We start from the raw sequence: 52,027 nt of genomic DNA on the forward strand, positions 1-52,027 counted from the left end.
CAGCGTATGAGTTTGATTTAGTAAATGAAGTAACATTCTCAAAAACAGAAATAATTGGATTCGTTATCGACTGCCAATGCAAGAAATCGATAAAACACCCGCCTGTATTTTTGTGTGCTTCTGCAAATTTATTTCCGTTCTTAGATCTGCCGCTTATGGAACTCCCTTCGCAAGGCAGCGATCCTGAATTGACTTCCGTTCTAACGCCACCTCTGGACAAATCAACACTCTCCAATCGCATATTTAATCCGTATTGCTCTTCCGGTGCCTCCACAGCCCACACAGGATTATTTTGCAGACATGCATTGAAGTACCTTTCACTCGATTCGACAATTACCTTTACGAAAGTAGAAAGCTTACTCCGCTTAAGTCCATCGGAAATACTTGAGCACAATACCCCTATACCATTAAATATATCTGAAGTGGATAAAGGTATATTCGCTTTGTACTTTGACATAGCTCTCTGAACACGCTCTTTTTGTTTGAGATTCCTCCAAGTCTTTATCACTCTATCGAGACTTAACTTCTTGATAGGTGAAGCCGGAGTTAGTTCAACAGAAGCAGAACCAAGCTCAGCCCCTGTGATATTTTTAGATAAGTAACCATTCAATTCATCATTTTTTACGTAACCCATATTTTTCATAGTATGTGAAAATGCGGCTTCAAGAGGATCTGTCCACTGTGTATCTATAAAAATTGCAGATGGTTGAAGTGTTTTGATGAAGGCAGTCATTAAGTAAAAGTAACAATTAGCCTCTGGCGCACCTTGTAAGCTAATCACTTCAGCCTTGATGCTACTCTTCTTTAGATCAAACAGCTCTATTGGCGAGTTGTATTCCAACTCGTTAGAAAGGAGTACTAAATTAGAATTAAAGCTGAATACGGCATGGTTTAAAGGCTTAAGATTTCTCGTCATATCCTTAAACCTCAGCTCTCTGTCACGAATCTCTTGGACTGAATGCAATTCGACAATTCGGATTTCACCATCTTTGATGTAGGCTTTTACATGGTCTCCGAAAATATCTAAATCAGCGTGCTTTAAGTCAATGACAGGTCGCTCTTTACCGTTTCGTCTTGAGTTGGTCACTTGTCGAGAGCCGAAACGATCAATAACTATTTTAATTTCTTTCTTTGTACGGTCAGACTTAAGCTGAAACTTAGCCCCTCCTTTAAAACCCGCCATTAGTAAATACTGCCCTTCGAAGAATACTCTTAGTTTATTTCTATGGAGAGAAACTTTCTTCTCTAATACCTTTATCATACTGCCCCCAAGCAATTGATCTCACTTGCCTTAACTATGTCATAATTATATAAAAAACAACAAATAGATACCACATTTAAACACTAACCTTTGTGAAATATAATTAACTTATTATCTGGACTTTGGGCCGGACAAAGGCGACACAATAGGGCTCGATAGAGGGTCAGCTTTTTAGGCGAAGCCGTTAAGAAAAGCGTTACAAATGCTTTTTAGCTCGCCGAAGGCGGATCATATGGCCACCAGCATTCTGCTAGGACGGTGACAATGGGGTTTTGTTGGCATCGTACTAGCGCTGGTGGACAACAGCCCATGAGCGGCAATACTTGGCGAGGAACGAGACTTAGTAATGCAGGGGTAAGTCCGGCGGGTGGGCCTCGGTGGCGACTAGGGGGAACCCTGTTAGTGGAGAGCTTTCAAACCCATTAACTCCATTTGTTTGTGAGGAATAAAGTTTCGTTACTAAGCAATAAGTTTGATACTGAGTATTAAAGTTTTATACTTAATGGCAGCCATCAGAGTACGCCGCCATTTCTAAAACGTTTATGTCCAACTTAGAACTAGCTGGTGAAGCCAGTTCATGGAAGATAGAATGAGCGGGCGTTTAAATGATGGCTAGCCAGCTTTTTTAAGCTGGGTGTACTAAGATGTGGGCTTGATGTTTCTCGGTGTTCCACTCTTTCATTTCAGCAAGAAATAGGCCGTGAGCATTAATCGATTCAATTAATTCAGGTGCACGCTCTAGTTGGATAAGCATCGATAACGGGGTGAGTTGATTGTGTTCTTGGTCAAAACCGTGTTCGACTTGTTCCTCTAGCATATAAAGAATCCCAGGCTCCGCTTCACTACCCTCCTCAAACAGTCTTGATTCGATACCCTCTACGTCATAAAGGTGTACGAGTAGGTTATAAAGCTTTTCAGCACCGATGAGTTTTGTATGCTTCGATTGTGAATTAAGTTGATGCAGTTTCATTTCTAGGTTCCCACCTTTTTTTCTTGCTAAGCTGATCATCAGTTTGATGTCTTTTTTGATATTCGATAACGACTTATCGTTGAGCTTTGGCTTAAGGTACTTTATCAGTATGTCATTGCGTGATTTTACTGGAACAAAACGGGAAGATGCGGAAACCTGACACAGCAAATGAAGCAGGGCGTGGGTAATGACGTTGTGAAGGTTGTGGTAGTAGTCAAAGTCTCGTTTGATTTGCATAGCCAAGGTAGCGTTGTGGGTGGATTATAAGAATATTGGGGCTGGGCGTTTTAAATCAACCTTAATAATGAGTTCGGGAGTAGTTTCCCAGACATAGAGTTGTTCATGGATTGCTAATGTTTGATTTTCCGAAAATGATAATTGTCCAGAAACGTATTTGAATGGGACCGCTCAATCTGTGGATGCTCAAGACAACCAGCATGAAACTTTATTCCTCTCCTACACCAATACATCCCAGACCAATTAATAAACCAGGTCATCATATTGCATGATATGGGGCCTATTTTTTTATCTAAGGTTCACCTTTTACGATGAAGCCTTTCGTTGGCCTTTTTGTGCTTTTGATAGCAACCCATCGAATCTGTGCCGCTAAACATAGCCTTCCTGCGTCGTTCGTAAGCACTACTAGGATTTGAGTTACCTTTCTTCTCTTTTCGTTGTTCACTTGATAGAAACCTGTTAAGTGCTTCATCAAATGAAGATGTATCACTCTTAAATGCCCATCTCACTGCTAACAAAAAACCTGCAACCAATAATGTGCCTAGAAGTACTTTCTCACTCATTTGGTGACTCTTCTGTTGAGCTCTTACTATCTGTTGTCAACGTTCCAATTAACTCATCATCAACTGGACATTCATTGCATCGGTTCAGACACTGTTCTTTAACAGGGACTGACACACTACAAAGTTCATCATTGCTCTGTTCTATAAGTGTTTCAAGACGACTCATTATTTCCTTCCTATAGTTAGGCATTAAGCGATTGTGATTATAGAAAATTCATCCATTTCCTAAATTTACTGAGACAAAAGGTCATGACAGTTTGAGCAAACACCTTGCTGTTTTTCTCTATCCACTTTTAGCCAATAACATGCCTGGGAGTTCTCAAAACATGCATTATTATCACTACACCCGCAGCCAATGCAGACAGCTTCTTTAGGCTCAGGTCGAATATTATAAATAGATAAATCTACCATGCTTTCCCCTTTAATCATTTGTCTTAACGAAAGGGTCGGGACAATCATCTAAATCAACAAAGTGTCTGTCTGCGATTTCTTCTATCTTCGGATACTCTTCTATGAGATCGAAAACCGACCTACCTTTGAGGTCATAGTCGAACTGAATTCCAGCTCTGAACCAATAATCGATCTGTCTATTCAAGCAGTTCTTTGCTGTAGATTTAGTTGGCTTTTTAAGTAGTTCCTCTAAATCTTCAGAGTCAACATAACCACCCGTCATGTCTTCAGCACAGCCAACTTTTTTAAACAAATACTCCCAGTCGGCGTACAATTCTTCGTATGTCATTGGTGAATCTTCTCCTGGTTAAATAGACTTCATGTTCTTGCGTCGTTTAATTGCATCAACCTCACGATTGTAAGCCTCTAAAGGCTCAAGTAAATGAGCATATAGCTTTTCATTTTTGATGTACTCATCATGATTTATTAGTGCCTTAAGTTGTGCTACGGACTCTTTAATTGGCACTCGTACTACCCAAGAGTCTGTTTCAAAAGAGAATTGCCATGCTCTTTTAAAATAATTTTCGAAAGCGTTTAGAGCCTTACTTCTCATAGTCCAAACATTACGCCTTCTTAATGCGTGATCACTCTCTAAATAGTGATTAGCAATATTATCGTTAATGTCTATCTCCCAACTCTCAGGATCTAAAACAGAACTAGTAAAGTGAGCGACCGTCACCCATAGGCACAGCTGTTCTCGTGTAAAAGTATCCGGATTGGAATTAAGCGAATCTAATACCTCAATAGCATATTTTTTCGCTTGTTTATTGATGTTTGCTAACTCTTGAGCCTTACGTTTTTCGATACGGGCTTTCTTCTCTTTAATTTTGGTAAACTTTTCTTTTGCTTTACTCAAAGCCTTTGCTGCGACTTTCATCGCTTCAATTTCTTCGAGTTCAAACAAGTCTCTAGAGAATGGGTCTTCGACTACTTCTTTTAGAAGTCCATTTGATAGCTTTGTTAGAGCTGTTTGCTTTTTGCGGGTACGTTCGGATGTCCAGTGCTTTGTGAAGTCTAAATCTGACAAAATGTTTCCCTCTGAGTGCTGATTTATTAATTAGTGTCAAACGTTAAATCAAGTCGAAGTGTTTCTGATTAACTTCTATACCCATGCCTAGTTTCTATCCAGTACATACAGCTAAAATCTAGCGCTATGACCTTGTAAGTGCGACAGGGAGCAAAGGGAATCCGAGTTAATGTGTTTAGTTAGTGGAAGCATTAATCGGAATCCCCGAAAATCAACTAAAGCACGTTCGAAAATGCAGATGTATATTGAAACTCATAACCCATATCTTCGAGTTTCCATAGTAAGTCTCTATAAAACCCCCTTAGAGTGTCCAGAAGCTCATATAGAGCTGACGATCCTTTATATTTATAGTCCTTGTCCGTATCTACAGCTAAACGATGACAAAGAGTGGATAAACCATCTAAAGAACTCAGAATGTAACCGGTATTAACTAGTTCAAGTGCACTGCTTATAGTTTGTCGAGTAGATTCTGACTGAGAGCTTGCTTTATACATTGTCGCCAGCTCATCAAAGTACTGCTTACCATCCCAATACTTAACAGCTATTTCTTCTAAAGAGATTGGTTTAAATTGGCAAAATACATCAAGCATTGAACACGCCTTTAGAGCTTCAACCTTCTTGAGTGTATCTTCTAAGCCGCATTCCAAGGTTAATGGAGCGAGTAATGAAAGGTACTTTCCATCTTTTGAAAGTGAGACCTCATCCAGACTTAAATCGTCTAGCGCACCAATTATCGCACTTTGGTTTTCTTTTGGAACATCAGATATATCAAGTTGAACGAGGGTATGATCGTCTTGGTTGATAACATGAGCCTTAGATTGGTGAGACTGCACTTTCTCTAAAGTGAAGATATCCTGGGTTATGGGCAGTTGGATTAACAGATGTGTGTCTGATTTTGGTAACTCGCTAACTTTCAAACACCCATAAATGATATCCAATTGTTGTCGAGCGGATATTAATTTAAGTTCAGTAGCATGAAAGAGCAAAATTGAAAACCTGGCAACCGAGAACTTGTCTAAGCACTTATTTCCACTTTCATACCATGATACCAAGAAGTTCGTTATGTTTAGAATGAACTTGGCACGTGATTCTGGTTTTCCTATAGCTGATATAGCTACATCCAATTCCTTCTTAAATGATCCCATCTTAGCCTGGAACTTTAGGCCAGGCTCAATATCAAGTTCATCTACCATTTGAATTGCGCTGTTAATCACCTTATTCATACAGCCATAAGAGACTAGTAAATTTTTAGCGTAGTTTAGTTCTTCTCTACTTACAAAAGATCTTCTTTTCATTTTAGCCCCCAAGCTATTACATATATTTCAACGGGATAGAACCGTTAATTCCCCATTAGTATAACAGTAAATACCATATTATAACAGTTGTTTGTGTATGATTTTTTAACTTTCTTTGTTTATATGACATGATGGTTCTGGAGAGCCTCGGAAGATTAAACCCATTGTGTTCGTGCGTATGATCCTTAAACCAAATGGTTAATTAAATGAATGATCTAAAGATCGTCATTGAAAATTTAGGGCAAATGCAAGCTGAGAGCGCCTCTATGCTTATGATTGGACACAACCCGGTATATGTGTCTAAATAGAGCAAATTAGCTCATATAGCTCTACTGAGTGGCTTTTTGAGTTAACATGCAAAAAAAGAACTATTACTACTTCTTTGTTCTCCAAGATCGTCCCTTTACCCTTCTAACTGATTAATTTCTAGACACTATTTAATAATAATATTTTTATTGATCTTATTAAGATCTTTTTTAAGATCTTATTAGGGTGTTGATAACTTATCTATGTTTTTATAATTCAAGTAGTTAGGAATTCGTTTAAGATCATCTAGGACGAAACACTATTACATTTAGGAAGATTTGAAGATCGCTTAGGACGACTTACCGTGCCATCTAGGACGCTTTCGGTTGTGGATAAGTCTGTATAAGTATGTATAAGGTTGGTTTGCTTACTTACTGGCACATTTAAGCCTACAATGTTACATTTGGTACAATTTCTTATTGTGTGTATCAGTATCATGACCGAGAACAACAGCAAAAACGATCTTACTGTTAGACAAGCGAACGCTTTAACAACGGCAGCTTATAGCCTTACTCGTTATGAGAAGCGGCTTGTATACATGTGCCTCAAGCGGATTAATCAGGAAAACCCTACTCCCGAACATTTAAAAACAATGGAATATGGTCAGTATCCGATCACTATTTCTAACAAAGAGTTCATCGAATACTTCGAGATAGATGATGAGTCGAAGAAAAACCTATCAAGAGACATACAACGCGCAGCACAATCTTTACATGAGAAAAGTGTGGTTATCTATCTTCCTGATGAAGACAGCAAAGATGGTGAAAAAGCTTATGATGCTATCCACTGGACCACTAAACAGAGCTATCGTCCTAAACGAGGACATGTAGTGCTGTATTTGAATGCTGAGTTGATTAGTATCATTAACCAAACCACATCAAACTATACACAGCTGCTGATAGGTGAAGCAGGAAACTTATCTTCCGTTTATACCATGAGGCTTTATGAGGCTATCAATCAGTGGAAGAATTTAAGAAATAACCTAATTCTAGATGTTGATTGGATGCGCTCTAGGTGGCAACTGCCCTCTTCGTATGACAGAACTGCGGTTCTTAAGAAACGTTGGCTTAACCCAGCAATTGAAGAACTTAATAAGTTGCACATTTTCAAAAGTCTTTCCTACGAGGATGTTCGAAAAGGTACCAAGACTGTCGCATTTAAGTTTACCTGGGAGCTTTCTAAAAAGGCCCCAAGTAAACTATCCCTTGCAAGGTCAGCAATCAAAGCTATCAATGCCAACCTTCAACCAAAGCAGAGTGAAATGGTCGCATTGACTGAGCAGATTGGAGAACTATTGCTGAATGGTGAAGATATATCCCCTGCTGTCCTAAGCGCTATTAAGAAGTTTGGTGAAGAGTCAAAAGATGCTAAAGGTACATCAATGAAGAAATCAGATGACGTCATTGATGTAACCGACTATGAAATAGTCACAGATGATGAAGATTAGCTTCAACTAGCACACCAAAGAAGTAAATTTCCATCCAACTAGCACATTCAACAATCAAGTGTGCTAGTTCTGCCTCAAAATACCGTCCTAAGTGTCACCTTTACCAGATATTGCTGGTGGCTAAACCTCTCAATAACTGTGATCCAACTCCCTAATTGTTGTTTTTTATCCGTGATTGAAGTTGTTTTGTGGGTGATGAAGACCCAATTCCTTCTTTATAACCTGCTTTTTTGCTTCCTTTGAATGAAAACCCTGTAAATGAAGGTTAAGCTAATTTTTCAGAACTCCTTCTAACGTATTGAATTATAAGGATAGTATCTATTGCTTCTAGTTGGAGGGGTGACACTTAGGACGAAAGTAAGGGATCAATGAATATGCAATGCGTTTTTTTCTCTATTTTCGTCCTAGGTGTCACTGTTCTATGGCGATGTTTTAATCGGATTTTTTATAAGTATATGTATTTTAATTGTTTTTCTGTGTCAAGAGCGTGAGGGGTGACATTTAGGACGGTTTTAAAATGATACTTTAAGAAGCAACAATGTGTGTCCAGTACTCTATAGAATAAAGCTCAAACTTAATGATTATAACTGACTGAAAATAAAAGATATTTTATTTGTGCCTTAGGCTGATATAAAAAGCTACACACTGGAGTCATACTTTCTCTACGTTCGATATACAGTAAAGAGTGATAGGTGACATCTAGGACGAAAACATTCGTAGGGGTAAAATGGTTTAGCCCAGTTGGGAATTTAAGAAAAGCTAGTTACTATAGATATCATTGAATATATTTAAAGCATTGAAAATAAAGATAAAAATCTCTTCTCTGTGACATCTAGGACGTAAAGCCTACTTGAGTATAAGAAAGTAGAAAAGCATATCAATGAGTTAAATATATGCGGTGGCACTAGATAGAAAACTTTCGTCCTAGATGTCACACTTAGATAGAGGTGTTCTTCTATCTTATTGATTTACTATGGTCCAATAGTGTCTGGGGTGACATTTAGGACGAAAACTAACGCTTTAAGAAAACGTCCTTGATGTACCACTTGTATATTAAGACCTGGTACACCAAGGAAGGTTTGTTTGAGAGGCCCAGAAAAGCTTTTACAAACTCAAGCTATCTAGTAATAGTAGGTCTTCCCGGATGGAGGTCGAGTGCTTGTGGTACCACCATTTACAGTTTTGTATCTGGAACCGGAAGGTTTGTTGTAATGTGCCCACCCTCTATACCTTACTCTCCATGGATCATCTGCACCCATTGTGTAGTATCCCATGTCAGCAAACGCAGCACGAGTTAAGCTTACTCTACAGCTAGGTGTAGCAGTTGATGTCACTGGCCCGGAAATTTCAAATAAACCAGCATTAGCGATTTCATCAGTGAGATTGTATATTTTACTATGATCAGTGATGGCTATTTTTGTGATCCCTTTGGTTTCCAGGTTATATGTTACAAGGAAATCAATGTTCGACGAGTTAGGCCAATATGAACCATAAGATGAGCTAAAGTACCCACTTGCTTTGCTGTCCATTGCGCTTTTAGCTCTTTTTGGAGAAAAACATGCTCCCCTTGCGACATTCACAGAAGCACATCCACAGTTAATAGTAATATCTACTGCCTCATCTTCATCCTCTCCAGGTTTGGGGATCTCAAAGTCCCCTACTGGATCATCTGGGACGGTTGGGAGCTCAACGATTGTTTCGTCAGAGATGTTTCTGGAGCCTAAAGTATCATCCAAGCCAACTGCACTTGTTTGGTTCATGTGTGAAGGAACCTTAATAACTTTATTGTAGCTCCCTGCATTGTGTGGTGCTTTGATTGAAGCAATTACAGAGGGGGCGGAAACCGCTAAAGCAATCCCCACTGTAATGAGATTAATGTTATTCATTGCAATCTACCATTGTCATTTATGGATAAAAAGCAATATAGGCCTTGAGCGAATTACAATCAACTTTAGTTTTCGAACTAAGGAAATTGGTTCACGGTTTCTTTTAAGGGTTGTACTCAACTTTCACCATAATTTGATTTGTTGGTGAAGGCGATACGGTACCGACAGTAGTGCTCTGCAAACTCGAAATCATCTTCATCAAAGATTGTGCTTTCGTTACACCATAACTTTTTATGTTCGTCACGTATCCTTACCGATTCAATGTGAATTTCAAATTTACATTGGACATCATTTAAGTAAGCAGATATGTGCTTTCCTAACAGTGGTTCTATGCTGTATATGTTGTACTCATTAACACCTTCCTTAATTGCTCGAGATAGACCCATTCTCGCCATTGTCATCGCATTAGGGCATCGATGTGCTTTCAGGTCTAAGTCATTACTCTCTGGTGACTTCATACTTCTTCTCCCACTGAGGGTAGTTCTAGTTCTTTACAAATAGCAGTAGCACAGCTTCTCTCTGAGCTGCGGATCATTCTGTATTTAATACTTCCATTTCTTGAAATAGATTTCTGTACTACATTATTCTCTAGCCAAAAGTCATGTGTAATATCTTTCACAGGCAATCGAACTATCCCATCTAGTACTGACCAATCAATGGGGGCTTTATGCATTCGAGACAAATGCTCTTCAAAGATAGATCGAATTACTATCGCAGTCCCTTTCCAAAATATACTTTTCGTGTACATAACATTTGGCCCTGAGTCTGAAAGAAACCTCATAGGTATAAGAGAAAAAAACTTGGTGAGGAATGGAGTTGTTAAGCGAATTATTTCAGCTTCGGTATCGCTTGAACCTTCAAGCAATTTGTTCATTTTTACAGGAGTTGTACCTAATGCGGTACAAATGAAATCGCCTAACTGCTTCAAGTCCATTAACTGGGATTTCTTGGGTTTTCCTGTGGTACTTATAAACCGCTTTAGTGAATGACCATCAACTAATACATTATCGAGTATCTGGTCCCTAATTAATCTGGAAAAGCTTTGCGAGCTGTCAAAGAATAAGTTTTGTGCTGATGTTGGTTTACGAAGGTGTAAGTGGTAGTCAGAAAATACCTGTCTAATCTTTTGAGTGACTGGCTCTAAGGTGTCCGTGTTTGTAACAATGAATTTAACTCCCAGCGTATGGTACTGAGTAGGACTAGCATTCGTAACTCTGTCCTTAAACAAATTCAAACGGTTCTGACCATCACATACAAGACGGTCAGATGAACTTTCTAATGTGGCTGTGACGACTTCTTTGTTACCAATAGATATTTCCTCATGGAGTTTTAATGAAGAAACAAAGACAGTAATGCTAGGGAGTACTGTATCCTCCCTATTGTCGAAATACTTAATCAAACCTTGTGCACGACCTTTCTCAAGGTCTCTCTGTCTTTTTTGATACTCATTTAAACTATCTGAGCTCTCTTCTTCAGTGAAGTTCTCAGCAAATTCTTTGCCTGTTATTACCCCCTCAAATACAGAAATGCCATTCGTGCAAATACCCTCGTTAGCTCTGAAGAGTACTAATTGAAGGTCTTGTTCAGAATAAATTGGTGTGTACATGTCTTGACCCGATGACTAAAAGAATAGAAGTAAAATACCATATAAATACACCTCCTTCAATATATGTGCACAAAAAAGTGCACTAAGTATATTTAAGTCTATAAAGTGTGTTTAAATATGGTATTATATAGTTGTCGGTCTTTAGTAATGGTTCAGCCAATGGTTAATATTTTTGAAACAACAAACCTAATAGAAAACGAATTGGTGGCTTTGCACGAGAGTGTTAGCTTCAAGTTCAATGCGGTTGTAGAAGAGTTTATAACGATTTTGCGATCTAGTGATTCGCTAGTGTTTGTTCCTTGCAGTATGGGTAAAGACTCCAGCACAGTTTTGAATGCTGCTTCTGAAGCTTATCGAGTTTGTATTCAAAATGGTTGGATCGAAAAAACTCGCCCCTTAATTGTTTCAACGGTTGACACTCTTTCGGAATCACTTCCAATGGTTATGTACACCAGGTGGGTTAAATCTAAGTTTATTGACTATGCAAAAGATAACGATATTAACGTTTACTACGATATTGTCACTCCGTCATTTCATGAAGAGTACGCGAACAAATACCTGACTAGTAATAAGCTAATACCAAATGCACAACGTAATAGTGACTGCAGCTCTATTCTCAAAATTGTTCCTAGCGAAAGATATTTAAAAAACCTATTGGACCGCTTTAAATCAGACGAAGAACTACAGCAATACACCCGTTTTGATGTGATTTGCGCTACAGGGCAAAGAAACAACGAGAGTACAAAGCGAAAAGGTAATATGGTTATTCAGGGAACCAGTGATAAGTCTATAAGTGATTTATTGAAAGAGATGAAAGAGTCTGACTTAAATACAGGCTACCCACTGTTTCTATACGCTCCAATACGTGACTGGTCTACCCAAGAGGTTTTCACTTCCTTAGAACTTTCTGGAGCTAAGCCTCTTACTCGTAGTTTAGCTGGGCTCCCTCCCCTTCCCGGCTTCCTTTCTGATTTCGCCCTGCTTTTGGCCATTTATGGGAATGCTTCTTCTGATGTCTGTGAGATTGCAGTAGGACAAAAGAATTCAAATGGTTGCAATGGATCTAGTCGATTTGGATGCACACTATGCACAATGGTTCAACACGATAAAACCCAAAACTCACTAGCTAAACATACTCGATGGAAAGTGTTTTTACAGGAAGAGGTTCTGCGCATTAGAGATTTCATGTTTCAGCTGAGTTGCAATATGGATGCGAGAATGATGCATGCCAAAGCTATCGATTTTGCAGCATATCAACGAGTAGCATTTCAGCCGAACGTTCTAAAAGTAAAGTATTTAGAAAAGTTGGTTAGGTATTTTGCTCAAATTTCAATTGAGTCATCTAAAAAAGCTGAAGAGTTCAAACGACTATATAAAAGTGGGTACGTCGACCAACATGAAGGCGTTATAGACATCAAAAATGATAGAAGCTTGAACGCTAAAGCCAGAAGAGCATTTCTTGATATGTACATTCAAGAGGCCCAGAAACCCTTAATAAACATTTTTTCTGAAAAGCATGCTGCTTATCTTTCGTTTAGATGGAGTCTAGATGGAGTAAATGCCCTTCCCTATAGACCTTTGGTTATCTGGAATGAACTTTTGAGAGGTAATGGCTGGATTCCTTATCCTAAAAGTAATGCAGAGTACGAATCTATTCATGGAAAAATCAGCATTAACTCATCGAAATTACCTGAAGCCGTATTAATGAAAACTCTTAATGTTGACAATGACCCAGTGCGGTTTATTGATAATCATAAGTCCTTTCTTAGCTACTGGGAGCGTCCAATAGATGCGAGCGATTTGAATGAAAGCGATTTTAACTGCACCACGAAGATCCTCCCTAAAACACAGTTACCTGTAAAAGTGAGTATTGCTCATAATTTAAAGCTGGAACCAATCAGCCAGGACACTTCTCGATCTAAACATTGTGATCTCTTAGGAAGGATTTCAGTGATGGTCAATGCTGAGAGAGTTGAACTCTTTGATTTGATTTCAAGTAACTCTGATAAGGTAATCAAGTTGGAGTGTAATGGACGTAAAGCTTCTAGTGCATTTTCAGAGTACTTTAAAACTAGTCTACTTAAGGGTTATGCAAACAAAAAAGCACTAAATTGGTATAACGAAATTGATGAGCAAATTAGTAGCATTGAATTTAGTTCTATCCAAGAAGCTACGAAAGTGATTTATGCATCCTTTAGTTCTATGTTTGGCGGTGGAAAGATAAACACCAAGCTTTCTATACCCTATCTATCGCATGTTACTGATATCCAATACCAGGAAAAGGCTCGAAAAGTTAAACCTTCATTAGATTTCACAAAACGTGTAGCAAAAATTAGATCAGGTAAACTTACTAAGGGAACAACAAGACTCTCTTTCTATAATCTTGAAACAAATCCAAGACTTCACTATGCGCATGCAGATAATCATAGAGTGCTTCACCCTGACATCGATCTCTTGGGCGAAGAAGTTAAAGATGTTTTTACACCAGCACATTATATTGACCCTAATGCCGCTCTAGGCGACAAGTTAAATATTGTAGTTAATGAAAGAACTCTCAGTCAGTGGCACTTAACCCAACCTTACGAAAGAATTAAAGCTGAACATGATCTTGCACTCATTCAGAACATAAGAAGACGTAGATTGTCTCTCTCTAATAGAAAACAATCAGTACGGTCCACGCAATTAGGAGCTGTGGCACGTTCTATGGTAGAGACAGGGGCCGTTAGGATATCGTTAAAGTACTACCCGACATTCCTCGACATAGCCAAGAGAACAGAGTTACTGTCAGAACTTGGTTGTTTCGACTACCAAGACATGAATGCATCAGAACTAAAACAATTGCCTTTTATGGTTTCTATGCAAAAGCATAGGATCGATAAAGCTAAGCTATTACTTCATGTTCGGGAGCGTAGAAACGCAATAAGACACAAAATAAAGCTGCAACTGTCTAGGCCGTTGGAAGGCTGTGAGAGTAGATTAAGGAATCACTGTGATAGATTGAAGAAATACCTGGCTCGATTTGGTGAATCAACTGTCAAGCTAAACAATCCCACACTATTCTTGACCGATAATCAGCCTCAGATTCATCGAACATTAAAGTGCTGGTCTTTATTAAGCTCAGACTCGTTCAAATCGATTGAAGAGTTCTACAAAAGTTCTCTCTCTACTAACCAACTAACAGAACTGAATGCTAAGCCATCTATTAAGAAGGAAATTACACACTTTACAATCGAACAGCTAAACTCAGTTGTTTCAGTACTAGAGCAATCTATTGCGATGAACTGGGCACTTAAAGGAGTGTATTCAAATGCCATTAATAGTATTGATAGTGAAACAGTTTCAAAAATCGCTAAGGTATCTAAAGACCTATCTAACTTGAAATTTGACGATGTTTTTAAGTATAAAAGTTCAGAGGAATATCTTTGTCTAAAAACTGAATTGAGAAATCTGAATGCAGCTCTATACACGCGACTAAGTAATATCGAAACACCAGCCTCAAATGTGATTAACTTAGACAAACAAGATTTTCTAGCTTCATTTAACCCAAGCGTAGAAAACTACTTAACTCGGTTGGGAGAATATGAGTCAAACCTATCTGAGGCTCTTATCACCCTCGAGTGGTTTAAAGCTCAAATTGAAGATATAAAGAGATTTTCTCTTCGTGAAACAATATCAAAGTTTTCACTCGAACAGCGTCTATCTCTATCAACGGATTTATGTACAATGCCAGTAAATACGAATGTTACAATTTCTCCTGATCGAGTCGATAGTAATATGCATACGACAAAAGTAACTAAACGTTCTACAAGAAATGTAACGCCAAAACCCTTACTCGAATCACTATTAAATCTATAAAACAATTATGTTTACTTATGACTATAAAAACGATTTATCTCTCTTAGCTGAAGCGTTTAAACAGAGTGAAAGCACAATAAAACTGTGGCAGAAATCAAAGCCGAAACAGGCTTTCATGTTGGATAATGCATTCAACTACTGTAATGATTACGATGAACTAAAGCTATTTGTCAACAGGCTGGTGGAATTGGAAACCATAAAAGAGGTTAACGCCGAACTAGGATTGCCTAGTGCTCCAGATCGACTTGTAGATGAAGGCTTCTCTAAGTCTGCCTATTGGAAGTGGTTTAAGGAAAACAGGCACTTGTATGTTGCGATGGTTATGGGGTATTCAGAGTTTAAGGTTCAGAACCTAGTAACCAATACTAACCAGGATTTGATAGCCAAGATACTAACTAACCTAAGTAAAAAGGAGCTGGTATCGCTCTACACCTCTGACCCAGATAGTTTAATTAAGTTAATCAATACGCTTAAGTGATGTGAATTTTTGGGGTGATATACAGTGTATATTCTAATGGGACCAGTATTGATGTCACATTGTAAATATACACTGTATATTTTAAAGGGAGCTATTTGTTAAAATAGTATACAGTGTATATTACTCAGATATCCATCTGGCATAGTGTTCCAGAACTCTTGATTAACTATTAATCAACATGGTTGTTCAAAAAAAAGTATTAGAATATACAATGTATATTCTTAATCTAAAGTGTTTTAAATACTACAATTTTTCAGAATCAAGCGCGTAAGTACCCATCATAGTTGCATCAGCCGAACTGTTTTTCATACTTATGAAAACCACGGACTTACTTTTATCGAATTGGTCATTCGTGCACCCAATTAGACAACGAACACTTTATGTGGTTTTGTTAATTTGTATATTCCAATGCCGATAGCATTGATTGCTCTAGCGAAACTCTTAGATAGTCCTGCCATAATCAACTTGTTGGCCATTTCGGACAGCTCCTGAGCATATGAATCTGTCATGTTTTCTGCCTTTATCTTTATCATTGAGCTCGAACCAAGCCACCAGTTGTTGTAAGCACCAGACTTACCTTGTGCGAGGACAATGTCTTCGATTGTGTACTCAATACCGAAAATGGTGAGTATGATACAACCACGAATGGCAAAATTGAGTTTACGTGGAATGTCATCCATATAGGTATCTGCTATTGCACCTCCTAGGCCGTTTTCTTTGGGCCAATTTACATTTGACACTAGCCAGTTAGAAACTTCATGTGACCCCTTCCTGCCAGCAAGTACAACCAATTTTGCTGGCTCCTTGTGACAAGCGTTGTAGCAACGGACTCCATCATAAGGTTGACCATGGGTGATACAATGGGATTGTTCTATGAAATTGATATTAGTTAAGCCATCGAGATTAAATTCAAATGCGTTTGAATGAATGGTAGCCACAAAATACTCCTTAGAAAAAGCTCACTTGCCGATACGAATTAATGAATACAGATAAATACTTTCGGAATAACTAATAGTTCATAAGTAAACAGAATGTAAGGTGAGCCTAAGAAAAAAGAATCTAAGTTTGAGCTCTGTTGATACAAGAATGATCTAAGCTTGTTTAGATGAATTAACAAAATAATAGTAAAATTAAGATAAGGGAGATCCATGGAAGGATTGGGTATTATTGTCTTTAACGGTATAGGGATGCTTCTGTGTTTCTCTATTGGTTCTTTCGTTGCGTACTTTGGTTATAAAATTTTCAAAAGAGGCGCCTCGTTAAAGGAAGAGGAGCAACTAATCGAATGGAACAATCTCAAGGTTTCATCAAAAGGTGGAGGAGCAATAGTTACATCATGTTCAGCAATTTGGGCAATTGTGGGCTTATATGTTAGCCCTGGCATTTCAAATACTCCAAATGGGCCGGATTATACATCAATTCATAATAAACAGAATATAGAACTTAAGGTTGCAAGTGCGTACGTTGATGACCCTGAATCTATATTGGATAACCCTGAAGAGTTAAAAAAGTATTTTTCCGAGAGTTTGTCATCAAGAGACTATGACGTTGGAATTATTCACGTGAATGGCCGAATTGGAAGGTTGGATTCAGACTCAACAAACTACTTGGTTGATAGTTCAGGAAATACGACCTTAACAGCTGAGGCAGAAGGGGAGTTTGGTAAAGTACTAGTTTTATTCAGACCAAAAGTTAATGAAAAAAATCAATTGATATTTGATGCAGATGCTTTGGTTAAGAATGTGGATATAAATCGTCTAGATAAAGTAAAGAGTTCAGACTAATAAATCTTTACTATTCAAGCTACGTTGGTCTTTGGTCATTACCCATAAATCACTGAATAACCCACAGAAACAGAAATACCCAGAATCAATATGCACTTTACGACATTACCTCTAATGGTACAATGCGACATAATTTTCAATAAAAATACTACAAAATGTTCCTAAGAATAGAAAAAATTACAGTTAAGAATCTGTTTGGTTTTTTAAACTATGACATTGAACTTCCAGAGTCCGATCATGTGGTTATTACAGGCCCCAATGGCTATGGTAAGACTATGCTTCTCAAATTGATTCATAATGCTATCTCAAATAACTACAAAGAATTATCTAAAATAAGTTTTGATACATTCGAACTGAAAACCAATCTTGGTCTTGTCCGTTACTTCAACTCAGAATCTGGTATGCAGATCGAGTCATTTCTTAATGACGCAAAAAAGATCATCATTCCTTCAACCCAAAACTTGTCTGAAGAAAAGGTATTTGATTACAGAAAAGCTTTTTCTATTCTTATCCATTCTGTACATCTGAATGACGAAACTGAAGCATATAGCATCATTACAAAGCAAAGAGCGTTTCTAGAAGATAAAATGAAGTTTGCGCTAAGTAAATTGCACAAGCTTGACCAGTTGGTTTATGACTTATTTTCATGCATTTCAATAGAATCACACGAAGTTCAAAATAACGCATTACCGTACATGCAGAAAGAGAGGATAGTTGGCCTACAAGACCTGTTAGCACCTTACACTCGTTTCGGATTGCTACCAAAGTCGAGTAAGTATCTCGAATTGAATGACTTAAACCTTGTATCAGACTACACCATTAACTTGAGTGATAAATTGGATGAAATATTCTATGAAGAATCTTTGCATGAAGACTTTGTAGGACGTTTGAGCGAGTTCTCGAAGCTAATTGAGAAGAAAAAGTTTTCATTTAAAACTATAGCAGTTAACCCGGAATACGGCTTCGCATTCTTCAATCATGTTGGTGCTAATATACCTTTAGAAAAGTTGTCTTCAGGCGAGAAGAACCAAGTATCTATTTTCTTTGATCTAATTTTCAAAGCAGAAAATGGTGCAATCATTTTGATAGACGAACCTGAGGTATCTCTACACATTTCATGGCAGAAAGACCTCCTTAATGAGTTCTCTCAAATATCAAAGTTTAATCACTACTCACAGCTTATAGTAACAACGCATTCACCGGATGTGATTGGTGATGAATGGGAAAGTTCAATTGACCTCTTTGACAAGCATGTGATTGCAAAGAGTAACTAGTTATGTCGAGTTTAAGAGATGCTACCAGAGAACGTAGCGATGAAACTAAATTTAGCGCTCTGCTTTTACAGGTCCAAACTGACCACGTAGGCAATAGGATTATATTTGTTGTTGAAGGCGACTCCGATATTACTCTGTTTAACATGGTGTTGAGAAATACAGAGTTCTTTTACTGCACTCCAGCAAGTGGAAAGGCGGATGTCATAGAAGCTGTTGATAGGCTGAGGACTCGTATTTCTAATCAAGTTTACGGTATAGTCGATGCAGACTTCGACCACGTACTAGAAAAGACTTACAACGATACATTTATGACGGACGTGCATGATGCAGAAATTATGATGCTTCATGATGAATTTATCACAGATTTTATAACTGAACATACACAAAATCATATTCTGGGTCCGATGCAGATCGATGAAGTTGGTCAGAGATTAATGAGTAATCTGATGAGCGTCTGTAATGAAATCGGTCTTGTAAAACTCGCTTGTAGGTTGCTGAATTTGAATGTGAGATTCAAAGGTATGAACTACTTTACTAGCGAAGCTGTGACGGTTAACGATTTTAATGTGTCAATAAACATTCAAATCTTAATCGAAGCTGCAATCAGAAGAAGTCCGAGAGTAGAACAAACTCATTGTATCGACATATACAATAAATACGTAGAGTTAAATCAAGCTGGTTATTGTATATATCAGACCGCGAATGGGCATGACTTTTGCCAGTTGCTGGCTCAAGTGTTTAAGCAACCATTATCATCAGATAGAAATGTAACTGTCAAAGGGGTAGAGAAGTATCTTCGAAGCAAATATACAAAGGAGAACTTTGAGCGGACTAATTTATATGAGCAAATGATTAGACTTATTGAGACCGATGCAGAGGTAGAAGAAGTAGCGTAGTTTTTAGGATATCATATTGCCTCATTTCAACAGAAGTGAGGCGTCAATAACTATAACTTTCGTTACTCACTTACTTGAACAACTTTGTTGCCGAAGTATCTTAGTACTTTAGTTGTCCTACCGTTGATGACTGGCAAATCTTCTTTGTTAATCCATCCAATTAGCTCCTGAACATTAGATTTTCCGAATTGGTTCAACTTATACTCACTATCGTATATGCAGTTTGCCATACGTGTTACAGGGTCTCCAGTGCCGTATAGTAGGTATATCAGAGTCTTTTTTACCCTCTGTTCTTCATTACTTCCCATAAAGCTCTCCTTTAATGTATTGAGGCCACCTTTGTAGAAGCGAAACCGGTCATGGAAAGAGTGCAGAACGCAAAGTGCCTCAACTATATCAATCATTGAAGCTGATATGATTGCTTCCTTTGAACCGAGGACTTTTTTTATAAGGGGATAATTATGCGGAACAATGCGATCCTCAAAATGTTCCCATTTTGTATTCATCCATTCATTAATAAGTTTTGCCGTTTTAGACCGTTGTTGTTCATCCCATCCAAGAGGTTGGTGCTTCCAAGTGTCTTGAGTGGCATAGAAGTCGCGAACAAAGCTGAAGAATGAGTCAATTTCTAATCTTAATGGTATTAAGTCACCGTTAACTTTTCTATCGAAGGTTTTGTAGATTTCTACTATTCGATTAAAAGCACTAACTGATTCTTGATATGAACGCTGGTATGTATCTTGGAAAATAGACTTCTGTGATGCTTTCTTTTTACCGCGATTGATGTTCGAGAAGTTCACATCCCCCATGGTGTCGATGACATCGTGTTCCATGTCATTTAATAGTTTATTTGCATGATAGTACTTGTTATAGATACTCCGATAGCATTTGACTGCATCTCTATTGAGCACTTTTGCGTCACGCCAGTATTCACTGAATAACTCTTGCAGTTCTATAAATCTATGATCTTCCGGGTGGATGCCAATCATAACTTCTTGATTAGAATATATGGCGGATCGAGTTAGATTCGCTGAACCCAACAAGATGGACTTATCACCAAAAATGTAAAGCTTAGGATGGAATGAGTTGGTCGTGAAGAACCTAGCTTCAACCTTATTATTGTTTAGTAATCTATCTAGTGCAGATGGTGAGGTTGGAAAACCAAGTCGCACAATGATTTTTAAATTACATCCTTTTCCAAGGACCTCATCTATAACATCAAACTCTGTGAAAAAAGCTGAAGCAATGAATAAGTCCATTCCATCTTCTATATGATCTGTGATGCCATGTTTAATGAAATCATTTTTTGAAGTTCGATTAGTATACAAGTCCATTGGTTTGCTCTCATCACTCTCTTAAAATAGTACAAGCCATTGAGGTTGATAAAAGAGTAACTTATATCAGTAAAAGGATACACTGGCCTAAAGAATTCTGTGGCTACAAGCTTATTTTCGCAAGTTTGGAGTTGATCAAGTAAAGATATTAGGGGAGGGGGAGTTGTATATTTTCTGGTTTGAAAAAAAGAACCCCCTCCTACGCAAAAGCGTAAGAGGGGGACAGAGATAAACGCTTGGGGGCAATTTAACTCCGAAGCGAATTATATACAGGTTTACAGCTTAGTTCAAAGAAAATGACACTATAAACAGTTAAATGCCCAATTTTTCAGCATGATAGATAAACGCCACACTATATGGATAATCCCCAATCTCCTAAAAGCTGATCAAGCTGCTGCTTTTGCTCATCGCTTATATTTTTAACTGTGAAACTGAACTCACCTTTCAAGGAGTCATGTTTTACGTGAACTTCAGAGCCGTTATCAAGTTTCTTCTTAAGTTTCTTTGGCTTTGTCAATGCATCTTGCCCTTGATCCTCATCATGCTCGGCATAGCTGTATGACAGAATCTTTTTTACGATTTGAGCGTTGGCGTGTTTAGCACTTAATGCTGTAAGCCTTAGGTTTTCTGTCTCTTCTAATAAAGATGAGCAAAAATTTTCAAAGCCTGATTTTTCTTTATCAGAAAGGCTAGTTATTTTCTTGTCTAATTCAATTATTGAAGGTCTTCCTAGATCAGGAACACTAGGAATGACATCTATTAGCCATTTTGGTAGCTCTGCCGCTTTTATACCAGCTGAGACTAAGTTTTTGTCATAGCCTTTCTCGGTGGCAATCTGAATATTGTTCAAACCTTGTTCTTTCTTGAGGTTCAGCCATTGCTTACCTAACTCATAGAGAGACATGGGTCTATGTGTATTACTTACTTCAGATAAAGACTGCTTACTTTCGCGTGTAATATTTTGACTTGTAGCATAGATCTTAAAACCGCGCTTACTGTAGAAACAACCGCTTCTGCGTTGAGAGCCATCAATAACTTCATAAGTGACACCCCCTTGTGAATCAGTGTGTTTTATAGCAAGACCGGGATAGAGTTGACCCTTATCAGAGATCTTGTTGGTAATATCTATAACTGACAGCCGAGACATAATTGATTGATCTCGAACATTATCCTCTGATACGAATGTTTCGGCTTCAATTTTATCAAAAGGAATTTCGACCAGTTGAAACAAGACTTCTTGGCCATCAACCGCAATTTCTAGTTCGGATACTCCTGCTTGAGCTGCCTCGTTAAGGAGTTGCTCCTCTTTCGTTGTGATTGCAACACTATCTGATGATAACTTCGAGGTACGATTACCACCTGGTGTATAAGCTTGGACATTTCTTCTATGACTTGACATGGTGCCCTCTTTATAAATCGATATCTTTTAAGTGATCTTTAAGCTCATTTGCTAAATCAATTACTGAGTCCTTAGAGTCACGTAGCTGTCGAGGGATACAAATACCTTCGCTAGAAGCGACATCTAGTACTGTTCGATAATTTTTGGCTGCGGTATCAAAAGCATTTGAGCGAATGATGTAGTTATTGAATACCATGGAACGGTACTCATCTTTGATACGATTTGATAGCTCAGTATCTCGGTCTTTCTCTTCTTCGACGTTGGTACGGGCAATTTTAATCCAACGAATACCTTCTGAACCTTCTGGCAAAGCTCGAACCTGGTTAGGTAAATTATCCAAGAATTGAGTTGTGGAGCTCCAGTCGAGAGCCTTTGGAGATACTGGTACCAACAAACCATTACAAGCGTACAGTGCACTCCAAGTAAGCGGGTTGATTTGAGGTCCTGTATCAATAAAGATTAAGTCGTATTGGTTACGAATAGGGTCGATAACTCGTTCTTTTAATCTTGGAATTAGGTTTTCTTCTCCGAGCCAATGTAAAGACGAAAATCGCTCATCCTCAGGAAACGCTGGCATGATTCGAACATTAGGTAAGAAGGTATTAAGGATTGCTTCATCAATAATATCCTCATGACTTAAACCATAATTCACGAAATTTTGATATAGAGAATCTTTACCCTCAAGATCCGCTGTCATAATGTCAACGGCAGTGAGTTGGTCCAGATCATTTTGTTTGTATTCCTTAGATTGAGCGAACAATTTAAGTGAACCCTGTGGATCTAAATCAATGATTAGAATGCGGATACGTTCAAGGTGCTGTAAACCTAATGCCTGAGCCAGGTTAATAGTCGTCATGGACTTACCTGTACCACCTTTCTGGTTCTGTACATTGATAATATGAGTACCACGATTAAAATCAGACCATTTTGGCTTACCAGCTAAATCGAGAATTTCATGAATATAGTCTGGCGAATACGCATACTTACCACGGATCATTTCAGGTGGTTGATAGCCTTGCTCCACCCAATCTTCTTCCTTTTTCTTAAACGTGTTGACAGAGTCCCAGCCACACATTTTGCTCATTTTGGTTTGTGGAACTGAGTGATTAAGAATGACCTTGCTGACTTCAAACTGTTCATCGAGTACAACCTTCGATTGCTGAAGGATGTTTGCTCGACGTTCTGACTCGGTACGACTTACGCTCTCGTTTGCTTTTTCCAAATTCTGCAAAACGGATTCAGTGACTGATGACATTGTGACTCTCCATAAAATTGACAGTCACATTGTCAATTAACAGGTGATGACTGTCAATGATAATTAATGGGTATCAATGATATGTTGAGGCTATCATTTTTATTTGAGGCTTTCATCACAGAATCCTAATGAAAAAAGTCAAATACAGTGCGAACAGAATCTATAGGTTGATTTTGTCGCTGTATATGGTCAGATATCTGAGTGTACAGAAACACAATGTATAAGCTAAGCTATTAATAAATAGAGAAAAAATAATGAGCGACATTAAAGAGCAATTGCTAGTATTTTTGAGAGAACGGACCGCGGTAGAGGCTGTTGTGTCTCCGAGTGTTTATGTAAAAAGTACTGCAATCCCACGCGAAGATAAGTTAGAAATTGTATTACATCGGCAGTCTACTCCATATAACAGTAAACATTTCATTGATGTGATGATAGAAGTACCTTTAGAAATCAACAGAAAAAATTACGAAATTATTAAGAGCTGGCCTATGTGCAAACTAAACGAATACTCAGATTCTAGTATGTTATTAGTGAAACGCGAAGACTAAAAATCTTGAGTTGTTGAGTAAAGTATGCTTAACGTATATAGTTAAGCATACTTTACAAAGATAGGTTTCTTGTTACCGTGACTAAAGACGAATACATTGAGTGCTATAAACGAAAAGGTTGGACTACAGCACACCTAGCCAATCGGTGGGGGTTTAGCAAGGTAAGAGTCTACCAAATTGCAGAGGAAGTTGAGCTAGGGCATAGTAAGAAACAAGCTCATATAGATATGCTTAACGGGCTACCCAAAGCGCCAAAATCTATTCGAAAACCCTATAAAGAAAACTAGGAGAAGCTTGTGAAAAGGCTTGAGAATGTAATGGAGAATAACAACCTAGCTTTGAGCTTTGGTCCTGCAATAGACTTCTTTGTTGACTGGGGCTTCAAGATAGCGCTTTTAATTTTTGTAGTGGTGTTTATTTCATCTCTAATCACTACTTACTTCAATGGTGCACTACATACTAATGCTCTGTCTGTATTTGGATTGACAGGTTATTTAATCGCTAGTGCTATATATCAAGGCCTGAACGATCATCATCGGGGATACTAATATAAATTTTTCATTTGGCGCTATACAAGAATTGAATCGCGTTCCGTCGCCGGAACGCTGTGAGTCAAAACAAGGTCAAACGTGATATGACATTCAAAGCCGTGCTCCGTTCGGAGACCATTTACTAAGTTGGTGCTCCTCTTTGTTTGGTTCATTTGATAGTGTTTTTGCCTGAGGTTTTTGACCAAGCAAAGCACTTCTTGATCGCTGCTTCTACGATAGATATTTCTACAAAACTACCACTTGTTTAATCCTCTTCGGTATCAAGTGGCATTAGCCATTTATTGAAAGCACCCTAAATCTAACAGTTGCCTTTTTATTTCAGCGAACTGGTCAATGTCAATTATGCTTAGTTGCAGCATTCTATTTGTAATGAATTTTGGTGTTACGTTCATCTGTAAAGCTATCTGCCTCAAACCAATATCTTGACTCAAGTAATTCATCAATTGCTCGTCACTCGAACTGTTCCAGCTATTGGTGGAACGAGGAACACTTTGAGTGATAGTAGTGTTGGTCGAGGTTGCATTTTTCGGCAATTGTTTAGGTTTAATTGATATTTGGTTCTCTGTGTTGTGGCATAAAGAACTTATGCTTTCTACTAGCCCAATTAGACCGTACTCAAAATGAATGTATGGAGTGAAAGTGATAGAAACTATAGATGCATTAGATAGTATCGACTTCGCTAAATCCATTTCGTTGCATTTGTTTTTAGGGATCAACAAATTTATCTTGCCTTCACATTTAGTCTCGATACCAATTACAAGTCCGCCTCTTTTTTCGTGCATTGCATCACTAATAACACCAGCAAAAGTACATTTGGGGCTAAACTTTGATACTCGTTTTCGCCAAGCGTCTCGGTCACGACTTTGCAGTGAAGTAATATATTGCTGACTTGTAGAGGCTGATTTTGGTCCAACAGAGATAATCCATTTAATGAGTGATGGCCAATTTGAGATTTTCATGAGCTGTACCTGAAGGATAATTACACAGTATAAATACCACATTAACACACGCGCGAGTTGAAATAAATCGAATTTATAAAGATTATGGAATATAGTAAATATGTCATTTGAGGATAAATAACAAGGTCTAAAATTATGGTTTATAGCTATATCATTACCCGAGATAGAGAGCGTATTGTAGACAACCTAATGGAACACGGTGAGTTTTCTAATGGTTCAATTAAAGGTAAAGAGTTAAGCCTTGATCATCCATTAGCAAATGAGATGGTAGATACCTTAAAACTAGTGCCTCAAGGCATGGCCAATACCTATTACACCCTTCACCATTTGAAACAGCAAGATTGGGATGTGACTCATGAAAATGGTTATGAGAACTCTCTCATTGCGAGCTTTAGTTTAAATGGAAACCTAAGTTCACTTTTAGATAAAGTCAAAAGTGGAGAGGGGTTTAAGGTAGAAACGAATACCTTCCAGGAGTTCATTGAATCGAATCAAGGTATCGATTTAATCGTAGATTTTCAAAATACGATCACTCAGTCTGATTGTTGGACACCCCAAGGAAAATTAAACAACCCATTAATATCGAACTTCACTGTGGATATGGAGCGTCTTTCAGAGTGGCCCGGCATGCTCGAAGCACTAAATAATCTAGGTATTGATTCAACAAATTTAGAAAACGCTATTAGTGAAAATGGTTTAGAGTCTGCTCTGGAGCTTTGTAAAAGACCAGAAGTACTTTTAGCTTATCAATATAGCCAGGGAAGATTTGCAGACTTGCCAAAGAAGAATCTACCCGGTGCAAGATTTATTCAGAATTTAGATTTAGTAGAAATTGCTGAAGAGTACTTGAAGTTCACTACTGCTCAAAAGCTTGAGGGCGTTGAACCAGACTTTAAACAGTTTTTGTTAGAGCAAGGGGAATCATTAAATGACAAAATTGATAGCGCCGTTAAATCACAAGTTTTATCGTTTATGAATGAGATGCAGCTCGATGACTCCAAAGAAAGTATTGAGTTACTAGACGAAACTGCAACAACACTATACAAACAATTAGATCCGCGAAACGAATTAATGGGCTTAAGGTACCACCTTGAAAAATTACTAGACGTATATACAAAAGAATCAGAAGTAGACCATGAAGCTCTATCATTACAATTAAATTTGCAGTTGGATGAGTACAGTGAGAGGGATGCTTTCAATACTTGGTTATTAAACAACATCTTAGAATGCAAGTTAGAGCCGAGTGTAGAACTAAAAAGTAAACATGAAGCTATGGCCTTCCTTGAAAACTCCAATAATGTCACTATTCCGCAGATGATGGCAGCATTAGTACATTTATCTAACCAAGACCTTAGTAAAATACAAGCGACCCTGGATGGTGAGCTTGTTGGGCCAACTAACCATACATCTGAGTATTATGCGGACCTTATTAAAAAATTTGAAGGGATAGTATCCCAGTTATCGGTGGACCAAGGTATTGATGTATCAAAAGCAAAGGAAGATGTATTCAGTAGAATAGTGGAATCTTTATCGCTAAACAAACCTGTTTCGCAAGAAGCTTTGAGCGATAGTTTATCGAATGAATTATACCAGCTAGCTGAGGCTACAAGGTTTTCGCCAATAGGTTCTGAGAAAGCTGACCCCATTCAAAAACTGACCATAAAAGATGTTCGAGCAATCATTTTACCTGAAGCAGTAACTGAGCCTGAAATTATCGATCAAATGTTGGCAATAGAGAAGCTGAGGGAGGAAGGCTTTAAAGGTAAAACTATTCTTTACAGTGAGCTCGAGCGTGATGGTAAAGCTCAAGCTGTACATTCTTTTATAAAACATAATCCTGACACGTTAAGAACAATAGGTGCTGCTCCCACTTCCCAAGTAGATCCTGAGCTGGATATCCCCAAATCAATAAAGATTCTTGAAGAGATTCAGGCTAATCACCCTTACTTAAAGATTCGTGTACATGAAACGATAGATTCAATGAACTTTCTTAGTAATGATCTGAAAAGTTACAGCTCTACACTCGCTGGGGTTGCCCACAATGGTGAAATGCATGTGAATCTACAAAGTGAACATAACGCATATGAGTCAGGACTTCGAAAGACTATTGCACATGAAGCGGTACACTTGGGATTTAAGAAGATGTTCACAAACTCCGAGTATGTGGACCTTATGGAGACTGTTTGGCAAAACATTTCCACTGAAGACAAGGCTACAATAAAACAAAACTATGGGCACCTTGATGAAAACAAGCCTCTAGATAGACGTAGCCTTGCGGAAGAATGGTTAGCTATGAAGGCTGAAAGTATTGATCTAAGAGATATTGATCGTATACAGCCAGTTATTAAGGTTTCATTGGTTAACAAGCTCCAAGGGTTTAGGGATTCTGTTCTCAAGAAATTAGGCAAGGTTACCGAGACCTCTTTAAATGTGGATGAGCTCCTGGTAAACGCGATTAAAAAGGCTGGAGAGTTCAACCAGTTCATTGATGGTAAAGTAATTGATCAAGGTTTGGTCGTTAGAAAAACAGGTTATGTTGAACATGAGCATCAGTCGTTTGACCTGTATCGTGGTTATAAAGCGAATTTAGACGCTGGTAGAAATTTATCTACAGAGGTGCAGATTGCAGCTAAACAAGACTTTATCCATAAGTACTCGAACAATGGGCACATTAAACTCTTAAATATCACTTTCGATAATAATAATGAACCCAAACTTGAAGGTAGTCAGTTAAGCCTACCGTACTCTGCAAACCCCAAGGACCTTCTTGAGATATTAAGGCAGGTTGAGGTAAGTTCGTGGACAGGTAAACCATCTTTGCATTCTAACATAAGTACTGAAATAGAAGCTGTTGACAGGGCTGAAGCAACTCCACCAGCAGTTGTTAAAGCCAAGCTTGGTAATATAGTTAATGAGTTCACTATAGATACATCTGTGAATAATGAAATTCTCAATAAGCTTTCTGGACCAGTAAAAGACAAGTGCAAACAAGTAGACGAAAAAGTTAAACAAGAGGTTGACACTGATATGAATTTAGGAATTGGATTTTAAATTGTATATGCTGTAACCTATTATAAAACAACAGGAGGCTTCCTATGGTTGCTGCAATTGCTCTTCTTCCATTACTTGGTGTTATAGCGGCTATTTTTTGGGGGTTGAATATGTACTACACACTCGTTCCTAACTGGTTAATTCCAGTAGTGTGCGTCGTGGTAGTCGCCTCAATATTCCAAATTAAGGTGACATACAAAGAACTAAATGAATCGGAAATAGATAGTTTTATTGGGCGGTTCTTGTTCTCAATACATCGAACAGTTCGACAGTATATGAGAGCGGCATTTATGCCAGTTGTACCTGATTTTAGTTTTGTAAAACAAACCCTCAATATCATGACGAAACGAAAAGATGATGAATAAGAAATTAATGTTAGCTGTAATGTTGAGCGCCTCCCTTTTCGGTTGTGCTCAAAATGATAGTCTTGATCCAGTATTTGGTTTTACTGGTGAATATGGTGCTGGTGGTACAAGAATCCCTAATAATCCAGCATACTTAGTTGATCCTGGGTTAACTACTGAAACTGAACTATTTAAGATATTCGGTGAGCCCCAACTAACCCAAAGTTTCCCATGGGGTAGAGTAGTTACTTATAGATATTGGGAAAATAAAATTGGGTTGCCGATGTATGAAGAGTATGTTGACTTTGTTTTTAACGATAGAGGTTTCCTTGATAAGGTGGCAACCTATTCTCAAAGGGGCTCTAAGCGGGTTGAAACAAATCAATCCAAAATGATAGAGAGAGAAGAAGAGTGTCCAAGTCACTACACAGTGTGCCAGTCATACGAAAACTTCAGTCATTAGAATCCTCACTTCATGCGTTTGCTCACTCCTTAGAGCAAACGTACTTTAACGTTCAGTTAAACAATCCCTCTGACATCAAACCAATTAAAGCGGTCATTAGAGCTATAACGGCGATCACTTACGATGAATACCAATCAGGACGAGAGTTAAACCAGTTACCTGGAGTGGTCTTCATTCCTGAAGATGTAGTTCCCAAATTACTAGAAGTAAATCATGCCAAAAAGGCATTTTCAGACGCTGTAAAAGAAGCTAAGGCCTCGAGTAAATGCAAAAGCAATACTGCCGCATTGAATTATGTAAGAAAATTATTAACAGAGATAGGCATGCAAAGGGTTCACTTTAAACAATGTGAACGCTTGCTGGTGGTAGAAGAGGCGCTACCTAAAAAAATAGTTTTTTATAACGAATCAAAAGGGTGGGGTAACCAAAAGAAATACTCAAAAGAAGAAGCGCTTGAGTTAGCTAAAGAAATCATTGATAACGGTTCTGATAGCTTTGACATCGTTTCTAAGAAAATTGCAGAGATTTCTGATTCGGAGTTTCTTGTGCACCGGACGCCAAGTCCAACAAGTATTAAAGCGAACATCACTAGATATGTACCAGGAGTGGGAGAGAAAAGTCATTCAAGAGTTGCTTCGTTACCAATATTTGTTGTAACTACCGATATGGATTCAGCGAGAACGGTACTCATTGGTTCTATGGTTTCGATTGAGTCTACCCCAAAGTCTAAAAGACTGGGGTCTAGTAAAGCTCGTAGTAAGTTTGAAGAGCAACCCTATATCTCAACTTTGCGTCTATATCGATATAAGCCCGAATATAGATAGAAAAATTTACAAACCAATCTATAATATATGATATTAAATTGGAGGGTTAGAGATGCACAAGCGTAGAGATAATTTGCAAAAGACGATACTCATTGTTTGGTTTCTGTGTTCTAGCATTGTACTTGGGATTCAGCTATTACCTAGCCCAATTGATAATGCAAGTGCAAGTCAGATAGAGTCAAAAGCCGGAAATCTGGAGCCAGATGACAGCCTGATCAATCTGGATACAATTCTTACCTATATGCCTACCGAAGTACCTCATTCCAGAAATAAACAGTAGCTATAAAATGATTTAATATGGTATTAAATACCATTGACAAACACTTTGCTCAACTATAATATATAACAAAACAGAGCGAGGTAGTTATGGTTACAATAGCTAGCAATAACAGCAATCCTTCACCTAAAAGCGTGGCTCTTGCTGCTGCTTTAGGGCAAATTGAAAAACAATTTGGCAAGGGTGCTGTGCAAAGCCTTGGGGGCGAAGCAACAACTAACAATCTTGACATCGTATCTACAGGCTCACCTAAGCTTGATAAAGCTTTAGGAGTGGGCGGGTTAGCGCGAGGTCGTATTCATGAAATTTTTGGCCCGGAGAGCTCCGGAAAGTCGACATTGGCATTGGAAGTCATTGCTGAAGCACAAAAGAAAGAAAGTATTTGTGCCTTCATTGATGTTGAGCATGCGCTTGATCCTGGATATGCCAAATTAATTGGCGTTAATAGCGAAGAATTGTATGTTTCGCAGCCCAATAGTGCGGAGGAAGCTCTGTCTATTGCAGAAACTCTTGCTCTATCGGGAGCAGTAGACATTATTGTTATCGATAGTGTCGCAGCAATGTGTCCTAAAATGGAGTTAGAAGGAGAGATGGGGGCAGCTAGTATGGGCCTTCATTCGAGGTTAATGTCGCAAGCATGCCGGAAGCTAACAGGTATTCTAAAGAAAACGAATACCATGGCTATTTTCATAAACCAAATTCGTTTTAAAATTGGTGGTTTTGGAAACCCTGAGACAACAACAGGTGGAAATGCTTTAAAGTTCTACGCTACAACGCGAATTGATATTCGCAGAACGGGGAGCTATAAAGTCACCGATTGTACAATGGGTAATGAAACCAGGATTAAGGTTGTCAAAAACAAACTTGCCCCTCCATTTAAACAAGCTGAAACCAAAATATTGTTTGGTAAGGGTTTCGATTACTACGGTGAAGTTCTTGATTTAGGCTTAGATGCTCGAATTATAGACAAACGTGGTACTTGGTACCTTTACAAAAACCTTAAGCTTGGGCAGGGCAGATTGTCAGCGACAGAGGCCTTAGAAAACGACAAAGTCCTTCTTGAAGAGATATTATCTCGGATTAATTAGATTAAGGTATGTTGCGGGAAAACCGCAACATAAAGGCATAATGTTATTTAGTGACTTTCAGAAAAATCTAGACAAATTACCTTTTGATGAATTGCAATCACGGAGAAAGGGGCAGTCTGTACGCTCATTAGCTTATTTTCTTGGCTCAAATGAAGTCGCGATTCAAAAGTACAAAAATAATCCCGACGAACCTGTAAAGGAATCGCATATTCGATGCGTTGATTTTCTTTTGAAAATGCCAAAAGAGCAACAGATCCACATTCTATCTCAGAGTGTAAACAATCCTATCTTAAGCGTTACAGAGTCACAGCGCTGTAAAGTGAAGCATTATGATGCTCTGGAGAGTCGTCTCCTGAAGCTGGGTATGTCGAAGTTAGGGGTGTATTCATTATTGGGTACTCGTAATAGCGTTGTGGATAACGCACGAAAAAAAGGCGCCATGTCAAAAGGCTTGGCAGCGATCGTTGGGTTAACGAGTCGATTTAGTAATGATGAGCTCTTGGAACTAGCTGTCGAATACGAGACATCTGAGCGAAAATTGCCCGCTTTGAAAGAAAAGCTTATGAAAAAGCATTCTAAGTCCTCAACTTAACGACAAAAGTTGAACTGCAAGCTCAAAACGTGAATCTGGATAAGGATAATCTGAGAGCAATCAATAAACTAGCGAAATCGCTGGTTTATTTAGAAAACTAATCTATGTCATTTACGTATAAAAAAAAGGATTTGAAGTGAAAAACTACTTAGCACTCTCGATTTTAGTAGTCCTATCTGGCTGTGGTGGTGGCGGAGAAGGTGGTGGCACCAATAGCAGTAGTGGCGATAAGTCACTTGTACTTACTGTAACAGATCCAACTCAATCACTAGTGGAGAATGGGGAGTCAATAACCGTCCAATTAGAAACAAACTCAAAATCAGATAACTACACTCTTACTGTAAGAGATCCACAGTCGGTTCTCAATCAAATTCCTCTAAGTGAATATGAAAAAAATATTCATTGGTCTGTAAATAAATCGAATTTAATTCTTTCAGCAGATGAATTACTTAAGTCTTCAGGTGATTTGAGCCTCACACTGACACTTGAAGATGGCAGCGAGCAAATATCTACGAACTTTAGCCTTGATATTGTTAACACAAGTCTTAATGAGCGTCTTGAAGTCGCTTCAACGTACATCGATAACAGTGAAGAGATTAAGCAGTTTTCGGAGCTACAATCACTCCAACATGCTTATGAAAAGGTTTTTTTATTGATGGGTCATGGTCAGCTCCCATTTACACCCGAATTTGATGAGCAGGTATACCTGGACAAACTAAACGACATCAAGTTGGCAGTAAGCAAGGTGCATAATGGTGGTATAGAGACTCTACTTGTTAATCCATTATCAAGTTTTGAATCTGAACTAAACGCAAGCGCTAAACAATACATAGATCATCTGAACAAGATTGCCGCAAAAGAGAATAGCCTGAGTGTACTCCCAGCAGTGGATTTCAATGCCTCTTCGACAGGCTATTCATTCTTTAAAGGTAATGTGAACTACGGTCAGTTTACTGAACTGTCAGTTTTCAAGTTCAACCCTGAATTTCAGTTTGTTGAAAATTTAACTGACCCTACTTACGGCAATTGCAGCATTTAAGGACAAATAGAATGAACAAAATCACCCTATCTCTACTAATTAGCGCTGCAGTTTTTAACGGTTATGCTCATGCGAACATTGCAGAACCTATCTTATTTAAAGGAGTCGATCCTTTAGCGATGTCAGACTCAACTGGTTACCACCAGTCACAGTTAAATACCTATTGGGCAGACCAAGACTTACTTAAAGGGGCGAATAGTATTTCTAAGGCCAGAGATACTGCAAAAACCAATAACGTGACACGTGTGGGTGTTATAGATGGAGGCTTTTTAAATACTCCAGAGCTTCCTTTTGTTGATGGATATAGTTTTATCGGAACTGAAGGTTACACAGCAAATTTTGACACACCGATATCTGACCGTGGTGAACACTGCGATATAGGTCATGGCAATATGGTTGCATCACTAATTGGTGCCAACCCTCAAGGGGATGGCGTAAAAGGTGTAGCTGATGTTGAATTGGTTGCAGCTCGAGCACTGAAATGTAGTGAAGCAAAAGTTGAAGACTTAACTGCTGCAATCAAGTGGCTGAGTGGACAAGAGGTTCCTGGTGTACCGCTAATTTCAGAGCCAGTTGATGTTATAAATATGTCGTTAACGTTGCGGAACACAATGTGTGGTGGTGACGTTCAAGACGCGATTCGAGTAGCGCAAGATAAGGGGATTACTTTTGTGGCAGCGCAAGGGAATCGAGGCGTTAATTATGAAACAGGGTTACCAAAAGATTGTCCCGGTGTGATCGGAGTAGGCTCAAACCAATTAGATGGATATAAGTCTGGGTTTTCTAACTTTGATGTTAACGTAGACATTGTTGCTTATGGTGACCGCCTCTCATTGCCGACAATCGTTGATTCGAATAATGATGGAGCTTTGGACTACACCGAAACGGCTGGAACGAGTCTTTCGACACCTCTAGTAACGGGCACAATTGCACTAATGCTCAACGAAAGTCCCGATTTAACTCCTACAGAAATCATTACCATTCTTAAACAATCGACAGGCAAACCAATGGTCGGTGAAGCGGGAAGTGGTTTTCTTAATTATTCTTGTGACAATGGATATTGCGGCTATGGTGTTTTGAATGCATATGAGGCAATGCTTCAAATGAGAAAGTTGTCAGAGGAAGGGGTAGCGTTAAAAAGTCCACTAGCTGGTGAGTGTGATGTAGAGTTTTACTTAGATACTCTCGGTGGTTCTATTGATGTTTGTTCAATGGGGGAGTTTAAGTTAAATGATCATGTCACTAGCGATAACACCAAAATAGAAGTTTATAAAGTTTCAAGCCTTGATTCATTAGATGTGGCAGGTGCTGAATTAGTTACAGACACTACAAATGGAAAACTTATGCTTCCAAATGTGGGTAATGAGCTCTTTGCCTACCGTATGTGTGAAAAGAACTTCGTTGATGAGTACCATTGCTTTAGCGATGAATTAACGCCACTAACGGTTTCTAATCTCGAAAAACCTCACCAATGTAATCTCTAGAAACTGAAATCTAACTAATTGATAAACCCTGGATATTTTCCGGGGTTTATTATATATGATAGTTGACTGCTTTTTGTTTTGCTGTCACAATATACCATATTAAAACGGCTTTGGGGGCAGAATGAAACCAACGTTAGAACAACAAAACGTCATATACAAACCTGTTAGGCTTGCTGTGATCAAAGCGCTTGCAGGAACTGGTAAAACTACATTATTTAGATTGTTCGCGAATGCATATCCAGAGCTAAGAATGCTCTATATTACTTATAATCGTCCGATCGCAGATGCCGCTAATTTACCTCCCAATTGTCTATCACTCACTGGCCATCAGTTAGCATATCAATTCGTAGGAAAATACTACCGCCACAAGTTTGCAGAAAACCTCAGCATGGGGCTGATTAGAAAGCACCTCAGGTGCGACTGGTCCATCGCAAACGGGACTATGGTTACTTTAGAAAACTATTTTTGTAGTGAAGACCAAGAAATAGAAAAAAAACACGCTCCATACAACCCCAAAAATAAAAAATCATTGGATATTCAAGAGCAGCTAGTTTCTAGTGCCAAGCAAATCTGGAATGAAATGCAGTTATTGGAAAGTCCGGTTCCCATGACGCACGATGGTTACCTAAAAGGTTTCTCTATTGCCCAAGTAGATTTGAGCGAGCATTTTGATGTGCTACTTGTAGATGAGGGGCAAGACCTTAACCCTGCAGTGAGAGCTTTTATGAAAGCTCAAACTAATATGAGAGTCTATGTATGTGGCGATGAGTCGCAACAAATTTATCGTTATCGCGGTGCCGAAGATGCACTGAAAGTTCAAGAAAATAGTGGAGCCGAAGTTTTCTCATTAACCCAGTCATTTCGCTTCAATGAACAGGTTGCTACATATGCCAATGCCTTTCTGAACCAACTTGGTGTTCATGAACGGCTTAAGGGGACCGATAATGGCATTATCGAGTCTGTTTTAACTTCAGAAAACGATTTAGATGAAAATCTCCAGATAGCCTATATCAACCGTACGATCGTATTAACGATTGAAGTCGCGATAGAAGCTGACGAACGTGGCAAGAGCATTTACTGGACTGGAGGTTTTAATAACTATCCATTTAACGAGCTCTTTGATTTACTCTACTTGAAGCTAGAGCAGTACGATAAAATACGCTCACGTGACTTTAAGCGTGATTTTACTACATTCGAAGATTTCGTAGAAGTTGCAAAAAAAACGAAAAACATCGATATGGCTAGAATCCTCAGACTTGTCTCTAAATATGATACTGGTTTGTTTGATATTTATGAGAACTTGAAGCGTTCTAAAGTGGATAATATTGAGGCTGCTGAAGTTGTCGTAGGAACTTGCCACAGAACGAAAGGCCTAGAGTTTGACCAGGTGGTGCTAGGGGATGATTTTTGTGACCAATTGAAATTAATCGAGCGTACAGAAGACGAAATTCGAGATGAGTTGAATCTAATGTATGTCGCCATCACAAGAGCCAAGTTACGATTCGTAGAATCCCATCCGTTTCATTCTGTACAACGTTGCTCACAAAACATTTTTGAACTGGCAAGAGAGTTTCAAAAGAACAAAAGAAGTAGCTCAGGCCGTTTTAAAAAGAGACGCCAATCATAATTCTATCGAGATGAGTAAATTAGGAGAAGTAAGTAAATGGCACTATTTGACAGAGAAACGAGAGAGTTGATAGAAAAGTTGATCAATCAGGTTGATGTTGATCTTCGAACCGATTTTAGTATAGGTATCATTTCTAGTGAAAATGAATATACATCTGTCCTAACTGCAGAAATTCGTAATAGGATTAATGCTAGGCTACCGTTAAAATCAGCTGCATTTTCACAGAAGTTGAAATCAAATGAAGAGCAAGCATGGGGCGTTGATGCTTGTGTTTTATTGATTGATTATGACAAGGGAGTCGGGAAACTATGTTTGTTTGAAGCAAAAAGTGATCGGCCAAATTGGGACTATCTGAAACCTAATTATCAACCACCTATCTCTCACTTTTCATCTCAGATAGCCCGTCAGGTAGCACCTAACAAACAAGGATTTGTTGTATGGGAGCAGTTTTATTCCAGCAAACCAAATGGTACACCTATAGGTGACCGAAATCCTAAGGGGTCTACCTGTATTCTCCATCATCTTGCATTCTACCATAATGGTACACCTCCTAATCCGAAAGTTTGGACTGATAATGATATTGATACCCTTGCTCGTGAGTGGCAAAAGGTATCCACAATGGGGGGCCTAGTAAATACGGTTTGCAAATGCAAATTGGGCAAAAGTTTCGATGTTAGTAAACTAGAAGAATTACTCAGTGAACGTATACCTGTGAGGCATATTTTGTTTTTAGAAGGGGGCCGGGCTGTCACAGAAAAAGATAGCTATCATTCTATTGCAAAACAATATCAGGAAAGGTTCCCAGACTATAAAGAGAGCACTGGTAGGCAGTAAGTGCTGATTTATTACTTGGTTTTTTTATCTTAGGTGATTGCTATAACAAGAGCATAATGATTGAAATTCCCTCAATTAGTTAAGTAGACTCGCAAAGTGTAATTCGAACTTTTCCAAATTAGTCAGTTGGTCTTCTCACTTAATGACCAACTGACTAAAAAATAATATGGACTGGATGGCATAGCTTTTGGGGTGCGTTCAGCGTTAGACCTGATTACCTAAGCTTACTGAGCCCGGCACCTAAATGAGAGCCTACTTGTCTTAACTTTTCCTCTTGTTCATGTACCGTGATTTCCAACAACTCACGTTCATTTTCAAGCATGTTGATTCTGTCTTGGCAGTCTTCTACAGCATCGTCATACCCATAGCCGTACATCCTTGCCCCAGTCACTCTGATTAAACCGACTAGCTTTTCTTGTTCGTCGATGTACTGCTCATACTCAGTACTTTGATTATTTACTAAACCCATATTCCCTCCGCTTCATTTCTCTTAGCCTTGTTCGCCCTTGCTCATCGCCAAAAGCCATATCAAACAACTCTCTGGGCGCGAGCTCTTGTACAGTAACTTGTGGTTCTTGACCTGTCTCAAGTTTAGACGTTCGCTTTCCCTTAAAGGGGAGCACATTTGATTTCATTAGTTCTCCTTAAATTGCAATGATTTACCTTGAATGAATGAAACCAATTTATCTTATGGAAAAGCCGTGGACAGTAGCACAAACGCATTAATTCTTGACCTTGACAATTCGTTGAGATTATGGGTGTGAAATGTGTCTGTGATATACATAGATTCCATTAAACAGAACATATTGAATATAAAGAATTAATTTCCAGTTTGGTGTTAGAAAAGTCATAACCTAACGGATCAGTAACTCGATAGGAGTCATTGAAAAAAAAGGTAAATTAGATTAGGTTTGAACTTGTTTTTTTGTTGGAAGTGTAGGTTGTGTCTAGAGAGCTAATTGCCGGATTTAAAAGAAGTTCAGAAAGCAGTTGTTGTGACTTTATTTGCCAAGAGGCTTACAGAGAAGCAATATGCGAGCTTTATCCTGAAGATGTAGCAATTTATAAACAAGCATACGGTCTTCTTCTGGATGCATCTAAAACATGTTTAGAAAGGGTTGAGCTTGAAACTGCATTCTCAGTAAGTGACATAGAACCAGACAAGATCATCGATGGTCCTTTTCATGCATTTGTGTTTAGCGACTATTATTTTGATCTAAACCATTCCGATCGATTTTGGGTTAAAGATATCACTCTGTGTTTACAGCATGAAGTAGAAAGGGCATTAGAGGCTGAGAATTGGGAGGGTGAGAATTTAGAGCAAGAGCTGCAAACAATATCACCTGATTTGGTTAGCATTGCTCAGATGATTGATGAGCAATTTGTCACCGCATTGTCTCCTATTCGAGAATATAAAAACACCTTTTATCACAGGTATTCGCCAACACTTTTCTTTAGTATTTATGATTATAGAGAAGCCTTGCACTACTTCCACCTCCCTTTTGAGAAAAAGAGTGAAGGGCTTTGTTTTTACAGTGCGCCATATACGCTTCATCAGTTCTATCGTGAGTCTTTTGGTTTGGATAACTCTACCAGAAAAAAACTGGTTCCAAAGGAAGCTTTATCTCGGACGTTAGCAAATGAGGAAAGACAATTTACAGTTGAAGAAGAGCACCTCTCTGCTTGGATGGCTCTTGAGTTTTGCGGTTCATCAGACAAAGTGGAACTTATTGATTGGGTCAATATGAGTGTTGATGTTTCTAGGCCTCTTTCCGACAATGAGATAAAGTGGGTAACGGCATGGTTTAAACAATCCCTATATGCCTCTCAAGCAAATAATATCCGAGCTGAAATACAATGCGCTACTTCAATAGAAGAGATTATTAATCTAAACAAGCTGCTAGAATCTATCGGGGGCAGGAAAATAGATGAAACAATAAGTTTGTATCAGTCCAACAACCTTAATTCTCCTCCACGCAGTAAGATTAAAAACTACCTTTGTGGAATGATTTTACACCAAGACCGTTCAATCAACCCTAAAAAACTAACCTACACGGAGTTGGAACAAAACCTCGCTGCTGAACTTTCTGACCTAGGGTATGGCATTGGCTTTTCCGATGAGAGCATTCGTCGCGGATTTAAACTGTATAAAGAAATGATTGAAAAGCAGAAAAAGCGTTACCTTAATGCTTAAACTCGTAATAGGGCAGAAGCAATATAGAACAACCTGTCAGATTTTATCACCCTCAGGAGACCAAACTGACAGATTGCATTCTCACTAATTCACACAACCCAATACATTCAGATACACTTAACCTCAAGTAGCTCATTAAAATCGCTGAAATAATTCTCCAGCTCTAGCAACTTTACATTCCCTGGTCGCTCTGAGTACCGCTTTGTACGTGCTCCAAATTCTATTGTTCCTTTCCCAAAGCGCGTATTAATGCAGTCGATTGCTTTGCTTAATTTATGGTTATTAACATCATGTTCAAATAGATCTGCTTGCTTGTGCTCTGCGTCGATTAAACTAGTAAGGCCAACTCCAACTTTATAAATGCGCGTTTTTGTCGGTTGAGTAGGAATAAGGTCACCCTGAATAGCTCTCAACGTCTTTAGACCTACAGAGGTATCGCATACACCGTAACTTAAGTGTATGCTCCGGCTAGCCTTAAACTGCTCCTGAGGATCGTCATGTATGGATGTGGACACAAATGCTGTTATAGCCAGGGCTTCTGATTTTTGCGCTCGTAACTTAAAAAATGCTTCTGCAAGGTGAAGAGATAATTCCGACATTATGGACTCCCTTGATTGTAAGCGGTCCCGGTATGAGCTGGTGGACCAAATTTGTTGCTTCTTAGGTCGTGTGTCGTTCCAATTGTAGACAGGTGTGCCATTTAACTCATGGACCGTGTTGGCGACGGAAATCGAAAAGGCTTTTTGCATTTTTTTAGGATCTTGGCGAGCTAAATCTAACGCGCTATAAATGCCCATATGAGAAAAGTGTTTAGATAGCTTCCTGCCTACGTTCCAAACCTCTGAAACAGGTACCTTTTCTAATGTCTGAATCAAATTGTCTTTACTAATGACAAATACACCGTTACTACCCTGAAGTTTTTTGGCTGCAAACGAAGCCAGTTTTGAAAGAGTTAAACTAGGACCAATCCCGACTCCTGTAGGAACCCCCGTTGTTTTCCAAATGTGTTCACGCCAACGCCAAGCTTCGCTTTCCAGGTCAATGCCATTCTTCAGTAGCTCCGTAGTCTCCACCCAAGATTCATCGACGCTGTAATGAAAAATGGGTAGCCCCTCGGAAACATCTATAAGTGATTGCTTAAAGTTCCTAGATATCTGCCCTAAGGTATTAAAATTACACTTAAATATTGCGCCATGATGCATGGCAACTTTAGAGTCGATTTCCCAAATAGGAGAGAACTTGGGTATCCCAAATTCCTTTATATTTGCTCCGGCAATACTAATACCTTGGCCTGCTGACACGAGTACTGGTTTCCCTTTTAAACCAGGATGAAATTGAGCACTACTGTGCGCATAAAATCCCGTTCCGTCTATTAGTGCGAATGATTTAACGGCCACGAAGTTCTCTCCGGTAAATTCGGATAGCCATAGAGACACAGCCGTAAATGCGAATTTCGTCACTTGATGATAGATAAACAGATCTGAACTTTGGGTTGTCGCTGTATGCTTTTTTCAGTCTTTTGTTCAACCTCTTACATACCAATTCACCATTTAAAGCCATGATAACGGGATGATCTTCTTTAAATGAGAGGCTGCGGTTAAGGAGTAGCAAATCTCCGTTATCAATGATTGGTAACATAGACTTACCGTTTGCACGCATCAATACACATGTATGTTGTTGCTCAGGAGGTATTAATAACTCATGAAGGTCGAACTCTTTCAATGAGTTATGTATAGGTATCGAATGGCCTTTTCTGTACCAATGAAAACGAGCAGATACAACGCCTTGAACTACAATATCTTCTTGCTTTTGTATCTCTTGAAATGACACAAGAGCGTTTTCGCCAAGGTATTCAACCAAAATACAGTCGTTTGCTTCAGGTTGTAGGCTTGAGTCAACAAGCAGGTAATCGCCATCTGAAATACCGAAGTAAGGTACATCTTGATGAGCAACAGTTAATTTGGTTGCGCTAGGATGATGAACTAGCTGTTTTGACAATGACAGGGATTTACGGACACTCCCGCTTGTTGGGTCTTCAAAGCCTGTTATGCCGCAATTTATTGACTGATCAAATATTTGTAAAACACCCATTTTAAAAACACGTCTGACTGCTGTATGTATATACAGTAATTATATATCCAGCTATGTACTGGTGCAATGTAAGGAAGAGCATGAGCTATTGGGATGGTTAGATGGCCTGGTGCACATCTGTGAACCATAGGTTTTTGAGTATACGATTCATGAGCAAGGAGAGACACTGTAATTGCACTATAGATTCGAGTAGTAAGGTATAAGCCCGGTGGTATGGTAAGGTTTTGTAGCACCATAATGCAGCGTTAAAAGAGAAAATGGAGGCTTCATTGAGCGTAAAAAAAGACAATCACTTTTTACCTGAGATGTATCTAAAAAATTGGTGCAACGAGCAGGGTAAGGTATTCCACTATAGGAAAGTTGTTCAACACGAGAATGTGCCATTATGGAAGGACTACTATCCATCAGCGATCGGTTACCATACACATTAAAGCAACTCAGTGGTCTGAGATGAATAGTATCGATATCATAAATTACATACCAATTTGGGAACTATTCTTTAAAAGCTTTCTACTTGAGTTCAAGTTGATGTGATTTAGGTTTCAATGTGAACATTTAACTAGCCATAATGGCTTTTCTGGCAGTTAAAGCGTAAATCGGCATTGTTGATAATGATAACGTATTGAAAATATTGATATAATCATATTTTTATAGTGTAAGTATGATCCTATGAGATATGAATCTGCCCCTGTTACCCCAGAAGAAAGACGAGAAACCACAAAAGAGCTCTTCGCTCGTCAGCAACGAGAGCGTAGAGCTGAATTAACTCCTTCAGCAAGCGATGAAAAAAGATGGGCAGAAAATCGTGAGAGGGTTCTTAGAGATAGAGAAAAAGCAGGGTTAGGACCTACTTCTCTAGGATTGAATGCTCCTCAGCTTCTCAGTGACTCAATAGGATTACAGTGTTCACTTGGGGATGAAATGGCTAAAAACCACCAGCATGTGTTAATTACAGATTTAGAGGATGCACATAAAATATTACATAACGTTTGGCTGGAGTCTGGTAAGGATGTCGCTGCTATCGCCTTGAGCATTAACACCGCTAAGTCTTGGTTCAATCACACAGAGCCTATGTTTAATGCGATATCAATTGCTAAACAGTTTGGCGATCTAGGCGTTAAAGCTGATTTGGTAGAAAGTCGAGGTAAATTATTTGTCGCATTTTCAGGGACAAACGAGAATGGCAAAGTGCTACGGCATGCGTTTGTCAATGGTACTCGGCTTAATATGAATGGTAAGAAGTACCCTCTAAATTCATTTAAGTCGGTGCAAGCAGGCTTTAGTCCTCAATCTAGAACTGCAAACTTCAAGGGTGCGGGTGCCTTAACCTTTGTGGTGTCCGCTAGTCTAGCCACCAGCGACTTAGTTTTTAAAGACGACTATCACTTAGTGGATTGGTTTGGCAATGTAGGTGCCGATATGTTCAAATTCATGTTGCAAACAGCAGCTGGTGAAGTTCTGTTATTTGCTACGGCAGCTCTGGGAGCTCCCGTAATGGTTGGTGCGCTATTTGTTACAGCAACATATGTCTTAATTGAGGTTGTTTGGGGTGAATACAAAGTTTCTAATCAAGTCGTAAGGATGCTTGAGAATGTCACATAAAACAAGATTACGTTTGGCTGGTATCTTTGTTCTTTTGTTTGGGATAATTTGTTGGGGCTATCCATCTTATGTAGTCTATAGAGACTATCTTGAACTATTGAATAAAGCTGACACTGTTCAGCTATCCGTTCTAACTCTGTGGGTGCCGATTGGATTATTAGGGGCGTTAGGTTGTATTTTTTTTATGGCCCCAAAAGCTATGTTGTGCGGAAAAAAAATTAATGAAGTTTACTCTCAAAGCGCAATGCAGCTAGCTAATAAAATCTGTGTTTATTTTGCCTTGGCTGGTGTAGCCTTTGCCGCTGGCTGGACGTATCACTCAATTGACCTCTTACAAAAGTATGGGTATGTATACAGTCGAGATTTAACCAATATCACTCCTACGGGAATACATTTGAAATACGTTAGAGCAACTCATTGACCAAGAACGTCTCTAATCCTCACTAAGAACTCTTCTAACAAGCGTAAGCTTACTACTTACGCTTGGTCTAATTCCTTCCGAGAGCTCCTCAACCTAATCGGCTATCTAGAGCATAGACACGAAACTATGAACCTCTTAGTTGACTGTGGTTGAGTATCGCGCTCATTATGCATAGAAACGAGTACAATTTGGTAACCTTAAGCTTTAAAAAATTGTTTACTAGGAGTGGTACAACATGGATAAAGAACTATCTGGGGTAGAGAAGCTTCGTGATGGGGCCAATTATCTTCGCAAAGTTATCGGTATCAGTACTGAATTTCTTAGCTCAATACAGAAAAGAATGGGGTCTCCCAAAACTCTCTTGGATACTTTTGTAAGAGTATACTTTTCTACCTTTGGTTGTATTTTGATCGGGGTGTATTTCGTGATGATGATATTAAAGCCATGGTTTGATGGTGGTGGAAATTGGTCATATGTCCAAGAAGTTTGGTCTCATTGGCAAACTCTGAATGCAGCAATGATTGCTTTTACAGCAAGCTTATTGGCGGTTTATGCAGCTAAATATCACGAAGAACAGAATCGAGAGAGCCAACTTTTAGCAGCAAGAGCATTGTTACCTCAAACTCTGTCTGACTTAACTAAATACACAACTGAGATGGCTAGCTTCTACACCGAATCAATTGAATTTTGGAAAGGTATGCCGAAAAGAACAGGTAAGAAGCCTGTACCACCGAAACTAGATTTGGCCAATACAACAGCCATATTCACAAAATGCATGGAAAACGCAGACATAGATGTTGTTCTGGTAATGGCAAAAATACTAAGTAAGACTCAGTACTTATCCGCTAGAGTAGAAAATGAATATGAGAATAAGCAGTCGAGCCGTAGGCCTAGTTGGAGAGAAGATGCGGAATATCAACTAGTTGAGCTGGGAGTATTACAAGCTAAGGTAAATAGAATGTTTGATTATGGTAGATATTTGCAAAGTAAACTTGACCTCTCCGAATTTAAAAGTGATGAAATAGCCCAAGGTCTTTTAAACTTAAAGATTTCTCGAGCCCAATACCCAAATGTGTATAAGAAGTTAGAGCACACGGACTTAACATTTTTGTCTAAATAATGTACACACCTTAAGAAGTGTGTACATACAAATGGATTAGTCTCTAAAAAACTCGACTAGATACATTAACCCTTTGATACATATGTGTGGATTGAGTTTGAATACCGAGACCATTGCTTTCCATACTCTCATAATCAGATAGATAAACCTTTGTGGGTACATATTAATCACCATTAACTATTGAACAAGAAAATTGCCAAATAGGCTACTGGTGATCTATAGTCTCGTGTGTCAGGTGTCGAGAATGATACCCAGCAGCCATAATGAGTAGTTGCAGCTACTCGATTTGGCTTCTCTCTTAAACCCTGCCTATGGTGGGGTTTAAGTGATTTTGAGCTCCAGTTTAATATCACGAAAGAAACTAAGCACAGCTACTATTTGCTTCCATGCACTGAACTACTTGAGCTCACGGGTATCAAGATAGTGCGATAAAAAAAGTTTATCAAGGTGCAGTTCGAGGATCATTTGTGGATAAATAGCAAAATTCAAAATATCAGTCAGTGAACACTAACTAACTGAATAAGACCCTGTCTATAAGTCCAAATTACGGTTTGTTAATTCGATTTAGAAATAACCGCACCTAAAAATATTTATCTTGACAATTAAGAAACCACCCAAAATATAGTTGTGCCGTATTAACTACCTTCAGATGGGGGGCTTACTCTCTTAAACATAAAAGGATAAGGTGTGAACGCATCCCCTTTTCCTACATTTGGTCCACTCACTTCCCAAACCCCTTCGAACTCACTCGGTTCCTCGACCTTTAGGTAGTTATTCGGGTTTTGTTCCACATCATCTTTTGAACGTTGTGAAGGTGTTGGGAGGAAGTGAGCAAGCTTGCGATTTTCAATCTTAGGCGGGTTCAGAATAAACAGGCTACCGCTCTCATCTAAGTAACCTTCCACGTTCCCAATGTTTGTTTTTAATATCGTAGTCACCTTGTGCATAGATCTTCCTAGTTAGTTGATTTGCCAATACTGATAATGTCCTCCAGCATTTAACACCATTAACTCTAAATCTTCTATCCTTGGATATCTTCTTTAAATTCCCATCTCGGTGAGAATCGGAACTCTACCGACCAGCAATCTGAGGAGATAATGAAAGCTTTCCATACAGCTAAAGGGTATTGGCCTGATGCTCGGAAATTATTCGTGAGGTTATTTCTGACGAAACGGATCAATCTATCAATCTGGTCTTCGCTTGCTGTGTCGAAGCTAAGCGTGATAGAGAGATTGTCATAGTTAGGTATGTCGGCAGAACCTCTAAAGTCTAAATTAAGCTCGTCTACAAGTAACTTTAGTTCGGTTAAGAAGCTTTCGAACTTTTCCTGGTTGGTCTCCGCAAAGACTGACTTGGCGAACGCAGAGATATTAGTGTGATTGTCCACTAATAAATCTTCCCCATTAGCATGGAGAAACCCTCTTATCATCGGGACTAAATCATCCGGTGCTAAAACTTTTTGGTCATTATAAAAGTCAGAAGTTAGGAACGCCTGTTTATACTTTTCGAGAATATTATACCTTTTGAGAATATCATTCATCATATCTACTTGAACCCCTTATTTTGATGCTGTAGCAATCATTGCTTTCATACGGCTAAGTATGTTTTTTGCTCTTTCGTCATTTTCTAATTCACTAGCAGGAACCCTAACGTTTAGCTTTTTAGCCAGCTCGTTAATAGCAGCAATAGTCTTTTTACTTGGTTTCTTAATACGTTTTGCCTCTTCTACATATTTAGATAGTAATTTGGCGTTACTAATCGCTTGAGAAGGAATTTTCAGGCCAGTCTTCGATTCCAACTGTTTTGCGTAATCAAGAAACTTTTTAGATGGAGTACTTGGGACATCATCTTCGTGAACTTTTATAAATTCTAGAGCTTTACCAAAGTCAGTCATTTTAAGCGCTGGCGGCTGGATCTTTTTGAAAGAGCATATTTGTGAAATCTTTCTTCGCATAGCGTCAGTTACCAACCAAGGGTGCTCTCGTAGCCATTGCCTCGCTTTAGCCTCACTTGCTAAGGCCTGTCTGGGCATTGGTAGTCCGAGCCCTTTACAACGCTTCTGAAGTTTATCTTTGGTTTGGTTTGAAAGTGGCATGTTAGGATTCACACCGTCTCTTGGTGTTTTATCAAACAGGTTTTTATTCAGGAAACCTATTAGCTTTTCAGTATTTTCAATTTGAGTGTTTATAAATTCCAGAGACGCTGCTTCTGCTTCTCGTTGAGGGAGTTTACTCATGTCAGAAAGTTTGAGTTCCCATTTGGCAGTAGTACCAGGGCTTTTATATGAATCAGGTAGTGCCTTATACAATTCAATCCCTTTTGGGGTGATATCAATCGAAGGGTTTTTACCCTTGCTAGTATACGCTACGAACTCACGCATTAAGATAGTTGCGATTTGAGTTGGCCTAGTAGCTGGTGTCCCAATGCCTTTTGATTCTTTGAGTGAATTCCTAAGAATAGGATTAGGCTCGAATTTTGCCGCATGGTACATCGCAAAAAGTAGTGAGGCCTCAGTGAAGAGAGGGGGCTTAGTTGTAGTAGACTCCTTTAGCTCAACATCTGGAATTGAAACATTGCTTTTGTCTAAATCGTTTAAGCTGATAGTTTGGACGGTCTCTTTACCTTTAAAGTAATGTTCCCACCCAGTTTCTATACAAGATCGCTTTGTGATCTTGAAACTAGATACCGGTTCTCCAAAAAGCCCATGGGTATCGAATTTTAAAACCCCTTCTTGAACTAAATATTTTGATGGAGGTAAATGTGCTTGCAAGTAATGCGACGTAATTTCTTCAAAGACCTGAAGATCTAGCCCCTGTAGCTCTCCTGGTTTAGGTATAACAACAGGAGCTAGAGCATCGTGTATTTTATCTCCTGGCGTATAGCAGCTTGGTTTGAAACTTGCGCAGGTATCGTCTTGTCCCGTTTGAATGGCAGCGATTTTAAGGGCGGCTTGGCCAAATTGGTCCCATTTTGCTAGTTGAGTACATTTGTCCGCAATATCCCTAGGGTTGTAATCTTTGTCAGAAATCTCTTGTTCTTCACCTCTTGGGTAAGTGATAAAACCAGAATCGTATAGGCGTTGTGCTGCATTGAGGACATCAGTGGCACTAGCGTTGCTAATCAGACTCTGTAGTTTGGTCAGTGATAAAGGCTTTGGTGGGGCAGAAGTCGCCATACTTTCATTTATATCTAAATCCAATATGCACGCTTGCTTAAGCCTTTCCGTAAAATCCATCATAATAGATTTGTCGATATAAAGAGGTTTAGGTCTATTGTTTATGGTTAACTCCTCGACTTCTTCCTCAGACATATCAGGCGATATTTTGGATGCTAGATTTTTTTCATCCCACTTTACGCCAGGGATAGGGGAGTCATAGTCGGAGTCTTTTATCTCTGGAAGGTATCGGCCTTCAAAACTTACAGCGCCGTTACACCTGATCAGCGGTACCGGACGAAAGTGAGTTACAGATTTAAAGTTTGCTCTTTCTTGATGACGATGGTAAGTAAAACCTACAACAGTCGACTGAACTCGACCAACAGATGTCGTTGAGCTTTTCTTATCCCCTGAGCCTAGGTACTTTCCAAGCATTCCCCTTCTTGAGTAATAAGTGTAGGTGGCAGTTAGAACCATGGCTGCGTAATCTGCCATACGACGACTAGACCCAGCTAAATATTCGCCGTAGTATTGAGATGCATCGACCATTTCATCGAAAGAGGTTTGTATTGCATCCTTGGATAACCCCTTTGTTAACCAAACTCGTTTTAATGGGCCATCGTATTTAAGGAAATCTAAAATGCTACGGTATATGACTTCACCTTCTCGGTCTGGGTCTGTAGCACCAATGACTAAAGTCGCTTTGTCGACATACTGTTTAAGTAATTGGATTCGCTCTCCTGGTTTTCTTGCCGGGTATCCGTCACGAGCTGGTATGTCCGGACAAACTTTATAAGGAACCTTGCGAGGGATGCGTTCGTGAGTACGTGGATCGTTCCAACTGAAGTTCTGTATTTGCTCTGTAGGGGGAGACAGTTCGAGGAAGTGACCTGCGGCATACCAAAGGATCAGTTCTTGCCCTTTGTAGAAGCCTGAATATAATCCACCTTGCTTTCTAAGATTCAAAGCTGATGCGATCTTTTCAGCTTGAGAAGACTTCTCTGCAATAGCGACCCACATGGCTATTCTCCTAGTTTATTGACTGCGTGTATTCGGTGAGAAATCCAACGACCATACTCAGATTCAATATCAGCAAAGTGCTTCATTGCTTTCAGGCGGTACGAGTAATGAAAATATTTATTGTCTGAAGTTGCATATCGATGGTAGTTAGCGAGGCCTTTAAAAATGTCATTCGTTGCGTTTAATCTTCTGGCCAGAATGACACCACCAATAAATAGATTTGCACATACATCATCTCTGACGTCTTCCCAGTTTATAGTCACACCAAGCTTACGAAACTCTTGATCCCAAACCTTAGGGTTAACTTGTATTATTCCTAAATCACCAGAACCGTTCTTGGCTTTCTGGTCAGCTCCTGGCCAACCATTCTCGCTTCTCATGATTGTACGTATGTATTTAGGATGTATATTGTTTAGCTTGCTAGAGATTAAAGTACACTCTTCAATCTCACCTTTGTAAGTAAGAAGTAAATCTCGTTTACTTTTCCACGGCATGGCTTTGTACAGCCCCGTGTCGCCATGCTCTATTACATATTCGTAATAAGACCTTTCCGGTTCTTTAAGTTGCTCAAGACCGTCAGCTGCTGTTACACCCAAAAATTCAAACATAGACGCAATCCTCCGTTAAATGAAATATATCATTTAGCAACAAAAAACAATAGACTAAAGTTGACTTTGAGGTTGAATTAAAATACCATATATAAACACTTAAATGGGAGGGATGAGAATGAAATTAACCGCGAGTCAGTATGAAGGAGTCAACACGACTGGAGTACCTTGCATGATTAATGCGGGGGCAGGTAGTGGTAAGACTCGCGTTATTGTGGAGAAGGCCGCGACATTCATTGAGTCAGGCTTGGAACCCTGTCGACTTTGTGCCATAACCTTTACCAAGAAAGCTGCTGCGGAAATGTTAGAGCGTCTTTACTTACGTATAGGTATCAAAGCTTATCAAGCTGTTATCTGTAACTGGCACTCCTTTGCACTAAACCAAGTCATAAAACCTGCCATCAAAAAGCAACACCCATATTTTGTAAAGTGCGGTTATACATCGAGTGACTTAGTTATCTTGGATGAAACTGAGTCCCTTACACTAATAAATGAGTCAGCTAAGAAAACATTATCGAACTCAGACTATGAGTTCTTAAAAGAGCACGGTGGTGCAAAGTATGTTCAAAACTTCATGGGGCTATCCTTGTCCTATGGTCGTGGTCCTAAGTCTGAGTTCGAGCACCAGTCCAAAACCAACCCAAATCTGACTTTTGATGAGAAAGCCTTGTTAAGCCATTGCGTTTGTATCTGGAAGGTCTACTACAGACGAATGATTGAGCTGAATGCTATTGATTACGACCACATTCTCGTCCATGCGGTAAAAATTCTCACACATGATGTAGGTTTTAGAACCTGGTTGCAAAACCAGTTTAAAGCAGTACTTGCCGATGAGCATCAGGATGCTAACCCAGTCCAAGGCTTATTGTTAAAACTTATTGTTGGTCAAGGCAATAACCTAACTATGGTTGGTGATGAAAAACAAAGTATTTATGCTTTCAGGGCTGCAGATGTCGGTCAGTTACTAAATGCTCAAAAAGAATTCGGAGACATGAAGATTGTTCAGATGGGAGAGAACTTTCGATCAACTGAACAAGTTGTAAATGTGGCCAATGCTATTGCTGACTTAATGCATGAAGACCAAAAGGTTACAGACGGACATATGATAGCAATGGCAAATATTCAGGGTGATAAGCCAATTGCCCGACAATTTGCCAATGACAAGGATGAGGCAATTACGACAGCCAATGAGATTAAACAGGCTATCGAATCTGGTGAATTAAAACCAGAAGAAATTGCCATTCTGTATCGTTCAAAAGTAATCAAAGACCCAATTGAAGCTCAACTTATTGAGCATGGGGTAGAATACCGAGTTGTTGGCGACAAGGATTTCTTTGATAGTAAAGAAGTAAAGGACTGGAGTGCATTCCTACGTTTCTGTGCTAATGAGAAGGATGTTATGGCTGCTTCACGTGTCATTGATGCAGCAAGCCTTAAAACTAAGGGCGTAACTATGCGCCAAAAGCTCATTGATAAAAACCTAACAGTTATTGAATACTGTAAGTACATGACCACGTATGGAACTGTAAAATCTCAAGATAGAAAGCTTGGATTTGCCTCTTTGTTGGAGTGCCACTCAATTATCAAAGAAGCATTGTTCGAATGCGGTTCAATCACTGACTTAGCAAAAATAAATAACTATGAACTTAGTGATTCTGAACTGAGAAATAAGTGGGGAGAAGTACTTTCTGGCTTAGAGGAAGGTTTGCATCAAATCTGGGTCGAGCTGTTCAAACCCAAAATTATAGATAACGCTAAGAAGAAGTATAAAACTCAAGAGATGACAGCAGAAGTAATCTCAGAAGTTAATAAAAGAGAGCAAAACGTCATTACCTTAACAAAGCGCCTTTTTGCTTTCACTGAGGTTCATGGACACTTACATGATTGTATCAAAGAACTTAACATGCTGGTGGATTCTGGTGAGCAAGGGGCTAGTGCGGTTCAGTTAATGACAGAACACGCTAGTAAGGGCTTAGAGTTTAAGCGTGTATATGTCATTGGCTGCGAAGAAGAAGCACACTTCAAAGGTAATGAGAAAGACAATGTTCATGAAGAGCTTAGGCTATTCTATGTGGCCACCACTCGTGCAGAAAAGGATCTAATTTACTCATATGCACAAAGGCGCTTAGTTCACGGTGAGTTCAAGACACGGAAACCTCTACAATTTCTATGCGCTCTTCCAGTAGACCTTCTTTACTGGGAGTCTTCAATATCACCCAAAGTAGCGTATGAAAAAAGTAATAAAGAAACCACTACAAAACGAACAGGAAATCCTATTCAAATGCTGGCTAGAGGACAGTTACCACACCCCAAGCTAACAGTAGAGGTAAAGGAAACTAGAATCGAAGGATTTAAAATATAGGGTTAATGAGGGAATCAGCACTTGTAGTATGGTGAACGATACCTAGCTAACGTCACCATATGTTTTGTGGAGAATTACATACATTCAACATCTATTGCTGTTTGAAACTAACTAATAAATAGAGGCCTAATGAGCGACTGGTTACCTTGTAACTGATGGTTTAATTGCATGTCGAAAGAAACTAATGCAAGGTTATTTTCTAGCTGTAAAACATATAAGTCAGAGGGGCGTATCCTCTAATTTTGGCGAAAAAATTATAAGAATCAACTAAGCGTTGTTTGGTATCGTTAGATAAGTAAGGAACTTGAGTATCCTCTCTTAAGCAATGTAGCTGAAATAACAAGCGTACCCCTTTATAGCTCTTCGAGTTTCCAGACCCTGTAAATAATTCTGTGTAACTGTCGGGGTTACATGTATTCAGTGAGTCGGTCTTCGAACATAATCATAAAGC

45 protein-coding genes (1 of these 45 running past the window's edge) are annotated in these 52,027 nt (G+C 39.0%); 23 read left to right on the forward strand and 22 right to left on the reverse strand.

What is annotated here, in order from left to right:
* The 7 genes from R7190_RS20595 to R7190_RS20625 all read right to left on the reverse strand — a co-directional run.
* Positions 1 to 1,261: the 5' portion of a DNA cytosine methyltransferase gene (locus R7190_RS20595; RefSeq protein ID WP_025636632.1), read on the reverse strand. The gene continues 596 nt to the left of window position 1, outside the view; 1,261 of the gene's 1,857 nt are visible here — the first part of the coding sequence; the start codon lies at positions 1,259 to 1,261; its stop codon lies beyond the left edge, outside the window.
* A 625-nt stretch (positions 1,262 to 1,886) separates the two neighbouring features.
* A complete protein-coding gene (locus R7190_RS20600; protein WP_054574998.1) occupies positions 1,887 to 2,468 on the reverse strand; it encodes a DUF2913 family protein in 582 nt (193 codons plus the stop codon).
* 299 nt (positions 2,469 to 2,767) lie between these two features.
* Complete coding sequence (locus R7190_RS20605) at positions 2,768 to 3,031, reverse strand: hypothetical protein (protein WP_025633930.1); 264 nt, start codon at positions 3,029 to 3,031, stop codon at positions 2,768 to 2,770.
* Positions 3,024 to 3,197 (reverse strand): hypothetical protein, encoded by a 174-nt coding sequence (locus tag R7190_RS20610; protein WP_155486753.1) that lies wholly within the window; start codon positions 3,195 to 3,197, stop codon positions 3,024 to 3,026. The genes R7190_RS20605 and R7190_RS20610 overlap by 8 nt, the downstream gene beginning before the upstream one ends.
* Before the next feature lie 255 nt (positions 3,198 to 3,452).
* Positions 3,453 to 3,770, reverse strand: coding sequence for a hypothetical protein (locus R7190_RS20615; RefSeq protein ID WP_025633931.1), 318 nt, complete (start codon positions 3,768 to 3,770; stop codon positions 3,453 to 3,455).
* Between the two features lie 18 nt (positions 3,771 to 3,788).
* Entirely contained in the window at positions 3,789 to 4,508 is a 720-nt protein-coding gene (locus R7190_RS20620) for a hypothetical protein (protein ID WP_025633933.1), read from the reverse strand.
* Positions 4,509 to 4,723: 215 nt separating this feature from the next.
* Positions 4,724 to 5,803 carry a hypothetical protein gene (locus R7190_RS20625; RefSeq protein WP_025633934.1) on the reverse strand — a complete coding sequence of 360 codons (1,080 nt, stop codon included), beginning with the start codon at positions 5,801 to 5,803 and terminating at the stop codon, positions 4,724 to 4,726.
* A gap of 742 nt (positions 5,804 to 6,545) precedes the next feature.
* Between R7190_RS20625 and R7190_RS20630 the strand changes: the two genes are divergently transcribed.
* Positions 6,546 to 7,556, forward strand: coding sequence for a RepB family plasmid replication initiator protein (locus tag R7190_RS20630; protein WP_158083951.1), 1,011 nt, complete (start codon positions 6,546 to 6,548; stop codon positions 7,554 to 7,556).
* Between the two features lie 1,121 nt (positions 7,557 to 8,677).
* Here the strand turns inward: R7190_RS20630 and R7190_RS20635 are convergent.
* From R7190_RS20635 to R7190_RS20645, 3 genes are all read right to left on the reverse strand, one after another.
* Positions 8,678 to 9,442 (reverse strand): hypothetical protein, encoded by a 765-nt coding sequence (locus tag R7190_RS20635; RefSeq protein ID WP_025633937.1) that lies wholly within the window; start codon positions 9,440 to 9,442, stop codon positions 8,678 to 8,680.
* A gap of 116 nt (positions 9,443 to 9,558) precedes the next feature.
* Complete coding sequence (locus R7190_RS20640; RefSeq protein ID WP_042776211.1) at positions 9,559 to 9,900, reverse strand: hypothetical protein; 342 nt, start codon at positions 9,898 to 9,900, stop codon at positions 9,559 to 9,561.
* Positions 9,897 to 11,048 (reverse strand): DGQHR domain-containing protein, encoded by a 1,152-nt coding sequence (locus tag R7190_RS20645; RefSeq protein ID WP_077202323.1) that lies wholly within the window; start codon positions 11,046 to 11,048, stop codon positions 9,897 to 9,899. Before R7190_RS20645 ends, R7190_RS20640 begins: the two co-directional genes overlap by 4 nt.
* Positions 11,049 to 11,195: 147 nt before the next feature.
* Here R7190_RS20645 and R7190_RS20650 point away from each other — a divergent pair, with 147 nt between their 5' ends.
* A complete protein-coding gene (locus R7190_RS20650) occupies positions 11,196 to 14,903 on the forward strand; it encodes a hypothetical protein (RefSeq protein ID WP_139351517.1) in 3,708 nt (1,235 codons plus the stop codon).
* Positions 14,904 to 14,910: 7 nt separating this feature from the next.
* Complete coding sequence (locus R7190_RS20655) at positions 14,911 to 15,381, forward strand: hypothetical protein (protein WP_025633942.1); 471 nt, start codon at positions 14,911 to 14,913, stop codon at positions 15,379 to 15,381.
* A gap of 362 nt (positions 15,382 to 15,743) precedes the next feature.
* Here R7190_RS20655 and R7190_RS20660 read toward each other — a convergent pair whose 3' ends face one another.
* Complete coding sequence (locus R7190_RS20660) at positions 15,744 to 16,319, reverse strand: hypothetical protein (protein WP_318137594.1); 576 nt, start codon at positions 16,317 to 16,319, stop codon at positions 15,744 to 15,746.
* A 210-nt stretch (positions 16,320 to 16,529) separates the two neighbouring features.
* Between R7190_RS20660 and R7190_RS20665 the strand changes: the two genes are divergently transcribed.
* From R7190_RS20665 to R7190_RS20675, 3 genes are all read left to right on the forward strand, one after another.
* The gene (locus R7190_RS20665; protein ID WP_025633944.1) at positions 16,530 to 17,165 is read left to right on the forward strand and encodes a hypothetical protein; all 636 of its coding nucleotides are present in this window, start codon (positions 16,530 to 16,532) and stop codon (positions 17,163 to 17,165) included.
* Between the two features lie 155 nt (positions 17,166 to 17,320).
* Positions 17,321 to 18,439: an AAA family ATPase gene (locus R7190_RS20670; protein WP_025633946.1), complete on the forward strand. Its 1,119-nt coding sequence runs from the start codon at positions 17,321 to 17,323 to the stop codon at positions 18,437 to 18,439.
* Positions 18,440 to 18,441: 2 nt separating this feature from the next.
* Positions 18,442 to 19,335 carry a DUF4435 domain-containing protein gene (locus R7190_RS20675; protein WP_025633948.1) on the forward strand — a complete coding sequence of 298 codons (894 nt, stop codon included), beginning with the start codon at positions 18,442 to 18,444 and terminating at the stop codon, positions 19,333 to 19,335.
* Positions 19,336 to 19,397: 62 nt separating this feature from the next.
* Here R7190_RS20675 and R7190_RS20680 read toward each other — a convergent pair whose 3' ends face one another.
* The 3 genes from R7190_RS20680 to R7190_RS20690 all read right to left on the reverse strand — a co-directional run bounded on the left by R7190_RS20680 (position 19,398) and on the right by R7190_RS20690 (position 23,323).
* A complete protein-coding gene (locus R7190_RS20680; RefSeq protein WP_025633950.1) occupies positions 19,398 to 20,669 on the reverse strand; it encodes a phospholipase D family protein in 1,272 nt (423 codons plus the stop codon).
* Between the two features lie 352 nt (positions 20,670 to 21,021).
* Positions 21,022 to 22,068 carry a ParB N-terminal domain-containing protein gene (locus tag R7190_RS20685; RefSeq protein ID WP_025633951.1) on the reverse strand — a complete coding sequence of 349 codons (1,047 nt, stop codon included), beginning with the start codon at positions 22,066 to 22,068 and terminating at the stop codon, positions 21,022 to 21,024.
* Positions 22,069 to 22,078: 10 nt separating this feature from the next.
* Positions 22,079 to 23,323, reverse strand: a complete 1,245-nt coding sequence (locus tag R7190_RS20690; RefSeq protein WP_025633952.1) for a ParA family protein — start codon at positions 23,321 to 23,323, stop codon at positions 22,079 to 22,081.
* A 254-nt stretch (positions 23,324 to 23,577) separates the two neighbouring features.
* On the opposite strand from R7190_RS20690, the gene R7190_RS20695 reads away from it, so the two are divergent.
* Both R7190_RS20695 and R7190_RS20700 read left to right on the forward strand, forming a co-directional pair.
* On the forward strand, positions 23,578 to 23,871 hold the full coding sequence (locus R7190_RS20695; RefSeq protein WP_025633953.1) for a hypothetical protein: 294 nt from the start codon (positions 23,578 to 23,580) through the stop codon (positions 23,869 to 23,871).
* 296 nt (positions 23,872 to 24,167) lie between these two features.
* Complete coding sequence (locus R7190_RS20700) at positions 24,168 to 24,419, forward strand: hypothetical protein (RefSeq protein ID WP_025633956.1); 252 nt, start codon at positions 24,168 to 24,170, stop codon at positions 24,417 to 24,419.
* Positions 24,420 to 24,700: 281 nt separating this feature from the next.
* Here R7190_RS20700 and R7190_RS20705 read toward each other — a convergent pair whose 3' ends face one another.
* A complete protein-coding gene (locus R7190_RS20705) occupies positions 24,701 to 25,381 on the reverse strand; it encodes a hypothetical protein (protein ID WP_025633958.1) in 681 nt (226 codons plus the stop codon).
* A gap of 189 nt (positions 25,382 to 25,570) precedes the next feature.
* Between R7190_RS20705 and R7190_RS20710 the strand changes: the two genes are divergently transcribed.
* The 10 genes from R7190_RS20710 (at position 25,571) to R7190_RS20755 (ending at position 37,004) form a co-directional block, all read left to right on the forward strand.
* Entirely contained in the window at positions 25,571 to 28,432 is a 2,862-nt protein-coding gene (locus tag R7190_RS20710) for a hypothetical protein (RefSeq protein ID WP_138058893.1), read from the forward strand.
* 44 nt (positions 28,433 to 28,476) lie between these two features.
* Entirely contained in the window at positions 28,477 to 28,797 is a 321-nt protein-coding gene (locus R7190_RS20715; protein ID WP_025633960.1) for a hypothetical protein, read from the forward strand.
* Positions 28,787 to 29,239, forward strand: coding sequence for a hypothetical protein (locus R7190_RS20720; RefSeq protein WP_138058892.1), 453 nt, complete (start codon positions 28,787 to 28,789; stop codon positions 29,237 to 29,239). Before R7190_RS20715 ends, R7190_RS20720 begins: the two co-directional genes overlap by 11 nt.
* Complete coding sequence (locus R7190_RS20725; protein ID WP_138058891.1) at positions 29,188 to 30,063, forward strand: hypothetical protein; 876 nt, start codon at positions 29,188 to 29,190, stop codon at positions 30,061 to 30,063. Before R7190_RS20720 ends, R7190_RS20725 begins: the two co-directional genes overlap by 52 nt.
* 366 nt (positions 30,064 to 30,429) lie before the next feature.
* Positions 30,430 to 31,428: a recombinase RecA gene (recA, locus tag R7190_RS20730; RefSeq protein ID WP_044129452.1), complete on the forward strand. Its 999-nt coding sequence runs from the start codon at positions 30,430 to 30,432 to the stop codon at positions 31,426 to 31,428.
* Positions 31,400 to 32,020, forward strand: coding sequence for a hypothetical protein (locus tag R7190_RS20735; protein ID WP_148299822.1), 621 nt, complete (start codon positions 31,400 to 31,402; stop codon positions 32,018 to 32,020). Before recA ends, R7190_RS20735 begins: the two co-directional genes overlap by 29 nt.
* Positions 32,021 to 32,156: 136 nt before the next feature.
* Positions 32,157 to 33,059 (forward strand): hypothetical protein, encoded by a 903-nt coding sequence (locus tag R7190_RS20740; protein WP_025633967.1) that lies wholly within the window; start codon positions 32,157 to 32,159, stop codon positions 33,057 to 33,059.
* 11 nt (positions 33,060 to 33,070) lie between these two features.
* Entirely contained in the window at positions 33,071 to 34,543 is a 1,473-nt protein-coding gene (locus R7190_RS20745) for a S8 family peptidase (protein WP_077202322.1), read from the forward strand.
* Positions 34,544 to 34,664: 121 nt separating this feature from the next.
* A complete protein-coding gene (locus R7190_RS20750) occupies positions 34,665 to 36,170 on the forward strand; it encodes a 3'-5' exonuclease (protein WP_025633969.1) in 1,506 nt (501 codons plus the stop codon).
* A gap of 36 nt (positions 36,171 to 36,206) precedes the next feature.
* Positions 36,207 to 37,004, forward strand: a complete 798-nt coding sequence (locus tag R7190_RS20755) for a hypothetical protein (RefSeq protein WP_025633971.1) — start codon at positions 36,207 to 36,209, stop codon at positions 37,002 to 37,004.
* A 214-nt stretch (positions 37,005 to 37,218) separates the two neighbouring features.
* On the opposite strand, the gene R7190_RS20760 is transcribed toward R7190_RS20755, so the two are convergent.
* Positions 37,219 to 37,473 carry a hypothetical protein gene (locus tag R7190_RS20760; RefSeq protein WP_025633973.1) on the reverse strand — a complete coding sequence of 85 codons (255 nt, stop codon included), beginning with the start codon at positions 37,471 to 37,473 and terminating at the stop codon, positions 37,219 to 37,221.
* A gap of 474 nt (positions 37,474 to 37,947) precedes the next feature.
* Here R7190_RS20760 and R7190_RS20765 point away from each other — a divergent pair, with 474 nt between their 5' ends.
* Entirely contained in the window at positions 37,948 to 39,198 is a 1,251-nt protein-coding gene (locus R7190_RS20765) for a hypothetical protein (RefSeq protein ID WP_025633975.1), read from the forward strand.
* Between the two features lie 107 nt (positions 39,199 to 39,305).
* On the opposite strand, the gene R7190_RS20770 is transcribed toward R7190_RS20765, so the two are convergent.
* A complete protein-coding gene (locus tag R7190_RS20770; RefSeq protein WP_025633977.1) occupies positions 39,306 to 40,595 on the reverse strand; it encodes a hypothetical protein in 1,290 nt (429 codons plus the stop codon).
* On the reverse strand, positions 40,585 to 41,289 hold the full coding sequence (locus R7190_RS20775; protein ID WP_054574980.1) for a S24 family peptidase: 705 nt from the start codon (positions 41,287 to 41,289) through the stop codon (positions 40,585 to 40,587). The genes R7190_RS20770 and R7190_RS20775 overlap by 11 nt, the downstream gene beginning before the upstream one ends.
* A gap of 669 nt (positions 41,290 to 41,958) precedes the next feature.
* Between R7190_RS20775 and R7190_RS20780 the strand changes: the two genes are divergently transcribed.
* The 3 genes from R7190_RS20780 to R7190_RS20790 all read left to right on the forward strand — a co-directional run bounded on the left by R7190_RS20780 (position 41,959) and on the right by R7190_RS20790 (position 44,432).
* On the forward strand, positions 41,959 to 42,891 hold the full coding sequence (locus R7190_RS20780; RefSeq protein ID WP_025633980.1) for a hypothetical protein: 933 nt from the start codon (positions 41,959 to 41,961) through the stop codon (positions 42,889 to 42,891).
* Positions 42,881 to 43,312: a hypothetical protein gene (locus R7190_RS20785; RefSeq protein WP_025633982.1), complete on the forward strand. Its 432-nt coding sequence runs from the start codon at positions 42,881 to 42,883 to the stop codon at positions 43,310 to 43,312. Before R7190_RS20780 ends, R7190_RS20785 begins: the two co-directional genes overlap by 11 nt.
* Positions 43,313 to 43,547: 235 nt before the next feature.
* On the forward strand, positions 43,548 to 44,432 hold the full coding sequence (locus R7190_RS20790) for a hypothetical protein (protein WP_025633983.1): 885 nt from the start codon (positions 43,548 to 43,550) through the stop codon (positions 44,430 to 44,432).
* 635 nt (positions 44,433 to 45,067) lie between these two features.
* Here the strand turns inward: R7190_RS20790 and R7190_RS20795 are convergent.
* The 4 genes from R7190_RS20795 to R7190_RS20810 all read right to left on the reverse strand — a co-directional run bounded on the left by R7190_RS20795 (position 45,068) and on the right by R7190_RS20810 (position 49,214).
* Positions 45,068 to 45,379 carry a hypothetical protein gene (locus R7190_RS20795; RefSeq protein WP_025633984.1) on the reverse strand — a complete coding sequence of 104 codons (312 nt, stop codon included), beginning with the start codon at positions 45,377 to 45,379 and terminating at the stop codon, positions 45,068 to 45,070.
* A gap of 74 nt (positions 45,380 to 45,453) precedes the next feature.
* Positions 45,454 to 45,975, reverse strand: a complete 522-nt coding sequence (locus R7190_RS20800; protein WP_025633985.1) for a hypothetical protein — start codon at positions 45,973 to 45,975, stop codon at positions 45,454 to 45,456.
* 15 nt (positions 45,976 to 45,990) lie between these two features.
* Positions 45,991 to 48,606 (reverse strand): DNA topoisomerase, encoded by a 2,616-nt coding sequence (locus tag R7190_RS20805; RefSeq protein ID WP_025633988.1) that lies wholly within the window; start codon positions 48,604 to 48,606, stop codon positions 45,991 to 45,993.
* Between the two features lie 2 nt (positions 48,607 to 48,608).
* A complete protein-coding gene (locus R7190_RS20810; RefSeq protein WP_025633990.1) occupies positions 48,609 to 49,214 on the reverse strand; it encodes a transglycosylase SLT domain-containing protein in 606 nt (201 codons plus the stop codon).
* Positions 49,215 to 49,332: 118 nt separating this feature from the next.
* Here R7190_RS20810 and R7190_RS20815 point away from each other — a divergent pair, with 118 nt between their 5' ends.
* Positions 49,333 to 51,576: an ATP-dependent helicase gene (locus tag R7190_RS20815; protein WP_025633991.1), complete on the forward strand. Its 2,244-nt coding sequence runs from the start codon at positions 49,333 to 49,335 to the stop codon at positions 51,574 to 51,576.
* Positions 51,577 to 52,027: the final 451 nt, after the last annotated feature.

This window comes from Vibrio sp. 1078-1 (assembly GCF_033340475.1).

What these genes read in the sequence shown, in the direction of transcription:
- R7190_RS20600 (WP_054574998.1), bottom strand. Translation starts at nt 2,468, where the DNA reads ATGCAAATCAAACGAGACTTTGACTACTACCACAACCTTCACAACGTC.
- R7190_RS20605 (WP_025633930.1), bottom strand. Translation starts at nt 3,031, where the DNA reads ATGAGTGAGAAAGTACTTCTAGGCACATTATTGGTTGCAGGTTTTTTG.
- R7190_RS20610 (WP_155486753.1), bottom strand. Translation starts at nt 3,197, where the DNA reads ATGAGTCGTCTTGAAACACTTATAGAACAGAGCAATGATGAACTTTGT.
- R7190_RS20615 (WP_025633931.1), bottom strand. Translation starts at nt 3,770, where the DNA reads ATGACATACGAAGAATTGTACGCCGACTGGGAGTATTTGTTTAAAAAA.
- R7190_RS20625 (WP_025633934.1), bottom strand. Translation starts at nt 5,803, where the DNA reads ATGAAAAGAAGATCTTTTGTAAGTAGAGAAGAACTAAACTACGCTAAA.
- R7190_RS20630 (WP_158083951.1), top strand. Translation starts at nt 6,546, where the DNA reads ATGACCGAGAACAACAGCAAAAACGATCTTACTGTTAGACAAGCGAAC.
- R7190_RS20635 (WP_025633937.1), bottom strand. Translation starts at nt 9,442, where the DNA reads ATGAATAACATTAATCTCATTACAGTGGGGATTGCTTTAGCGGTTTCC.
- R7190_RS20640 (WP_042776211.1), bottom strand. Translation starts at nt 9,900, where the DNA reads ATGAAGTCACCAGAGAGTAATGACTTAGACCTGAAAGCACATCGATGC.
- R7190_RS20645 (WP_077202323.1), bottom strand. Translation starts at nt 11,048, where the DNA reads ATGTACACACCAATTTATTCTGAACAAGACCTTCAATTAGTACTCTTC.
- R7190_RS20650 (WP_139351517.1), top strand. Translation starts at nt 11,196, where the DNA reads ATGGTTCAGCCAATGGTTAATATTTTTGAAACAACAAACCTAATAGAA.
- R7190_RS20655 (WP_025633942.1), top strand. Translation starts at nt 14,911, where the DNA reads ATGTTTACTTATGACTATAAAAACGATTTATCTCTCTTAGCTGAAGCG.
- R7190_RS20665 (WP_025633944.1), top strand. Translation starts at nt 16,530, where the DNA reads ATGGAAGGATTGGGTATTATTGTCTTTAACGGTATAGGGATGCTTCTG.
- R7190_RS20670 (WP_025633946.1), top strand. Translation starts at nt 17,321, where the DNA reads ATGTTCCTAAGAATAGAAAAAATTACAGTTAAGAATCTGTTTGGTTTT.
- R7190_RS20675 (WP_025633948.1), top strand. Translation starts at nt 18,442, where the DNA reads ATGTCGAGTTTAAGAGATGCTACCAGAGAACGTAGCGATGAAACTAAA.
- R7190_RS20680 (WP_025633950.1), bottom strand. Translation starts at nt 20,669, where the DNA reads ATGGACTTGTATACTAATCGAACTTCAAAAAATGATTTCATTAAACAT.
- R7190_RS20685 (WP_025633951.1), bottom strand. Translation starts at nt 22,068, where the DNA reads ATGTCAAGTCATAGAAGAAATGTCCAAGCTTATACACCAGGTGGTAAT.
- R7190_RS20690 (WP_025633952.1), bottom strand. Translation starts at nt 23,323, where the DNA reads ATGTCATCAGTCACTGAATCCGTTTTGCAGAATTTGGAAAAAGCAAAC.
- R7190_RS20695 (WP_025633953.1), top strand. Translation starts at nt 23,578, where the DNA reads ATGAGCGACATTAAAGAGCAATTGCTAGTATTTTTGAGAGAACGGACC.
- R7190_RS20705 (WP_025633958.1), bottom strand. Translation starts at nt 25,381, where the DNA reads ATGAAAATCTCAAATTGGCCATCACTCATTAAATGGATTATCTCTGTT.
- R7190_RS20710 (WP_138058893.1), top strand. Translation starts at nt 25,571, where the DNA reads ATGGAACACGGTGAGTTTTCTAATGGTTCAATTAAAGGTAAAGAGTTA.
- R7190_RS20715 (WP_025633960.1), top strand. Translation starts at nt 28,477, where the DNA reads ATGGTTGCTGCAATTGCTCTTCTTCCATTACTTGGTGTTATAGCGGCT.
- R7190_RS20720 (WP_138058892.1), top strand. Translation starts at nt 28,787, where the DNA reads ATGATGAATAAGAAATTAATGTTAGCTGTAATGTTGAGCGCCTCCCTT.
- recA (WP_044129452.1), top strand. Translation starts at nt 30,430, where the DNA reads ATGGTTACAATAGCTAGCAATAACAGCAATCCTTCACCTAAAAGCGTG.
- R7190_RS20745 (WP_077202322.1), top strand. Translation starts at nt 33,071, where the DNA reads ATGAACAAAATCACCCTATCTCTACTAATTAGCGCTGCAGTTTTTAAC.
- R7190_RS20750 (WP_025633969.1), top strand. Translation starts at nt 34,665, where the DNA reads ATGAAACCAACGTTAGAACAACAAAACGTCATATACAAACCTGTTAGG.
- R7190_RS20755 (WP_025633971.1), top strand. Translation starts at nt 36,207, where the DNA reads ATGGCACTATTTGACAGAGAAACGAGAGAGTTGATAGAAAAGTTGATC.
- R7190_RS20760 (WP_025633973.1), bottom strand. Translation starts at nt 37,473, where the DNA reads ATGGGTTTAGTAAATAATCAAAGTACTGAGTATGAGCAGTACATCGAC.
- R7190_RS20775 (WP_054574980.1), bottom strand. Translation starts at nt 41,289, where the DNA reads ATGGGTGTTTTACAAATATTTGATCAGTCAATAAATTGCGGCATAACA.
- R7190_RS20780 (WP_025633980.1), top strand. Translation starts at nt 41,959, where the DNA reads ATGAGATATGAATCTGCCCCTGTTACCCCAGAAGAAAGACGAGAAACC.
- R7190_RS20785 (WP_025633982.1), top strand. Translation starts at nt 42,881, where the DNA reads ATGTCACATAAAACAAGATTACGTTTGGCTGGTATCTTTGTTCTTTTG.
- R7190_RS20790 (WP_025633983.1), top strand. Translation starts at nt 43,548, where the DNA reads ATGGATAAAGAACTATCTGGGGTAGAGAAGCTTCGTGATGGGGCCAAT.
- R7190_RS20795 (WP_025633984.1), bottom strand. Translation starts at nt 45,379, where the DNA reads ATGCACAAGGTGACTACGATATTAAAAACAAACATTGGGAACGTGGAA.
- R7190_RS20800 (WP_025633985.1), bottom strand. Translation starts at nt 45,975, where the DNA reads ATGATGAATGATATTCTCAAAAGGTATAATATTCTCGAAAAGTATAAA.
- R7190_RS20805 (WP_025633988.1), bottom strand. Translation starts at nt 48,606, where the DNA reads ATGTGGGTCGCTATTGCAGAGAAGTCTTCTCAAGCTGAAAAGATCGCA.
- R7190_RS20810 (WP_025633990.1), bottom strand. Translation starts at nt 49,214, where the DNA reads ATGTTTGAATTTTTGGGTGTAACAGCAGCTGACGGTCTTGAGCAACTT.
- R7190_RS20815 (WP_025633991.1), top strand. Translation starts at nt 49,333, where the DNA reads ATGAAATTAACCGCGAGTCAGTATGAAGGAGTCAACACGACTGGAGTA.